The organism is Variovorax paradoxus NBRC 15149, assembly GCF_001591365.1.
Lineage (GTDB): Bacteria > Pseudomonadota > Gammaproteobacteria > Burkholderiales > Burkholderiaceae_C > Variovorax > Variovorax paradoxus.
In genome coordinates this window covers 613447-668312 of the sequence record NZ_BCUT01000005.1, presented here as the reverse complement: position 1 = coordinate 668312, position 54866 = coordinate 613447, and the positions used below count along the sequence as shown (strand labels likewise).

Annotated in this window: 56 protein-coding genes (2 of these 56 only partly in view); 31 read left to right on the top strand and 25 right to left on the bottom strand. The window is 67.5% G+C overall.

Translation table 11 applies throughout. The annotated features are described in order from the left end of the window. Positions 1-445 carry the 5' portion of a glycosyltransferase family 2 protein gene (locus tag VPA02S_RS23575; RefSeq protein ID WP_015866723.1) on the bottom strand. Its footprint begins 893 nt before the window's first position, so only the first 445 of its 1338 coding nucleotides appear in the window; its start codon is at positions 443-445; its stop codon lies off the left edge, out of view. A gap of 230 nt (positions 446-675) precedes the next feature. Between VPA02S_RS23575 and VPA02S_RS23570 the strand changes: the two genes are divergently transcribed. The 5 genes from VPA02S_RS23570 to VPA02S_RS23550 all read left to right on the top strand — a co-directional run bounded on the left by VPA02S_RS23570 (position 676) and on the right by VPA02S_RS23550 (position 6003). Then, a complete protein-coding gene (locus VPA02S_RS23570; protein WP_062366037.1) occupies positions 676-2010 on the top strand; it encodes a C4-dicarboxylate transporter DctA in 1335 nt (444 codons plus the stop codon). Between the two features lie 9 nt (positions 2011-2019). Then, positions 2020-2724: a GntR family transcriptional regulator gene (locus VPA02S_RS23565; RefSeq protein ID WP_018905322.1), complete on the top strand. Its 705-nt coding sequence runs from the start codon at positions 2020-2022 to the stop codon at positions 2722-2724. An 86-nt stretch (positions 2725-2810) separates the two neighbouring features. Then, complete coding sequence (locus VPA02S_RS23560) at positions 2811-3893, top strand: AI-2E family transporter (protein WP_062365849.1); 1083 nt, start codon at positions 2811-2813, stop codon at positions 3891-3893. A 165-nt stretch (positions 3894-4058) separates the two neighbouring features. Next, positions 4059-4490 (top strand): DUF2141 domain-containing protein, encoded by a 432-nt coding sequence (locus VPA02S_RS23555; protein WP_062365847.1) that lies wholly within the window; start codon positions 4059-4061, stop codon positions 4488-4490. A 13-nt stretch (positions 4491-4503) separates the two neighbouring features. Continuing rightward, positions 4504-6003 carry a carotenoid oxygenase family protein gene (locus tag VPA02S_RS23550; protein WP_062365845.1) on the top strand — a complete coding sequence of 500 codons (1500 nt, stop codon included), beginning with the start codon at positions 4504-4506 and terminating at the stop codon, positions 6001-6003. 13 nt (positions 6004-6016) lie between these two features. Here VPA02S_RS23550 and VPA02S_RS23545 read toward each other — a convergent pair whose 3' ends face one another. Beyond that, positions 6017-6919, bottom strand: a complete 903-nt coding sequence (locus tag VPA02S_RS23545; RefSeq protein ID WP_062365844.1) for a LysR family transcriptional regulator — start codon at positions 6917-6919, stop codon at positions 6017-6019. Between the two features lie 194 nt (positions 6920-7113). On the opposite strand from VPA02S_RS23545, the gene gcl reads away from it, so the two are divergent. The 3 genes from gcl to VPA02S_RS23530 are packed head-to-tail and all read left to right on the top strand — an operon-like array spanning position 7114 to position 10640. After that, entirely contained in the window at positions 7114-8907 is a 1794-nt protein-coding gene (gcl, locus tag VPA02S_RS23540) for a glyoxylate carboligase (protein WP_062365842.1), read from the top strand. 16 nt (positions 8908-8923) lie between these two features. Then, complete coding sequence (gene hyi / locus VPA02S_RS23535; RefSeq protein WP_062365841.1) at positions 8924-9703, top strand: hydroxypyruvate isomerase; 780 nt, start codon at positions 8924-8926, stop codon at positions 9701-9703. Positions 9704-9731: 28 nt separating this feature from the next. After that, positions 9732-10640 carry a 2-hydroxy-3-oxopropionate reductase gene (locus VPA02S_RS23530; RefSeq protein ID WP_062365839.1) on the top strand — a complete coding sequence of 303 codons (909 nt, stop codon included), beginning with the start codon at positions 9732-9734 and terminating at the stop codon, positions 10638-10640. 3 nt (positions 10641-10643) lie between these two features. On the opposite strand, the gene VPA02S_RS23525 is transcribed toward VPA02S_RS23530, so the two are convergent. Then, positions 10644-11978: an NAD(P)/FAD-dependent oxidoreductase gene (locus VPA02S_RS23525; protein WP_062365837.1), complete on the bottom strand. Its 1335-nt coding sequence runs from the start codon at positions 11976-11978 to the stop codon at positions 10644-10646. Positions 11979-12197: 219 nt separating this feature from the next. On the opposite strand from VPA02S_RS23525, the gene VPA02S_RS23520 reads away from it, so the two are divergent. The 8 genes from VPA02S_RS23520 (at position 12198) to VPA02S_RS23485 (ending at position 20953) form a co-directional block, all read left to right on the top strand. Continuing rightward, positions 12198-14501 (top strand): NADP-dependent malic enzyme, encoded by a 2304-nt coding sequence (locus VPA02S_RS23520; RefSeq protein ID WP_015866734.1) that lies wholly within the window; start codon positions 12198-12200, stop codon positions 14499-14501. A 256-nt stretch (positions 14502-14757) separates the two neighbouring features. Then, positions 14758-15357 carry a TRAP transporter small permease gene (locus VPA02S_RS23515; RefSeq protein ID WP_155736631.1) on the top strand — a complete coding sequence of 200 codons (600 nt, stop codon included), beginning with the start codon at positions 14758-14760 and terminating at the stop codon, positions 15355-15357. Between the two features lies 1 nt (position 15358). Further along, on the top strand, positions 15359-16624 hold the full coding sequence (locus VPA02S_RS23510; protein ID WP_062365834.1) for a TRAP transporter large permease: 1266 nt from the start codon (positions 15359-15361) through the stop codon (positions 16622-16624). Positions 16625-16666: 42 nt separating this feature from the next. Continuing rightward, positions 16667-17668: a TRAP transporter substrate-binding protein gene (locus VPA02S_RS23505; RefSeq protein ID WP_062365832.1), complete on the top strand. Its 1002-nt coding sequence runs from the start codon at positions 16667-16669 to the stop codon at positions 17666-17668. Between the two features lie 123 nt (positions 17669-17791). After that, entirely contained in the window at positions 17792-18826 is a 1035-nt protein-coding gene (locus VPA02S_RS23500) for an ABC transporter substrate-binding protein (protein WP_062365831.1), read from the top strand. Continuing rightward, positions 18826-19686 carry an ABC transporter ATP-binding protein gene (locus VPA02S_RS23495; protein WP_015866736.1) on the top strand — a complete coding sequence of 287 codons (861 nt, stop codon included), beginning with the start codon at positions 18826-18828 and terminating at the stop codon, positions 19684-19686. The genes VPA02S_RS23500 and VPA02S_RS23495 overlap by 1 nt, the downstream gene beginning before the upstream one ends. A 9-nt stretch (positions 19687-19695) precedes the next feature. Further along, complete coding sequence (locus tag VPA02S_RS23490; protein ID WP_015866737.1) at positions 19696-20466, top strand: ABC transporter permease; 771 nt, start codon at positions 19696-19698, stop codon at positions 20464-20466. 10 nt (positions 20467-20476) lie between these two features. Continuing rightward, positions 20477-20953 (top strand): nucleoside deaminase, encoded by a 477-nt coding sequence (locus VPA02S_RS23485; RefSeq protein ID WP_062365829.1) that lies wholly within the window; start codon positions 20477-20479, stop codon positions 20951-20953. A 7-nt stretch (positions 20954-20960) separates the two neighbouring features. Here the strand turns inward: VPA02S_RS23485 and VPA02S_RS23480 are convergent, their stop codons facing one another. The 4 genes from VPA02S_RS23480 to VPA02S_RS23465 form a co-directional block, all read right to left on the bottom strand. Then, complete coding sequence (locus VPA02S_RS23480) at positions 20961-21185, bottom strand: oxidoreductase-like domain-containing protein (protein WP_062366035.1); 225 nt, start codon at positions 21183-21185, stop codon at positions 20961-20963. A gap of 43 nt (positions 21186-21228) precedes the next feature. Next, positions 21229-22125 (bottom strand): lipid A hydroxylase LpxO, encoded by an 897-nt coding sequence (lpxO, locus tag VPA02S_RS23475; RefSeq protein WP_015866740.1) that lies wholly within the window; start codon positions 22123-22125, stop codon positions 21229-21231. A 142-nt stretch (positions 22126-22267) separates the two neighbouring features. After that, a complete protein-coding gene (locus VPA02S_RS23470) occupies positions 22268-22666 on the bottom strand; it encodes an OsmC family protein (protein WP_062365828.1) in 399 nt (132 codons plus the stop codon). 54 nt (positions 22667-22720) lie between these two features. Beyond that, the gene (locus tag VPA02S_RS23465; RefSeq protein WP_015866742.1) at positions 22721-23188 is read right to left on the bottom strand and encodes an Lrp/AsnC ligand binding domain-containing protein; all 468 of its coding nucleotides are present in this window, start codon (positions 23186-23188) and stop codon (positions 22721-22723) included. A gap of 129 nt (positions 23189-23317) precedes the next feature. Between VPA02S_RS23465 and VPA02S_RS23460 the strand changes: the two genes are divergently transcribed. Beyond that, entirely contained in the window at positions 23318-24619 is a 1302-nt protein-coding gene (locus VPA02S_RS23460) for a D-amino acid dehydrogenase (protein WP_062365827.1), read from the top strand. Between the two features lie 298 nt (positions 24620-24917). On the opposite strand, the gene VPA02S_RS23455 is transcribed toward VPA02S_RS23460, so the two are convergent. Beyond that, positions 24918-26000 carry an aromatic ring-hydroxylating dioxygenase subunit alpha gene (locus tag VPA02S_RS23455; RefSeq protein ID WP_062365826.1) on the bottom strand — a complete coding sequence of 361 codons (1083 nt, stop codon included), beginning with the start codon at positions 25998-26000 and terminating at the stop codon, positions 24918-24920. Between the two features lie 296 nt (positions 26001-26296). Here VPA02S_RS23455 and VPA02S_RS23450 point away from each other — a divergent pair, with 296 nt between their 5' ends. The 3 genes from VPA02S_RS23450 to VPA02S_RS23440 are packed head-to-tail and all read left to right on the top strand — an operon-like array spanning position 26297 to position 28734. Then, positions 26297-27337 (top strand): ABC transporter substrate-binding protein, encoded by a 1041-nt coding sequence (locus VPA02S_RS23450; RefSeq protein WP_062365825.1) that lies wholly within the window; start codon positions 26297-26299, stop codon positions 27335-27337. Further along, positions 27334-27864 (top strand): nucleoside deaminase, encoded by a 531-nt coding sequence (locus tag VPA02S_RS23445; protein ID WP_015866746.1) that lies wholly within the window; start codon positions 27334-27336, stop codon positions 27862-27864. The genes VPA02S_RS23450 and VPA02S_RS23445 overlap by 4 nt, the downstream gene beginning before the upstream one ends. 39 nt (positions 27865-27903) lie before the next feature. After that, positions 27904-28734, top strand: coding sequence for an urease accessory protein UreD (locus VPA02S_RS23440; RefSeq protein ID WP_062365824.1), 831 nt, complete (start codon positions 27904-27906; stop codon positions 28732-28734). Positions 28735-28744: 10 nt separating this feature from the next. On the opposite strand, the gene VPA02S_RS23435 is transcribed toward VPA02S_RS23440, so the two are convergent. Beyond that, positions 28745-29614, bottom strand: coding sequence for a LysR family transcriptional regulator (locus VPA02S_RS23435; protein ID WP_062365823.1), 870 nt, complete (start codon positions 29612-29614; stop codon positions 28745-28747). Between the two features lie 128 nt (positions 29615-29742). Here VPA02S_RS23435 and VPA02S_RS23430 point away from each other — a divergent pair, with 128 nt between their 5' ends. Beyond that, positions 29743-30615, top strand: coding sequence for an NAD(P)-dependent oxidoreductase (locus tag VPA02S_RS23430; protein ID WP_081247624.1), 873 nt, complete (start codon positions 29743-29745; stop codon positions 30613-30615). 2 nt (positions 30616-30617) lie between these two features. After that, positions 30618-31547, top strand: a complete 930-nt coding sequence (locus VPA02S_RS23425) for a DMT family transporter (protein ID WP_081247623.1) — start codon at positions 30618-30620, stop codon at positions 31545-31547. 28 nt (positions 31548-31575) lie between these two features. Here VPA02S_RS23425 and VPA02S_RS23420 read toward each other — a convergent pair whose 3' ends face one another. After that, positions 31576-32448 (bottom strand): LysR substrate-binding domain-containing protein, encoded by an 873-nt coding sequence (locus VPA02S_RS23420; RefSeq protein WP_015866748.1) that lies wholly within the window; start codon positions 32446-32448, stop codon positions 31576-31578. 108 nt (positions 32449-32556) lie between these two features. Here VPA02S_RS23420 and VPA02S_RS23415 point away from each other — a divergent pair, with 108 nt between their 5' ends. The 4 genes from VPA02S_RS23415 to metC all read left to right on the top strand — a co-directional run bounded on the left by VPA02S_RS23415 (position 32557) and on the right by metC (position 37131). After that, positions 32557-33147, top strand: a complete 591-nt coding sequence (locus tag VPA02S_RS23415; protein WP_062365821.1) for a mercaptosuccinate dioxygenase — start codon at positions 32557-32559, stop codon at positions 33145-33147. Between the two features lie 89 nt (positions 33148-33236). Further along, the gene (locus VPA02S_RS23410; protein WP_062365820.1) at positions 33237-34823 is read left to right on the top strand and encodes a rhodanese-like domain-containing protein; all 1587 of its coding nucleotides are present in this window, start codon (positions 33237-33239) and stop codon (positions 34821-34823) included. A 59-nt stretch (positions 34824-34882) separates the two neighbouring features. Further along, a complete protein-coding gene (locus VPA02S_RS23405; protein WP_027730745.1) occupies positions 34883-35893 on the top strand; it encodes a Bug family tripartite tricarboxylate transporter substrate binding protein in 1011 nt (336 codons plus the stop codon). A 35-nt stretch (positions 35894-35928) separates the two neighbouring features. Continuing rightward, a complete protein-coding gene (gene metC, locus VPA02S_RS23400; RefSeq protein ID WP_062365819.1) occupies positions 35929-37131 on the top strand; it encodes a cystathionine beta-lyase in 1203 nt (400 codons plus the stop codon). A gap of 17 nt (positions 37132-37148) precedes the next feature. On the opposite strand, the gene VPA02S_RS23395 is transcribed toward metC, so the two are convergent. The 9 genes from VPA02S_RS23395 to VPA02S_RS23355 all read right to left on the bottom strand — a co-directional run bounded on the left by VPA02S_RS23395 (position 37149) and on the right by VPA02S_RS23355 (position 45296). Continuing rightward, positions 37149-37985: an alpha/beta hydrolase gene (locus VPA02S_RS23395; protein WP_018905299.1), complete on the bottom strand. Its 837-nt coding sequence runs from the start codon at positions 37983-37985 to the stop codon at positions 37149-37151. Between the two features lie 14 nt (positions 37986-37999). Then, positions 38000-38332, bottom strand: coding sequence for a DUF1161 domain-containing protein (locus VPA02S_RS23390; RefSeq protein WP_062365818.1), 333 nt, complete (start codon positions 38330-38332; stop codon positions 38000-38002). A 124-nt stretch (positions 38333-38456) separates the two neighbouring features. Beyond that, positions 38457-38876, bottom strand: a complete 420-nt coding sequence (locus VPA02S_RS23385) for an SEL1-like repeat protein (protein ID WP_018905297.1) — start codon at positions 38874-38876, stop codon at positions 38457-38459. Positions 38877-38998: 122 nt separating this feature from the next. Beyond that, positions 38999-41158, bottom strand: a complete 2160-nt coding sequence (locus VPA02S_RS23380; RefSeq protein WP_062365817.1) for a TonB-dependent receptor — start codon at positions 41156-41158, stop codon at positions 38999-39001. A 233-nt stretch (positions 41159-41391) separates the two neighbouring features. Beyond that, positions 41392-41598 (bottom strand): YbdD/YjiX family protein, encoded by a 207-nt coding sequence (locus tag VPA02S_RS23375; RefSeq protein WP_015866757.1) that lies wholly within the window; start codon positions 41596-41598, stop codon positions 41392-41394. Between the two features lie 13 nt (positions 41599-41611). After that, positions 41612-43678 (bottom strand): carbon starvation CstA family protein, encoded by a 2067-nt coding sequence (locus tag VPA02S_RS23370; protein ID WP_062365816.1) that lies wholly within the window; start codon positions 43676-43678, stop codon positions 41612-41614. A gap of 126 nt (positions 43679-43804) precedes the next feature. Beyond that, positions 43805-44209, bottom strand: a complete 405-nt coding sequence (locus VPA02S_RS23365; RefSeq protein ID WP_015866759.1) for a hypothetical protein — start codon at positions 44207-44209, stop codon at positions 43805-43807. Positions 44210-44342: 133 nt separating this feature from the next. Then, a complete protein-coding gene (locus VPA02S_RS23360) occupies positions 44343-44864 on the bottom strand; it encodes a C40 family peptidase (RefSeq protein WP_081247622.1) in 522 nt (173 codons plus the stop codon). A gap of 9 nt (positions 44865-44873) precedes the next feature. Continuing rightward, positions 44874-45296: a DUF1801 domain-containing protein gene (locus tag VPA02S_RS23355; protein WP_062365814.1), complete on the bottom strand. Its 423-nt coding sequence runs from the start codon at positions 45294-45296 to the stop codon at positions 44874-44876. A gap of 116 nt (positions 45297-45412) precedes the next feature. Here VPA02S_RS23355 and VPA02S_RS23350 point away from each other — a divergent pair, with 116 nt between their 5' ends. Genes VPA02S_RS23350 through VPA02S_RS23340 form a run of 3 tightly spaced genes read left to right on the top strand, consistent with a single transcriptional unit; the run spans position 45413 to position 47988 of the window. After that, entirely contained in the window at positions 45413-45973 is a 561-nt protein-coding gene (locus VPA02S_RS23350) for a hypothetical protein (protein WP_015866762.1), read from the top strand. Further along, positions 45970-47163 carry a PrsW family intramembrane metalloprotease gene (locus VPA02S_RS23345; protein WP_062365813.1) on the top strand — a complete coding sequence of 398 codons (1194 nt, stop codon included), beginning with the start codon at positions 45970-45972 and terminating at the stop codon, positions 47161-47163. Before VPA02S_RS23350 ends, VPA02S_RS23345 begins: the two co-directional genes overlap by 4 nt. Positions 47164-47208: 45 nt before the next feature. After that, positions 47209-47988, top strand: a complete 780-nt coding sequence (locus tag VPA02S_RS23340; protein WP_062365812.1) for an extensin-like domain-containing protein — start codon at positions 47209-47211, stop codon at positions 47986-47988. 18 nt (positions 47989-48006) lie between these two features. Here the strand turns inward: VPA02S_RS23340 and VPA02S_RS23335 are convergent, their stop codons facing one another. Both VPA02S_RS23335 and VPA02S_RS31550 read right to left on the bottom strand, forming a co-directional pair. After that, positions 48007-48402 carry a hypothetical protein gene (locus VPA02S_RS23335; protein WP_062365811.1) on the bottom strand — a complete coding sequence of 132 codons (396 nt, stop codon included), beginning with the start codon at positions 48400-48402 and terminating at the stop codon, positions 48007-48009. Next, positions 48402-48953, bottom strand: coding sequence for a type VI secretion system amidase effector protein Tae4 (locus VPA02S_RS31550; RefSeq protein WP_162269828.1), 552 nt, complete (start codon positions 48951-48953; stop codon positions 48402-48404). Before VPA02S_RS31550 ends, VPA02S_RS23335 begins: the two co-directional genes overlap by 1 nt. 340 nt (positions 48954-49293) lie before the next feature. Here VPA02S_RS31550 and VPA02S_RS23330 point away from each other — a divergent pair, with 340 nt between their 5' ends. Then, positions 49294-50862 carry a serine hydrolase domain-containing protein gene (locus VPA02S_RS23330; RefSeq protein ID WP_062365810.1) on the top strand — a complete coding sequence of 523 codons (1569 nt, stop codon included), beginning with the start codon at positions 49294-49296 and terminating at the stop codon, positions 50860-50862. A gap of 2 nt (positions 50863-50864) precedes the next feature. On the opposite strand, the gene VPA02S_RS23325 is transcribed toward VPA02S_RS23330, so the two are convergent. Genes VPA02S_RS23325 through VPA02S_RS23315 form a run of 3 tightly spaced genes read right to left on the bottom strand, consistent with a single transcriptional unit; the run spans position 50865 to position 53546 of the window. After that, complete coding sequence (locus VPA02S_RS23325) at positions 50865-51485, bottom strand: DUF938 domain-containing protein (protein WP_062365809.1); 621 nt, start codon at positions 51483-51485, stop codon at positions 50865-50867. 49 nt (positions 51486-51534) lie between these two features. Further along, entirely contained in the window at positions 51535-52179 is a 645-nt protein-coding gene (locus VPA02S_RS23320) for a response regulator transcription factor (protein ID WP_027730758.1), read from the bottom strand. Further along, positions 52176-53546 (bottom strand): cache domain-containing protein, encoded by a 1371-nt coding sequence (locus tag VPA02S_RS23315; RefSeq protein WP_062365808.1) that lies wholly within the window; start codon positions 53544-53546, stop codon positions 52176-52178. The genes VPA02S_RS23320 and VPA02S_RS23315 overlap by 4 nt, the downstream gene beginning before the upstream one ends. An 84-nt stretch (positions 53547-53630) precedes the next feature. Between VPA02S_RS23315 and VPA02S_RS23310 the strand changes: the two genes are divergently transcribed. Beyond that, complete coding sequence (locus VPA02S_RS23310; protein WP_018905285.1) at positions 53631-54047, top strand: hypothetical protein; 417 nt, start codon at positions 53631-53633, stop codon at positions 54045-54047. A gap of 32 nt (positions 54048-54079) precedes the next feature. Here the strand turns inward: VPA02S_RS23310 and VPA02S_RS23305 are convergent, their stop codons facing one another. After that, a protein-coding gene (locus tag VPA02S_RS23305) for a VTT domain-containing protein (RefSeq protein ID WP_015866771.1) crosses the window boundary here: on the bottom strand, positions 54080-54866 show its 3' portion. The gene runs 152 nt beyond the window's last position; 787 of the gene's 939 nt are visible here — the last part of the coding sequence; its start codon lies off the right edge, out of view — the gene reads right to left on this strand; it ends in the stop codon at positions 54080-54082.

The window sequence follows — 54866 nt, the reverse complement described above, 5'->3', positions numbered from 1 at the left end:
ACGGATACCGTTCCCGGGCACGCTGCACGACAAGCGAGGTGCCGTCCGCGGACCCGTCGTTGATCACGATCACCTGCAGTTCGCCCGGGTAGTTCTGCCGATCGATGCTGACCAGCGTCTCGTCGATGGAGGCTTCCTCGTTGTAGGCGGCAATCAGGATGGAGATCGGGGGATAGACGGCCAACGCGGGATGCGCCGGCCTCCTGTCCAGCAGCAGGCTGATGGCCAGGAACGCATTCATGAAGCCCGGAACAACGGCAATGCCATACACCAGGAAAATGGCCAGGGCCATCCCCACCCGATCCGTCAGGTCGGCCAGCCAGGGGCCCGCGGCCCATATCGAGAACCACATCCAGGCGCTGGCGCCAATCAACGCAATGACAAACTTGCCCGACACGGGCAGGTAAATCATTGGCTGCAGCGCCTTCTGGCCTTCTTCGTTCATGTCGCTCTCGAGTGTTCCATCGAATGTAACTCTCGACAAACGACGCGAACAGTCTGGTTACATTCTTGGAGACTGTTAACAACACTGGGAGACGCTGCGCCCCGGCCCCTTCACCCCAGGAGCCCGGGAATACCCTCTGCCTCCCTCGAAGTCTTCTTGCCTACATTGCTTGTATGCAAGAAAAGCGATCCTTGCATGCAAACACCGCCAAGACATACAAGGAGACTTCCATGCCTCGCTTCGCCAAATCGCTCTTCGGCCAGGTCGTCATTGCCCTGGTGCTCGGCATGCTCGCCGGCCTCTTCTTGCCGGAGTTCGCCGTCAAGCTCAAGCCACTCGGCGACGGCTTCATCAAGCTGATCAAGATGATCATCCCGGTGCTGGTGTTCTGCGTGGTGGTGCACGGCATCGCGGGCGCGGGCGACCTCAAGCGCGTGGGGCGGGTCGGCGTGAAGGCGCTGATCTACTTCGAGGTGCTCACCACCGTTGCGCTGGCCCTGGGGCTGGTGCTGGCCTTCGTGTTCCAGCCCGGCGTGGGCATGAACGTGGACCCGGGCAAGCTCGACGCCACGGCCATGAGCGCCTATGCCTCGAACGCCGACAAGCTCACCAGCGGCGGCACGGTCGAGTTCCTGATGAAGCTGATCCCCACCACGGTCGTCGCCGCCTTTGCCACCGGCGACGTGCTGCAGGTGCTGCTGTTCGCGGTGCTGTTCGGCTGCGCGCTGTCGCTCTTGGGCGAGCGTGGCAAGCCGGTGGCCGCGGTGGTGGATGCGCTTTCGCTGGTGCTGTTCAAGATCATGGGCATCCTCATCAAGCTGGCGCCGCTCGGCGTGCTGGGCGCCATTGCGTTCACGGTGGGCAAGTACGGCATCGGTTCGCTCAAGCAGCTGGGCATGCTGGTGGCCCTCTTCTACGGCGCGGTGCTGGTCTTCGTGTTCGTGGTGCTCGGGCTGGTCATGCGCATGTCGGGCTTCAGCCTCTGGAAGCTGCTGCGCTACCTGCGCGAGGAGCTGGCCATCGTGTTTGCCACCACCTCGTCGGACAGCGTGCTGCCGCAGATCATGGCCAAGCTGCGCCGCATGGGCATCCGCGACTCGACGGTGGGCCTGGTGATTCCCACGGGCTATTCGTTCAACCTGGACGCCTTCTCGATCTACATCACGCTCGCGGCGGTGTTCATCGCGCAGGCCACCAACACGCCGATCTCGATGGCGGACCTGCTGACCATCCTGGCGATTGCGCTGGTCACCTCCAAGGGCGCGCACGGCGTGCCGGGCTCGGCCATCGTGGTGCTGGCCGCCACGCTGCACGCGATTCCCGCCATTCCGGCCATCGGGCTGGTGCTGGTGCTCTCGGTCGACTGGTTCATGGGCATCGCGCGCGCGCTGGGCAACCTGATCGGCAACTGCGTGGCCACGGTGGCCATCGCGGCCTGGGAAGGCGACATCGACCGCGAGCGCGCCCATGCGGTGCTCGACGGCTCCTATTCGCCGGACGACGAGCCGCTGGCCGAGCCCGAGGTGCCGGCCGTCCCCGTGGGCGCAGGCGCCGCCAGCCGCTGAAAACGCGCGATGGCCACTGACGTCAACCCCACCTCCATCGCCGAGCGCGTGGTCGAGGCCATCCTGGCGCAAAAGCTCGCGCCGGGCGAGCGGCTCGGCGAGCAGGCGCTGGCCGAGAACTTCGCGGTGAGCCGGACCATGGTGCGCGAGGCGCTCATGCAGCTGCAGGCGCGCGGCTTCGTCGAGGTGCAGTCGCGCCGCGGCTGGTACGTGGTGGAGCCCTCGGCCGAGGAAGCGCGCGACGCCTTCTCGGCGCGGCGCATCGTCGAGGCGGGCATCCTGGCCGAAAGCGAAGGCCGGCCGCTGCAGCAGGCCATCCGCAAGCTGCGCGACCACATTGCCGACGAGCAGCGCGCCATCGAGGGCGCCGACGCCGCCACGCGCGCCTTCCTGCTGGCCGACTTCCATGTCTGCCTGGCCGAGCAGATGGGCCACCAGTTGCTGGTCGACGTGCTGCGCGACCTCACGGCCCGCACCACGCTGGCCGCCACGCTCTACCAGTCCAGGCACGAGGCCGGGCAGTCCTGCGCGGAGCACGGTGCCATCGTGGCCGCGCTGGAGGCCGGCGACACGGCCCGGGCGCGCCAGCTGATGATCGAGCACATCGGCAACGTCGAGCGCTCGCTCGAGGTCGAAACCACGGCCGGGCCCGACGCGCCCGCCCGGCTGCGCGCCACGCTGGCGCCGGTGGCGCTGCCGCGCGCCAGGCGCTGACCTCCGGGCGCCCGGTGCGCCACCGCACAAGGGCGTGCCGACCGACACGGCGGTGCATTCAGGCTCGGCTACAGTCCGAATCACCTATGAATTCACCCCAACTCCAGCGCGGCGTGTTCCTCGCCCTGCTCGCCGCCGTCACGGTCGCCTTCCTCTGGGTGCTGATGCCGTTCTTCGGCGCGGTGCTGTGGGGCGTGGCCCTGGCCATCCTGTTCACGCCGCTCTACAAGCGGCTGCTCAAGGCCATGCCCGGCAAGCCCAATGCCGCGGCGCTGTCGACGCTGGCCATCTGCCTGTTCATCGTGATTCTCCCGCTGGCCATGGTGGGCGTGTCGCTGGTGCAGGAGATCGTGCAGGTCACGCAGAGCATCCGCTCGGGGCAGATCAATTTCGCGGCCTACTTCCAGCAGATCCTCAACGCCGTGCCGCAATGGCTGCTGAACCTGTTCGACCGCTTCAACCTCGGCGACATGGAAGCCTGGCAGGCCCGCATCTCCGCGGGCGCGGCGCAGGGCAGCCAGCTCATCGCGGGCCAGGCGCTGACCATCGGCCAGAACACCTTCGACTTCGTCATCAGCTTCTTCGTGATGCTGTACCTGCTGTATTTCCTGGTGCGCGACGGCTCGGCGCTTTCGAAGTCGATGCGCGAGGCCGTGCCGCTCGCCAGGCCGCACACGCATTACCTGCTCAACAAGTTCACCACCGTGATCCGCGCCACCGTCAAGGGCAACGTGGCGGTGGCCATTGCGCAGGGCGCGATCGGCGGGCTGGCCTTCTGGCTGCTGGGCGTGCAGGGCGCGCTGCTGTGGGCCGTGCTGATGGCCTTTCTCTCGCTGCTGCCCGCGGTGGGCGCGGCGCTCATCTGGGGGCCGGTGGCCATCTATTTCCTCGCCACCGGCCATTTCTGGCAGGGCGGCATCCTGATCTTCGTGGGCGTGTTCGTGATCGGCCTGGTCGACAACATCCTGCGCCCGGTGCTGGTGGGCAAGGACACGCAGATGCCCGACTACATCGTGCTGATGTCGACCATCGGCGGGATGGCGATCTTCGGCATCAACGGCTTCGTGATCGGTCCGGTGATCGCGGCGCTGTTCATGGCGGCGTGGAGCCTGTTCGTGGAATCGGGCCAGCTGGAGACCAGCCCCGGCGAGGACAAGAAGGGCAGCTGAAGCCCGGCTCGCGGCCAGCGGGCTGAGGCGGCCGAAGCGGGCGCGCCCTGCGCCGGCCGGGTGCATTTCGCGCGGGCGTTTCCGCATTTCGTCGCATCGCGCTGGGCGGCGCGCGGCGCTTGCGGGATCGTCGGGGCCTCCAACTTCCGACGAGGCCTCTGTCCCATGAACTTTCTACAGCCCCCAGCGAGCCTGCGCGCCCTTTGCGCCGCCGCGCTGCTCTCCCCGCTGGCCGCGCTCGCGGCCGACCTGAACGTGAACGTGGCCGACGGCCCGGCCGGCGAAGCCACGCTGTACCTGGCGCTGTACAACGACGCCGCGAGCTACGCCGACAGCAAGGCCGTGGCCTCGCAGACCGCGCCCATGCAGGGCGGCAAGGCCCGGCTCGTTTTCACAGGGCTGGCGCCGGGCCGGTACGCGCTGCGGGCGTTCGCCGACGAGAACGGCAACGGCAAGCTCGACACCAACCTCATGGGCATGCCGACCGAGCGCTACGGCTTCTCGAACGACGCGAAGGGCAACCGCGCCGCCCCCGCCTTCGAGGCCGCGGCGATCAGCATCGATGCCGACCAGCAGACCGTCATCCACCTGCGCTGAGGAGCAAACCGCCATGGAACGACGCGAGCTCCTGCGCCTGCTGGCCTCCGCCGGCGCCCTGCATCTCTTGCCACCGCTGGCCCGCGCGGCCGGCGCGGCCGACGACTGGCAGGCCCGGTTCGAAGCCGCCGGTGCGCCCTGGAAGACCGGCTTCGCCACGCCCCCGGACGACCTGCCCCTGACCCGCGCCACGGTGCGCGGGCGCTTCCCCGATGCCGTGGCCGGCACGCTTTTCCGCATCGGCCCGGCCGGCCACGACCTGGGCGGCGAGCGCTACCACCACTGGTTCGACGGCGACGGCATGGTGCACCGCTTCGTGATCGACGGGGCCGACGTGCGGCACCAGGGCCGCTATGTCGCCACGCCCAAGCGCGTGGCCGAGGTGCGGGCCGGCCGCCGCCTGTTCGAGGCCTTCGGCACCATGCCGCCGGGCGTCGAGCCGCCGACCTCGGCCGACAGCATCAACGTGGCCAACACCAGCGTGCTGCCGATGCAGGGCGAGGTGCTGGCGCTCTGGGAAGGCGGCTCGGCCACGCGCGTCGATGCGCGCACGCTGGACACGCTGGGCGTGAAGACCTGGCGGCCCGACCTCGCGGGCATGCCGTTCTCGGCCCATCCCAAGGTCGATCCGGACGGCACGGTGTGGAACTTTGGCGTGAGCTCCGGCCAGGGCCTGCTGGCGCTGTACGAGATTGCGCCCGAAGGCACGCTGCGGCGCGCAGCCGTGGTGCCGGTGGCCGACATGCCGATGGTCCATGACTTCGCCGTGACCGAACGGCACCTGGTGTTCCTGATGCCGCCGCTGGTCTACGACGGCAAGCGCAAGGAGGCAGGTGCGAGCTTTCTCGACGCCCACGTCTGGCGGCCGGAACTCGGCATGCGCGCCCTGGTGGTCGACAAGCAGAACTGGAAGCGGCGCCAGATGCTCGCGCTGCCGGCCGGCTTCCTGTTCCACGTCGGCAATGCCTGGGAAGAAGACACGCCGCGTGGCACCCTCGTCCACATCGACTACGTGCGTTCGGACAACGCCGACTCGGTGTTCACGACCAACCGCGAAGTGATGCGCGCGCGCCGCGTGAAGAGCACCCACCCGCGGCTGACCGTCGCCACGCTGAACCTCGGCACCGGCCGGGCCACGCAGCAGGCGCTGGCGCAAGAAGCCGAGTTTCCGCGCATCGACCCGCGGCGCGTCGGCCTGCGGCACCGCCAGGTGGTTCATGCCACCCAGACGCGCCTCGATGTGCCGGGCTTCGGCGCCATCGCGCGGACCGATGTCGAAAGTGGCCGCAGCCAGCGCTTCAGCTACGGCGCGCAGACCATGGTGGAAGAGCATGTCTTCGTGCCGGACGGCACCGGGCCGGGCTGGGTGCTGGGCACGGTGCTCGATTTCGGCCGGCAGAAGACCGTGCTCTCGTGCTTTGCGGCCGACCACCTGGCGGCGGGACCGGTGGCGCAAGCCACCCTGCCCTATGCGCTGCCGCTGGGCCTGCACGGCGCCTTCGTGCCAGCCTGAAGAAGAGGCGCGCTCAGCCGCCCCACCAGCCCTCGGCAAAGCGCCCCTGCAGGAAGGCCACGAAGCCCGACACCTTGCCCGGCACCAGCTTGGGCGAGGGAAAGACGGCGTGGATCTCCTGCTCGGGCAGCTTGTGGTCACCCAGCACTTCGAGCACCTTGCCCGAGGCCAGCGATTCGCTCGCCACGTAGCGCGGCATGAGCGCAATGCCCAGGCCGTCGCGCGCCGCCGCCAGCACCGCGGAAAGGTTGTTGGACCGGAAGCGGCCCGAGACCGGCACTGTCACCGGATCGCCCTTGGGCGTGTGCATGCGCCAGAACTCGTCGCCCACCACGCTGCTGTAGATGAGCGCCACGTGCGCGCTCAGGTCCTGCGCGCGTTTGGGCGTGCCGTGCTTCTTCAGGTAGCCCGGCGCCGCGACCATGGCCCAGGGATTGGTGCCCAGGTAGCGCGCGCCCAGCGACGAATCGGCCAGCTTGCCCATGCGGATGGCCACGTCGATGCCCTGCGCGATGAGGTCGACATAGCGGTCCTCGAAACTCAGGTCGAGCTGCACCTGCGGATGCCGGCGCATGTATTCGAGCGCCAGCGGCACCACCACGCGGCGGCCGAAGGCCACCGAGGTGCCGATGCGCAGCAGCCCCTGCGCCTGGTTCTGGCGCAACTGCACGATGCTCTCGGCCTCCTCGGCCTCGCGCACGATGTTCTTGCACTTCTCGTAGTAGAGCGCGCCCGGCTCCGTGAGGCTCACGCCGCGCGTGTTGCGGTTGAGCAGCCGCACCTTCAGCCGCGCCTCGGTGGCCGCGACCTGCTTGGTCACGGTGGGCTGGGTGGTGTGGAATTCGAGCGCCGCCTTCGAGAAGCTGCCGGTCTCGACCACGCGCACGAACATTTCCATTGCCAACAATCTGTCCATGTCACTCCTTGGGCCCCCACGCTCATCACTGCGTGTATCGCTGCCCCCCGAGGGGGCGCGGTCGCCTTGGGGCGGCCCGGCGGCGACCTATGTTAATCACTTATTCCGCGTTGGAATAGGTTTTATGGTCCGCAGCCGTCTTCTTCGAATGGCCCGCGCTTCCTACAGTGGACGCCACTCAAGGAGACAGTCCCATGGCAAAAATGAAAGCGGTCCAGGCCGCCGTGCTGGTGATGGAAAAGGAAGGCGTGACGCAGGCCTTCGGCGTGCCCGGCGCGGCCATCAATCCGATGTATTCCGCGCTGCGCCAGCGCGGCACCATCTCTCACATCCTCGCGCGCCACGTCGAGGGCGCCTCGCACATGGCCGAGGGCTACACGCGTGCCGTGGCCGGCAACATCGGCGTGTGCATCGGCACCTCGGGGCCTGCGGGCACCGACATGATCACGGGCCTTTATTCGGCCTGGGCCGATTCGATTCCCATTCTTTGCATCACCGGCCAGGCGCCGCGCGCGCGGCTCTACAAGGAAGACTTCCAGGCGGTGGACATCGAGTCGATCTCCAAGCCGGTCACCAAGTGGTCGGTCACGGTGCGCGAGCCCGGCCAGGTGCCGCAGGTGTTCCAGCAGGCCTTCCACCTGATGCGCTCAGGCCGCCCGGGCCCGGTGCTGGTCGACCTGCCCTTCGACGTGCAGATGGCCGAGATCGAGTTCGACATCGACGCCTACCAGCCGCTCACCCCCTACAAGCCCGCCGCCACGCGCGCCCAGATCGAAAAAGCCATCGGCATGCTCCAGGCCGCCGAGCGCCCGCTGATCGTGGCCGGCGGCGGCGTCATCAACGCCGATGCGGCCGACCTGCTGGTGCGCTTTGCCGAGACCACCGGCGTGCCGGTGATTCCCACGCTGATGGGCTGGGGCGCCATTCCCGACGACCATCCGCTGATGGCCGGCATGTGCGGCCTGCAGACCAGCCACCGCTACGGCAACGCGACGATGCTCGCGAGCGACTTCGTGCTGGGCATCGGTAACCGCTGGGCCAACCGGCACACGGGTTCGGTCGACGTCTACACCAAGGGCCGGACCTTCGTTCACGTGGACATCGAGCCCACGCAGATCGGCCGCGTGTTCACGCCCGACTTCGGCATCGTGTCCGACGCCAAGGCCGCGCTCGCGCTCTTCGTCGAAGTGGCCGAGGAGATGAAGGCCGCCGGCAAGCTGCGCGACCGCCGCGAGTGGGCCAGGTCGTGCATCGAGCGCAAGAAGACCATGCTGCGCAAGACCAACTTCGACGAAGTGCCGATGAAGCCGCAGCGCGTGTACCAGTGCATGAACAACAACTTCAGCAACGACACCTGCTACGTGAGCACCATCGGGCTCTCGCAGATCGCGGCCGCGCAGTTCCTGCACGTGTACAACCCGCGCCACTGGATCAACTGCGGCCAGGCCGGCCCGCTGGGCTGGACCATTCCGGCCGCCCTCGGCGTGCGCGCCGCGGACCCGACGCGCAAGATCGTCGCGCTCTCGGGCGACTACGACTTCCAGTTCATGATCGAGGAGCTCGCGGTGGGTGCGCAGTTCAAGCTGCCGTACATCCACATCGTGGTCAACAACTCCTACCTCGGCCTGATCCGCCAGGCGCAGCGCGGCTTCGAGATGGACTACTGCGTGCAGCTCGCATTCGACAACATCAACGCGGGGCCCGATGCGGGCATCGAAAGCAGCTACGGCGTGGACCACCTGAAAGTGGTCGAGGGCCTGGGCTGCAAGGCGATCCGCGTGAACCGGCAGGAAGAGATCGCGCCGGCCATCCAGCGCGCCGAAGCACTGATGGCCGAGTTCAGCGTGCCGGTCGTCATCGAGGTGATGCTGGAGCGCGTGACCAACATCGCGATGGGCACCGAGATCGACAACATCACCGAGTTCGAGCCGCTGGCCGAGCATCCGGCCGATGCGCCGACCGCCGTCGCGGCCGAGATGCTGGACTGAAGAGGAACAACACACCATGCCCAAGTTCGCAGCCAACCTCACGATGCTCTTCACCGAGCTGCCTTTCATGCAGCGCTTCGAGGCCGCCGCCAAGGCCGGCTTCGAGGCGGTGGAATACCTGTTCCCCTACCCCTTCGAAAAGAAGGAGCTCGCAGCCGCGCTGCGCGCCAACGGTTTGCAGCAGGTGCTGCACAACCTGCCGGCCGGCGACTGGGACAAGGGCGAGCGCGGCATCGCCTGCCATCCGGAGCGCACCAGCGAGTTCCGCGAAGGCATTGCCATGGCCATCGACTACGCCACCGCCCTGGGCTGCCCGCAGCTCAACTGCCTGGTCGGCAAGGTGCCCGAGGGCGCCGACATCAACGTAGTGAACCGCACGGTGATCGACAACCTGCGCCTGGCCGCGCGCGAACTCGAGGCCGCGGGCCTGCGCCTGCTGGTCGAGCCGATCAACACCTTCGACATCCCGGGCTTCTACCTGAACCGCACCGACAAGGCGCTCGCGCTCATCGAGGCGGTGGGCTCGCCGAACCTGAAGGTGCAGTACGACATCTACCACGCGCAGCGCATGGAAGGCGAGCTCGGCAACACGCTCTCGAAGCATCTTGCGCAGATCGGCCACATCCAGCTGGCCGACAACCCCGGGCGCGGCGAGCCGGGCACGGGCGAGATCAACTACCCCTGGCTCTTCCGGCACATCGATTCGATCGGCTACGAGGGCTGGATCGGCTGCGAATACAAGCCGCGCAGCGACACCGTGGACGGCCTCGGCTGGCGCGAAGCGCTCACGCAATAAAAGACAACTTCAGATCGGAAACAAAGACATGTCGCAATCGCAAAAGATCGGATTCATCGGCCTCGGCATCATGGGCGCACCCATGGCGGGCCACCTGCTCGACGGGGGGCACCAGCTCTTCGTGAACACCCAGGGCAACACGCCCGAGCCCTTCATCTCGAAGGCCACCATCTGCGCCTCGGCGGCCGAGGTGGCGCGCCAGGCCGACGTGATCTTCATCATGGTGCCCGACACGCCCGACGTGGAAAAAGTGCTGTTCGGCGAGCCCGGCACGCAGGGCGTGGCCGAGGGCCTGAAGGACTCGCGCGGCAAGATCGTGGTGGACTGCAGCTCCATCGATCCGATTGCCACCAAGGGCTTTGCCAAGCGGATCATTGCGCTGGGCTGCGGCTACATCGACGCGCCGGTCTCGGGCGGCGAAGTGGGCGCCAAGGCCGCGAGCCTCACCATCATGTGCGGCGGCGACGAAGGCACCTTCGGCCAGGTGCGGCCGCTGCTCGAGAAGATGGGCAAGAACGTCACGCTGGTCGGCAACGTGGGCGACGGCCAGGTCTGCAAGGTGGCCAACCAGATCATCGTGGCGCTCAACATCGCTGCCGTGGGCGAGGCGCTGCTGTTCGCCTCCAAGGCCGGCGCCGATCCGGCCAAGGTGCGCCAGGCGCTGATGGGCGGCTTCGCGAGCTCGCGCATCCTCGAGGTGCACGGCGAACGCATGATCAAGCGCACCTTCGCGCCGGGCTTCCGCATCTCGCTGCACCAGAAGGACCTGAACCTGGCGCTGCAGAGCGCACGGGCGCTGGGCGTGGCGCTGCCGCAGACGGCGGGCGCGGCGCAGCTCATGAATGCCTGCGCCGCACTGGGCCATGGCCAGCAGGACCATTCGGCGCTGGTGCGTGCGCTCGAGGCACTCGCGCAGCACACCGTTACGCCAGATTGAGGCTCAGGTCTTCGCTGCTTCCAGCGATTCCTTCAGGTTGCGCCGGCGCCATGCCCAGGTCTTGATGGCCTGCGGCAGGATGCCGATGCACGAGACGTAGTAGGTGATCTTGAAGCCCCAGAAGCGCGGGCCGATGGGCGTGTTGCGGAACAGGTCGCCCGCCAGGATGGACAGCAGCGCCTCCTGCATGCGCCAGATGTTGCGCGGGTTCATGAACAGCCGGCGGATGGCCGGCGAGGTGATGCGGTAGATGAACCACGAGAACATCTTCGGGCCATGCTTCATCACCTTGTCGAAGCGGCGGAAGGCCTTCTCGGCTTCCTTCATCTCGCCCCTGAGCCAGAGGTCGGCCGCGGCGGCGCTCTCGAAGGCGCTGTTCATTGCCAGGTACACGCCCGACGAGAACATCGGGTCGACGAAGGCATAGGCGTCGCCGACCATCATGAAACGGTCGCCGCGGCAGAACTTGGAGTCGTAGGCGTAGTTGCCGGTGGTGGTGGCGCCTTCCATCAGCGTGGCGTTCTTCAGGCGCGCGGCCAGCTTGGGCGCGAGCGCGATGGTCTCCATCAGGAACTCCTCGAGCGTGCCCTTGCGCCGCTTGAAGTACGCGGGCGACGCCACGGCGCCGACGCTCACGGTACCGTCCTTCAGCGGGATGTACCAGAACCAGCCGTGGTCGAACCAGAAGAGCGAGATGTTGCCTTCGTAGCGGCCGGGCCGGCGCTCCGCATTGGCAAAGTGGCCGAACAGGGCCGCGCTGGCGTGCTTGCGGTTGCGCTGCTTGGCGTCGAACTGGTTCGACAGCACCGTGTCGCGGCCGCTCGCATCGATCACGAAGCGCGGGCGCCAGCTGGTTTCGCTGCCGTCCTCGGCCTTGATCTTCACCAGCGCGCGCTTGTCCGCGCCCTTGCCGGCGTCCATGTCCACGCCCATGACGCGCTGGCCTTCGAAGGTGCGCGCGCCGCGCCGGGCGGCATGGCGGAACAGCAGCTCGTCGAACTCCGAGCGGCGCACGTGCACCGCATACGGAAAGCTCTTGTCCATGGCCTCGCCGAAGAAGAAGTGGCTGGTGTGGTCGTGCCAGGGCGAGACGAACTCGGCGCCGTGCTTGGCAATGCCGATGGCCTCGACCTCGGTGCGCACGCCCAGGCGGTCGAACAGGGGCATGTTCATCGGCAGCAGCGATTCGCCGATGTGGAAGCGCGGATGGTGCGCCTTCTCGAACAGCACCACGTCGTGGCCCTTGTCCGCCAGCAACGCGGCCACGGTGGAACCCGCCGGGCCCCCGCCGATGACCACGACGTCGGGCTCTGTACTCGTGAAAGGTCCGGGCGTCATGCGCTCCCCTCCTGGTCGTTCTTCGTTGTGGATGGTGACGGCCGCAAGGCCGATGCACGGGCTGTTGGCCAAGCGTTAAATCCTGGTAACAGCCGGGAGTTTAGCGAGTCGGCATGCAGGAAATTCACGCCTGGAGCACCAAAACCCGTGCCCACCCGGAGAAGAGGCGGCCGTTTTTTGGGGTAGCCTCATTGCCCGTCAGAAACAAGGAGACTTTTCATGGCTGCTAACCTGTCACCCGCCGAAGAAGCACTTCGCGAAGCAGCGCGCGAATACCACCGCTCGCCCGTCAAGGGCAAGATTTCCATCAGCCCGACCAAGCCGCTCCTGAACCAGCGCGACCTGTCGCTGGCCTATTCGCCCGGCGTGGCCTACCCGTGCCTGGACATCGCGGCCGATCCGTCGATGGCGGCCGAGTTCACCGCGCGCGGCAACCTGGTGGGCGTGGTCACCAACGGCACCGCGGTGCTGGGCCTGGGCAACATCGGCCCGCTGGCCGCCAAGCCCGTGATGGAGGGCAAGGGCTGCCTCTTCAAGAAATTCGCCGGCATCGACGTGTTCGACATCGAACTGGCCGAGAACGACCCCGACAAGCTGGTCGAGATCATCGCGGCGCTCGAGCCCACGCTGGGCGGCATCAACCTGGAAGACATCAAGGCGCCCGAGTGCTTCTACATCGAGAAGAAGCTGCGCGAGCGCATGAACATCCCGGTGTTCCATGACGACCAGCACGGCACGGCCATCATCTCGGCCGCGGCGCTCATCAACGGCCTCGAACTGGTCGGCAAGAAGATCGAGGAGGTCAAGATCGCCGTCTCCGGCGCCGGCGCGGCCGCCATTGCCTGCCTCGACGTGATGGTGGGCCTGGGCGCCAAGCCCGCCAACATCTACGCCTGCGACTCCAAGGGCCTGATCTACATGGGCCGCGCGGGCGGCTTCGACGACTCCAAGGCGCGCTACGCCCAGAAAGACACCGGCGCCCGCACCCTGGCCGACGTGGTGAAGGACGCCGATGTGTTCCTGGGCTGCTCCGCGCCCGGCGTGATGAGCGCCGACATGGTCAAGACCATGGCCGGCCAGCCGATCATCCTGGCGCTGGCCAACCCCGAGCCCGAGATCCGCCCCGAGCTCGCCAAGGCCGTGCGGCCCGACTGCATCATCGCCACCGGCCGCTCGGACTACCCGAACCAGGTCAACAACGTGCTGTGCTTCCCGTACATCTTCCGCGGCGCGCTCGACTGCGGCGCCAGCAAGATCACGGAAGAAATGAAGCTGGCCTGCGTGCGCGAGATCGCCGAGCTCACCAAGGCCGACATCAGCGAGGAAGTGGCCACCGCCTATGCCGGGCAGGAACTGTCCTTCGGGCCCGACTACATCATTCCCAAACCCTTCGATTCGCGGCTGATCCTGCGCATTGCGCCGGCCGTGGCCAAGGCGGCGGCCGCCTCCGGCGTGGCCGCGCGCCCGATCGAGGACCTGGAGGCCTACCGCCAGCACCTCACGCGCTTCGTGTTCCAGACCGGCATGTTCATGCGCCCGGTGTTCAGCGCCGCCAAGATCGCGGCCGCCAAGCGCGTGGCCTATGCCGAAGGCGAGGACGAGCGCGTGCTGCGCGCCGCGCAGTGGGCCATCGACGAAGGCCTGGCCCAGCCCATCCTGGTGGGGCGCCCGGCCGTGATCGAGGCGCGCATCCAGAAGGCCGGCCTGCACATCCGCGCGGGAACCGACTTCGAGATCGTCAACCCCGAGGACGATCCGCGCTTTCGCACCTACTGGGAGACCTTCCACAAGGTCATGGGCCGCCGCGGCGTCACGCCCGAGGCCGCCAAGACCATGGTGCGCCGCTCCAACACCACCATTGCGGCGCTGATGATGCACCTGGGCGATGCCGACGCCATGATCTGCGGCCTGGTCGGGCGCTTCGACGTGCACCTGGAGCACATCCGCAACCTGATCGGCCTGAAGCGCGGCGCGCCGGGCTTCGCCACGCTCAATGCGCTCACGCTCGAGAAGCGCACGGTGTTCATCACCGACACCAACGTGAACGAAGACCCGAGCGCCGAGCTGCTCGCGAGCATCGCCATGATGGCCGCCGAAGAGGTGCGCCGCTTCGGCCTGCCGCCGAAGGTGGCTTTTCTCTCGCACTCGAACTACGGCACCTCCAGCCGCGGCTCGGCGCGCAAGATGCGGCTCGCGCGCGACCTGTTCGCGCAGATGGCGCCCGACATCGAATGCGACGGCGAGATGCACGGCGACGCGGCGCTGTCCGAAGAGGTACGCCGCACCGCCCTGCCCGAGAGCACGCTCACCGGCGAAGCCAACCTGCTCGTGTGCCCCAACCTCGACTCGGCCCACATCCTCTACAACGTGCTGAAGATGACGGGCGCCAACGGCATCACCGTCGGCCCGATCCTGCTCGGCGCCGCAGGCTCGGCGCATGTGCTCACGCCCTCGTCGACGGTGCGGCGCGTGGTCAACATGACGGCGCTGGCGGTGGCCAACGCGACGACCGCGCTCAAGTAGCAGGCCGCTTGCGCTTCCCCTGAACCAACGCCCCGCTGCAGCACGCAGCGGGGCGTTTTTCATTGCGGGCCGGGCGGTGCACGCACCGTTTTCGCCCGCTCATCATTTTTTCGGCTGGCATGCAATCTGCTAATACCCTGATCGGATATTTCAAATATCTTATTAATATATTTACAGAATCGCAGCCTCCGGGCCCTTCGCCAATCCTCCCTTCCAACCCTCCTTTCTCTTCTCTTCTCACATGGAAGAACATGCCTTGGAACGCGGGAGCTTCTCCCGCCGGGTGCTCGATGCGTCCGACTTCGTGCTGCGCTGCGAGCGCCGGCTGCTCTCGGGCCTCATGGGGCTGCTCATCGCGCTGGTGCTGCTGAACGTGGTCACGCGCTACGCCGGCGTGCCGCTCTACTGGGTCGACGAAGCTTCCGTCTACTGCGTGGTGTGGCTCACCTTCATCGGCGCCTCCGCGATGACGCGGCTGCGGCTGGACTTTGCGGTGACGCTGCTCACCGACAAGCTCGGCGAGAAGGCCGCGCGCATCGCCAAGGCCAGCGCCTCCGGCGGCGTGCTGCTGCTGGGCCTTGCGCTGCTGGCAATGTGCTGGCTCTACATGGACCCGGTGGGCATCGTGCGCTATGGCTTCGATGCCAAGGAGTACGCGGCCGAATCCTTCAACTTTCTCTACACCGAGCGCACGCAGACGCTGAACTGGCCGACCTGGGCCGTCCAGCTGATCCTGCCGGTGTTCTCCCTCACACTCAGCCTGCACGCGCTGTCCAACCTCGTCGAGGACCTGGGCCTGCAGCCGCGGCGCACGCACGCCGAGTTCCACGTGACCAATGCAGACGCGGTGAACTGACATGCTGACTTCCGCATTCTTCCTGTTGATCATGCTGGTCGGCGTGCCGATCGGCGCCTGCCTGTGCCTGGCGGGCATCGTGTACATCCTCGACGCCGGCGACACGGTGCTGTTCCAGTCGTTCCCGGTGCAGATGTTCGGCGGCGTCGACAGCTACAGCCTCATCGCGATTCCGCTGTTCATCCTGATCGGCGAGATCATGAACGGCGGCGGCATCACCAAGCGGCTGGTCGACCTCGCGCTGGCCTTCATCGGCTCGGTGAAAGGCGGCCTCGCCTACGTGAACATCCTGGCCAACATGCTGGTGTCGTCGATCATCGGCTCGGCCACCGCGCAGGTGGCCATCATGAGCCAGATCATGGTGCCCGAGATGGAGAAGCAGGGCTACGACAAGACCTTTGCGGCCGGCATCACGGTGTACGGCGGCATGCTGGGGCCGATCATTCCGCCCTCGGTGATGTTCGTGGTGTACAGCGTGCTCGCACAGGTGGCGGTGGGCGACATGCTGATTGCCGGCATCATCCCGGGCGTGATCCTCACGGTGCTGTTCTTCATCGTGATCGCGTGCATGGGCTTCTTCTACAACTATCCGCGCACCGCAAAGCGCACCATCCGGCAGCGCCTGCACACGGTGCTCACGGCCTGCCCGACGCTGCTGATTCCCATCGTGATCGTCGGCTCGATCCTCGGCGGCTTCGCCAACCCCACCGAAGCGGCCGCCGTGGGCGCGGTGGCCGCGGTGCTGGTGGGCCGCTACGTCACCAAGGAATTCCGCTTCGCGACGATTCCGCAGATCCTGCTCAAGTCTGCGATCTACTCGGCCGTGGTGCTGTTCCTGGTGGCCGCGGCGGCCGTGTTCTCGTGGCTCCTGATCTACGGCAAGGTGCCGCAGGCCACGGCCGCATGGATCCAGACCGTGGCCAAGGATCCGATCGCGTTCTTGCTGCTCGTGAACCTGATCCTGCTGGTGATCGGCACCGTGATCGACGGGATTCCGGGGCTGATCATGACGGTGCCCATCCTGCTGCCAATTGCCACCGAGATCTACGGCATCGACCCGCGCCACTTCGGCGTGGTGGTGGTGATCAACCTCGTGCTCGGGCTGATGACGCCGCCCGTGGGACTGAGCTTCTTCGTGGCCTCCGCCGTGACCGGGGCCAAGCCCGGAAAGATGTTCATCGTCACGCTGCCGTTCTTCCTGATCTGCTGCGCCGCGCTGGTGCTGCTGTCGCTGTTCCCGAGCCTGTCGCTCGCGCTCATCAAGTAAGTCCCGCCGCCTTCCTTTCCCTTCACACAACCGGAGCCCCGCATGTCCCTTTCTCGCCGCAAATTCGTCGTCCAGGCTGCAGCCGGTACCGCTGCCGCGTCGTCCGCCCTCTTTTGCACCGTGTCGCGCGCGGCGGCCGCCAAGGAATTCCGCCTCGGCCTCATCACGCCGGCCGGCCACTCGTGGAACCGCGCCGCGCTCGCCTTCGGTGAAGCGCTCAAGAAGGCCACCGACGGCCGCCTGAGCGCGACGGTGTTCCATTCGGGCCAGCTGGGCAACGAGTCGGCCATGATGCAGCAGCTGCAGTCGGGCGCGCTGGACATGGGCTGGATCCAGGCGGCCGAACTCGGCTCGCGCGTGTCCAGCGTGGCGGCCATCAACGCACCCTACCTCGTGCGCTCGACCACCAACGTGGCCTCGCTGGTGCGCACGCCCGCCGCGCTGAAGCTGCTCGAGGTGCTGCCGCGCGAGACCGGCACCATCGGCCTGGGCTGGGGCATCACGGGCATGCGCGTGGTGTTTGCCACCAAGCCGATCTCCACGCCCACCGACCTCAAGGGCATGAAGCTGCGCATCAACCCGACGCCCGTGTACCGCGACTTCTACCAGCTGCTGGGCGCCGCGCCCACGCCGATTCCGACGCCGGCCGTTTTCGACGCCATGTCCAACGGCCAGGTCGACGGGCTCGAGGCGGACATCGAGTTCTCGTGGAACCAGCGCTTCGACCGCGTCGCAAAAACAATGCTGCCGATGAATGCGCTCTTCATGCCCTTTGCGCCGCTGGTGTCGGGCCGCATCTGGAAGACGCTCGACGGCAAGGACAAGGCGCTGATCACCGACCTGGTCAAGCAGTCGCTCGACGCGCAGATCAAGGACATCGTGACCACCGAGCTCGGCCTGATCGACAAGTTCAAGGCGAGCGGCATCACGATCAAGAGCGACGCCGGCTACAACCCCGCGCCGGTCATCGCGGAGTTCGACAAGATCTGGCTGCCCAAGGCGCCGCAGATCGCGGAGTTGCGCAAGATCGGCGCGGCGCTCTGAACCAGGCCGGTGCGCCGCCGACCCATTGCGCACCACAACAGTTCCGCGGAAGGGTTCGCACCAATCGCGTGCGGGCACCGTTTTTGCTTGAATGCAGAAGCATTCACCTCCAACGGATCCCGCATGAACAAGCGCCAATTGCTCCAGTCCTTCCTCGCCGCCTCGGCCCTCAGCTTCGGCCTTTCCCCGGCCCTGGCCCAGACCATGACGCCGATCAAGTTCCAGCTCGACTGGCGCTTCGAAGGACCGGCCGCGCTGTTCCTGCACCCCGCCGCCAAGGGCTATTTCAAGGCCGCGGGCCTGGACGTGACCATCGACGCGGGCAACGGCTCGGGCGGCACGGTCACGCGCGTGGCCTCGGGCGCCTACGACATGGGTTTTGCCGACCTCGCGGCGCTGATGGAATTCCACGCCAACAACCCTGACAGCCCCAACAAGCCAGTGGCGGTGATGATGGTCTACAACAACACGCCGGCCTCGGTCATGGCGCTCAAGAAGAGCGGCATCGCCAAGCCGGGCGACCTCGCGGGCAAGAAGCTCGGCGCGCCGGTGTTCGACGCGGGCCGCCGCGCGTTCCCGATCTTCGCCAAGGCCAACAGCATCGGCGCCGTGAACTGGACCGCCATGGACCCGACGCTGCGCGAGACCATGCTGATCCGCGGCGACATCGACGCGATCACCGGCTTCACCTTCACCTCGCTGCTGAACCTCGAGGCGCGCGGCGCCAAGGCCGCCGACATCGTCGTGCTGCCCTACCCCGACTACGGCGTGAAGCTCTACGGCAACGTGATCATCGCCTCGCCCAAGCTCATCAAGGAGAACCCGGAAGCGGTGAAGAGATTCCTCTCGGCCTTTGCCAAGGGGGCGAAGGAAGTGATCGCCAATCCGGCGGTGGCCATCGAGTCGGTGAAAGCGCGCGACGGCATCATCGACAGCAAGCTCGAAACCCGCCGCCTGCAGCTGGCCATCGACACCGTGATCAACAGCGCCGACGCGCGCAGCGAAGGCTTTGGCGTGGTCAACGCGGGCCGCATGTCGCTGATGGCCTCGCAGGTGTCGGACGCGTTCAACACCAAGACCCGCGTGAGCCCCGATGCCGTGTGGACCGCCGCGCTGCTGCCGCCCGCGGCCGAACTGAGCGGCGTGCTGCGCAAGTGATGGCGGACGCATCGAACGCGGCCGCTGCTCCCTTCGTCGACTTCCAGGACGTCTGGCTCGCCTACAACGAGGAGCTGCTGCGCGCCAACCACTTCGCGGTGGAGGCCATCGACCTGAAGGTCAAGCGCGGCGAATTCATTGCCATCGTCGGGCCCTCGGGCTGCGGCAAGTCGACCTTCATGAAGCTCACCACGGGCCTCAAGATGCCGTCGATGGGGAAGATCCGCATCGACGGCCAGCCCGTGACCGGGCCGCTCAAGATCTCGGGCATGGCGTTCCAGGCGCCGTCGTTGCTGCCGTGGCGCACCACGGTCGACAACGTGCTGCTGCCGCTCGAGATCGTCGAGCCCTACCGCTCGAGCTTCAAGGCCAAACGCAAGGAATACGTCGAGCGCGCGCGCAAGCTGCTGCAGAAGGTCGGCCTCGCGGGCTATGAAGACAAGTTTCCATGGCAGCTTTCGGGCGGCATGCAGCAGCGCGCCAGCATCTGCCGCGCGCTCATCCACGAGCCCAAGATGCTGCTGCTCGACGAGCCCTTCGGCGCGCTCGACGCCTTCACGCGCGAGGAGCTCTGGTGCATCCTGCGCGACCTCTGGACCGAGCAGCAGTTCAACGTCATCCTGGTGACGCACGATCTGCGCGAGTCGGTGTTCCTGGCCGACACGGTGTACGTGATGAGCAAGAGCCCGGGCCGCTTCGTGGTCAAGCGCGAGATCGAGCTGCCGCGTCCGCGCGAGCTGGAGCTCACCTACACCAAGGAATTCACCGACATCGTGCTCGAGCTGCGCGGCCACATCGGCGCCATCCGCAACACGGGCATCAGCGCGGCGCAAACGGCCGCTGCCGCGGTGTCCCACTGAAGGCGGGCCATGAAGAACACCAAGCAAATCGAACGCTGGTCGCCCTGGCTGCTGCTCGTGGCCGTGATCCTGCTGTGGCAGGTGATCTGCGCGGGCTTCGGCGTGTCGGACTTCATCTTTCCGAGCCCGCTGCGCATCTGGACCCAGTTCTGGGAGTTCAAGGAGATCATCGCGGGCCATGCGTGGCGCACCTTCTGGGTCACGATGGCGGGCTTCGGCCTGGCCATTGTGGTGGGCGTGCTGCTGGGCTTCGTGATCGGCAGCTCGCGCATCGCGTATGCGGCCATCTATCCGCTCATGACGGCCTTCAACGCGCTGCCCAAGGCGGCCTTCGTGCCGATCCTCGTGGTGTGGTTCGGCATCGGCGTCGGGCCGGCGATCCTCACGGCCTTCCTGATCAGCTTCTTCCCGATCATGGTCAACATCGCGACCGGCCTTGCCACGCTGGAGCCCGAGCTCGAGGACGTGCTGCGCGTGCTCGGCGCCAAGCGCTGGGACGTGCTCATGAAGATCGGCCTGCCGCGCTCCATGCCCTACTTCTTCGGCTCGCTCAAGGTGGCGATCACGCTGGCCTTCGTCGGCACCACGGTCAGCGAAATGACCGCGGCCAACGAAGGCATCGGCTACCTGCTCATTTCGGCCGGCTCGGCCATGCAGATGGGCCTGGCCTTCGCGGGCCTGATGGTGGTGGGCGCAATGGCCATGCTGATGTACGAACTCTTCAGCGTGATCGAAAAACACACGACCGGCTGGGCGCATCGCGGATCGCAAAACCAATAGGGCACCACGGATGACACGCGACCAGATCATCCGCGCGCTGCGCCGCGCCGACGAAGTGGCCCGCCGCGCCATGGCCATGGGCCGCCACCCCTTCGGCGCCGTGCTCGTCGCGCCCGACGGCGAAACCATCCTGGCCGAGCAAGGCAACATCGACACGGTCAACCACGCCGAAGCCACGCTGGCGCGCCATGCGGCGCAGAACTGGCCGGCCGATTACTTGTGGCAATGCACGCTGGTCACGACCTTCGAGCCCTGCGCGATGTGCGCGGGCACCAGCTACTGGGCCCACATCGGCCGCATCGTCTACGGCGCCGAAGAAAGCGCCCTGCTCGCGCTCACGGGCGACCACCCCGAGAACCCCACGCTGAACCTGCCCTGCCGCGAAGTGTTCGCGCGCGGGCAGAAGAAGATCGAGGTCATCGGGCCGGTGCCCGAAGTGGCGGAAGAAATGATCGCCACGCACCGCGGGTTCTGGGAAGCGCGTTAGGCAGCGACTAGGCCAGCAGCAGCGTGGCCTCGTCGCGCCAGTAGGCAACGGCCCCCAGCCAGCCCTCCCACACGCAGCCGTTGCAGCCGCGTCCGCAGCAGGTGGTGGGCTCCGGTGGCGGCATGCGCAAGGCAAGACCCCGGGCCTGAAGGAGCGACTGGACGCTCGCGATCAGCGCCTGGGCACTGGCAAGATCGACCGGAACGGGCAGGTCTTTGTCTGCGATGGACATGGGCTGGCGGCGGTGGCCGGGCACCGCGCGGCAGGCTTGCGCCTTACCAGAAGATCCAGAGCGCCAGCCCGCCGAAGATGGCCCACTTCACGAGGTAGTACACCCGTTTGTCCCAGGCCTTGAGCCGCTTGCCGATCACGCGGATCTGGTAGATGTACTTGAAAGCGCGGTTGATGCCGCCCGTCTTGTCGCCGGCATCATTGGGCGAGGCGGCCGCCGCCAGCAGGTTCTTGGCGAACCAGCGGTTCACGGCGCTGGCCCAGCGGTACTTGAGCGGACGCTCGATGTCGCAGAACAGGATCACGCGGTCGTGGTCGGTCGTGTTCTCGGCGTAGTGGATGTAGGTTTCGTCGAACACCACGGCCTCGCCGTCGCGCCAGTGGTAGCGCTGGCCGTCCACGTCGATGTAGCAGCCCTCCACGCCCGGCGTCCACAGGCCCAGGTGGTAGCGCAGCGAACCGGCGAAGGGGTCGCGGTGGCGCACCAGGCGGCTGCCCGGCGGCAGCTCGGCGAACATGGCCGCCTTGATGGTGCCGATGCCCTTGAGCAGCTCGGTGGTGCGGGGGCACAGCACGGCGGCCGAGGGATGCGCCTCGTCGTACCACTTGAGGTAGAAGCGCTTCCAGCCGCTCTTGAAGAAGGAGTTGAAGCCCACGTCGTTGAACTGGCTCGACGCCTTGATGCTGCCGCCGTTGCGCATGGCGAGCGCCTCTTCGCGGATGACCTGCCAGTTTTCCTCGAGCACGCGCATCTCGGGAAATTGCGCGGGCGACAGGTACGGCGTGCTCGGCACCTTCGAGAAGATGTACATGAAGGCGTTCAGCGGCGCGAGGAAGGTCGAGTGATCAGACAGCTGCCTGAAGAAACGATGCCGGACTTGGCCGCGGAAATGAACGTAGAGCGCGCTGAGCGCGAAGATGGCAAGAATGACCCACTTCATTGTTGAAAGTGTCCTGTAGACGGCGCGGGGGTAGCCGGGTAGTGTAATTCGTCGCCCCAAATTCGACCTGACCAAGCCCTTTTTGGCCCTGTCCAGCGATGTCCAGGACCCGCACGCCACGCCCTGCGCGAGTGGGCGCCACTCAGGCCCAGCCGGTCTCGATCTCGGTCTTCACCTCGGTCATGAGCCGGTGCACCGGGCACTTGCCGGACACGCGCAGCAGTTCGTCGCGCTGCGCCGCGGTCAGCTCGCCGGTCACGCGCAGGCTCGACTTGAGCCGGTAGACGCCCTTGCGTTCCTCGCTGTCGTCGCGGTCGATGATCACTTCGATGTCTTCCACCGGCATGCCCTTGCGGCGCGCGTAGATCAGCACGGTGAGCGCCTTGCAGGCGGCCAGCGATGCGTCGTACAGGTCATGCGGCTGCGGCCCCGCATCGCTGCCGCCGCCGGCCGGCGAGGCATCGATGGGAATCTCGTGGTTGCGGATCTTGAGGATGTGACGCGTGCCCGTGATGCCGTCGCGCCGGACCGTGATGCTCATGCCGATGTCCTTGTGGGGTGTGGATGCCGGCGCGATGGTAGCCCGCCACCCGCTTCAGCGGTCGACCGCGAGCATCAGCGTTTCCTTGATCTCCTCCATCACCACGTAGCTGTGCGATTCGGCCGCCACGGGCAGCTTCTTGAGGATGTCGCCCAGCAGGTGCCGGTATTCGCTCATGCCGCTCAGGCGCGCCTTCACCAGATAGTCGAAGCTGCCCGAGACCAGGTGGCACTCGAGCACCTCGGGCATGTGCAGCAGCTCCTTGCGCACCTTGTCGAACACCTCGCCCGACTTGGCCGAGAGCTTGATTTCCACGAACACCAGCAGCGTCTTGCCCAGCGCCTCGGGCGACACATGCGCGTGGTAGCCGCTGATGACGCCCTCGCGTTCCATGCGCTTCACGCGCTCGGCGCAGGGCGATGCCGACAGGCCGATGCGCTCGGCGAGTTCGGTCATGGAAATGCGGCCCTGGCGCTGCAGCAGGTCGAGGATCTTGCGGTCGATACGGTCGAGTTCGGGCATTTCACTCCGGGGCTGGCAATTGGCTTGCTATCTGCAGCGAATTCCACTGTGAATCTTAGAAAAACAATGGAATCCACTGGATTGTGCGCTTTAGATTCCATGCATTCACCTTCATTCGCGTAAATACCCATGAAAGTCATCGTTCTCGGCGGCGGCGTGATCGGCACCACCACGGCCTACTACCTGGCGCGCTCCGGCGCCGACGTGACGCTGCTCGACCGGCAGGCCGGCCCGGCCGAGGAAACCAGCTTCGGCAACGCCGGGCAGGTGTCGCCGGGCTACTCGACGCCATGGGCCGCGCCCGGCATTCCGCTGAAGGCGATCAAGTGGATGTTCCAGAAGCATGCGCCGCTGTCGATCCGCCCCGACGGCACGCTGTTCCAGCTGCGCTGGATGGCCGCGATGCTGCGCAACTGCTCGCCCGAACGCTATGCGGTCAACAAGGAACGCATGATGCGCGTGGCCGAATACAGCCGCGGCTGCCTGCAGCAACTGCGCGCGGAAACCGGCCTGCGCTACGAGCACCGCACCGGCGGCACGCTGCAGCTGTTCCGCACGCAGGCGCAGCTCGATGCGGTGCAGCGCGACATCGCGGTGCTCGAGGAATGCGGCGTGCCCTACGAACTGCTCGACCGCGATGCGCTCGCACGCGTGGAGCCCGCGCTGGCCGGTGCGCGCGACCGGCTCGCGGGCGGCCTGCGCCTGCCGAACGACGAAACCGGCGACTGCCACCTGTTCACGCGCGGCCTGGCCGACATCGCACGCAGCCTGGGCGTGGACTTTCGCTTCGGCCAGTCGGTCGAAGGCCTGGAGATGGCGGGCGACCGCATCACGGGCGTGCGCACCGGCGCCGGCAAGATCCTCACGGCCGACCGCTACGTGATGGCCTTCGGCAGCTATTCGCGCGCCGCCATCGCATCGCTGGGGCTGGACATTCCGGTGTACCCCGTCAAGGGCTACTCGCTCACGGTGCCGCTGGTCGACGAATCGCTGGCTCCGCAATCGACCGTGCTCGACGAGACCTACAAGGTGGCCGTGACGCGCTTCGACAACCGCATCCGCGTGGGCGGCATGGCCGAGCTCGGCGGCTTCGACCTGCGCCTGAACTCGCACCGCCGCGCCACGCTCGAAAAGGTGGTGAGCGACCTGTTCCCCGGCGGCGACCTGCCGCGCGCCACCTTCTGGACCGGCCTGCGCCCGATGACACCCGACAGCACGCCCATCGTCGGCGCCACGCGCTACGCGAACCTGTTCCTCAACACCGGCCACGGCACGCTCGGCTGGACCATGGCCTGCGGCTCGGGCAAGCTGATCTCCGACCTCGTGACGGGCCAGCGTCCGGAGATCCGCACCGATGGCCTGGCGATGGACCGCTATGCGCAAGGTGCGCCGCGCACTGCGCGTTCGAATCCCGCGACTGCGGCGGCCTGACGCCTGCGTTTTTTGGGGGGCTATTCGGGGCGGGTGCACAGGCCACCGGGTACTCCCCTCCGCGAATGTCCCCCGCCTTCGGCTCCTCCTTTATTTCGCTGCGGGGAGCACCCGATGCCCTGTGCACCTGGGCACGCTCGTTGTGCACCGCTGATCAACCACCGCTCCGCATAACGCTCCCGTCGATGGGGTGCCTTGCGCAGCGAAATAAAGGAGGAGGCCGAAGGCCGGGGGACATTCGCGGAGCAAGGTATCCCGTCGGCGGGAGCGCCGCCCTGAACGACAACAACAACCCCGCTCAGGCAGCCTTGGCAATCGGAATCGTCCCGCTGCTCATCCCGCGGTAGACCTCCGCCTCGCCATGCTTCGCAAGCAGCTGCATCAGGTGCTTGCGAATCAGCATCCCCGGCCGATCGGACTCCATCGAATATTCGACGCCGCGCCGCCGCGTGTCGACCAGCGCATCAGGGTCGGTCGATTCGAGGATGTCCTTGTCCTCGCGCGTGACCGCCTCGTCGAAGTCGATCAGCATCTGCGCCGTGCAGTCGGCCTCCGTGTCGTTGCGGAACAGCCATTGGCACAGCTGCATGCGGCCGTCGTCGATGGGCGTGAAGCAGTTGATGATGATGTGGCGCACGCCGCTCGGGTATTCGATGTCGAGCCGGCGCGAGAACGGCAGGAAGTAGGCGTTGCGCATGTGGCGCGTGGTGATCGCATCGGTCACGCCGCTGATCGCGTGGAACTTCACCGGGTTGGCCGCTTCGATGATGGTCTCCGCGTAGAAGCCGCCCTCGTTCTCCACCAGTTCGTACTTGCTCGGCTTCGGGCTCGCGGCCACGCCGAAGGTGGCGCGGTGCACGAAGCTGAAGTGCGAGTTGTCGAACGAGTTCTCGAGCGCGCGCATCGGGCTGGTCTGCCACTCTTCATAGAACTGGAAGATCGTGCGGTAGCCCGGATCGTCGAACTCCGGAATGGCCGGAATGTCGGCAATCGGTTCTTCCAGCGCCACCCAGGCATAGCCGTAGCGCGCGGTGCAGCGGTAGGCGGTGGTGCGGTACTCGGGCGAAATCTTGCGCTCGGCCTCGTACTGCGGAATGCGGATCACCTGCCCGCTGCGGTCGTAGGTCCAGCCGTGGTAGCCGCACTGGATGGCGCCCTGCCCGCAGGCCTGGCCTTCGGCATCGACGCACCAGCCTTTCGACAGCTTCGCGGTGCGATGGCAGCAGCGGTCGCGCAATGCGGCGGGCTGGCCGCCGGCATCAATGAAAAGAACGATGTCTTCGCCAAGAAGCCTGAAGGGCTTCGGGCCATTGGCCAGTTCGGTGAGCGGCATGACGGCATGCCAGAACTTGCGGAAGACGGGTTGTTGGGTGACGAGCATGCGTGGACTCCTTCTGTTGTTGCGCGTGGGTACGAACGAACCTGAAAGAGCAATTTCCTGCCGCAAGGGCTGAACGCTTCTACTCTGCGCCACCTGCCATGCAAATTGCGCGCCTGCATTGTGGCTTGGGTCCGCCACGCATTCAAGCCCTGGCATGGCTCGTGCATCGACTCCCGCAAGAGTAGAAGCGTTCAGCAGCGCACGCACCACCCTTGTGCGCCCGCCCGGAAATTGCTCTTGAAGTGCCTTCCGCCCTGCGCGGAGGGATTCAAGACCCGAGGATTCCGAGGCCCACCATGCAACGTCGTCGATTCTTTTTTCTTGCGGCCAGTGCCGCCGCCAGCACCCTTGCCGCTCCCGCCGTCTTCGCCCAGGGCGGCGGCAAGCCGACCCCGCTCAAGTTCACGCTCGACTTCCGCATCAACGGCCAGACCGCGCCCTTCTTCCTCGCACACAGCAAGGGCTACTACCGGGACGAAGGCCTGGACGTGGCCATCGACACCGGCGCCGGCTCGGTCGCGTCGATCACGCGCATCGCGAGCGGCGTCTACCAGATGGGGCTGGGCGACATCAGCTCGCTGGTCGAGTTCAATGCGCAGAACCCCGGCACCCCGATGGTGCAGGCGGTGTACCAGTACTACAACCGCGCACCCTTCGTGATCATCGGCCGCAAGGACCGCGGCGTCACGGCCGACTTCAAAAGCCTCGCGGGCAAGAAGGTGGCCGCGGCCGCCGTCGAATCGACCCGCCGCGCATGGCCGATGGTGGCGCGCAAGCAGGGCATGCGCAGCGACGCCTTCCAGTGGCAGACCACCGACTTCAGCGCGCGCGACAACGTGATGGTGCGCGGCGACGTCGATGCCGCGACCTACTTTCATGACTCTGCCATTTCGCTCTTCGCGCGCATGAAGGCGGAGGAACTGTCGGTGCTCAAATATGCGGACGCGGGCGTCAACCTGTACGGCAACGCCATCCTCGCGAGCAGCAACCTCATTGCGCAGAACCCCAGGGTGGTTGCGGCCTTCCTGCGCGCCACCAACCGCGCCATCGTCGAGACCTTTGCCAATCCGGCGCCCAGCATTGCGGCCATGCGCCAGCGCGAACCGATCCTCGATGAGAAAATGGAGCTTGAACGCTGGGGTGTCACGGCGCAATATGTAGGTGCCGCCGACACGCGCGGCCACGGCCTCGGCGACATCCGCAAGCTCACGCTCGAGCAGCAGGTCGACGAGGTCGCCGACGTATTCGGCCTCAAGGTCAAGCCCTCGTCCGACGCCATCTTCAACACGTCGATGCTGCCATCGCGCAACGAACGCATGATTCCCACCAAGGCATGAACTTCAGCAACAGCAACCTCCAATCCACCCTCCCCGAAGAAACCACGCTCGACGAACGCGACGGACGCTACCTGCGCAAGGCCATCGTCTGGTCGCATGCGGCGCGCCGCCGCGGCAACCGGCCCTTCGGATCGGTCATCGTCTCGGCCGCCGGCGAAGTGCTGGCCGAAGCGGCCAACAGCAACACCGAATCCGGCGACTGCACGGCGCACGCGGAGATGAACGCGCTGCGTGCGCTCGCGGGGCGCGGCCTCACGCGCGAAGAGCTTGCCGGCGCCACCATCTATGCATCGGGCGAGCCCTGCGTGATGTGCGCGGGCGCGATCTTCTGGTCGAACATCGGCCGCGTGGTGTTCGGCATCGACGCCGAGCGGCTGCGCGTGTTCCGCGGCGAGCGGCAGGACCAGCGCGATGCCGAGCTGTCGTGCCGCGACGTGTTCCGCGCCTCGCCGCATCCGATCGAATGCATCGGGCCCGCGCTGCTCGACGAGGCCAGCGCTGCGCACGACGGCGCCTGGGCCAGCTAGCCGCCGCGCGCGGCGGTGCCGGGCGAATAGACTCGTTGGATGTCCTGGCACGCCCATCTTCATCTCGACTACCGACAGGAAGCCGCCCGCAGCGTCGCGCGCTTTCGCCATGACGGGCCGCTGCGCATCCTGCAAAGCCTCTACCCCGAAGGCGATGCGATCTGCCACAACGTGCTGGTGCATCCGCCGGGCGGGCTGGTGGGCGGCGACACGCTGGACATCGACATCGAGGCGGCCGACGCAAGCCATGGCCTGATCACCACGCCGGGCGCGTCGCGCTTCTACCGCTCCGAAGGCGAGCTTGCGCTGCAGCGCACGCGCATCCGGCTTGCCAAGGGCGCGCGGCTCGAGTGGCTGCCGCTGGAGGCCATCTGCTACAGCGGCTGCCGCGCAGAGAACCGGCTCACCATCGAGGCCGAGCCCGGCGCCGAGATGATCGGCTGGGACGTGACGGCCCTCGGCCTGCCGAACGCCAACCAGCCGTTCGAGCGCGGCACCTACCTGCAGCACATCGAAGTGCCGGGCGTGTGGCTGGAGCGCGGGCGCATCGACGCGGCCGACCATCGGCTGCTGCAGAGCCCACTGGGCTTCGGCGGGCATCGCTGCATCGCGTCGCTGTTCTTCGTGTCGGGTTCGCCGGCCGCGCGGGCGCGGCGCGAGGCGCTGCTTGCGCTCGCGCGCACCGCCATCGATGCGCACGGCCTGCAGGAAAGCGCCGGCGCGACCAGCCCGCATGCGGAGATCGTCGTGCTGCGCGTGCTGGCGCCGGTGGTCGAGCCCGCGATGCAACTGCTCCGGCAGGTGTGGCAGGCCTGGCGCGCCGAGCTGTGGCAGTTGCCGGCGAGCTCGCCGCGGATCTGGGCGACCTAGCGCGGGGGGCCTATCGTGCGCCGTAGCTTTCCAGCAGGACGGCGGACAGCGCGAGTATCTTGGTCTGGGGGGCTTCCTTGAGCCACACCAACCTCGTCTTGGCGCGGCCGAATTTCGAATGCAGCCTGTGAACGCTCAGGCGATCGCGCTCCGCGTAGCTGTCGAGCACGCTGTGCGGCACCAGCGCAATGCCCATGCCGACAGCGACACAGCCAAGGATCAGGTGGTACGAGCCGGCCTCGACGATACGGCCGGGCGCGACGCGGCCGCGCAGGAACCAGTCCTCGAGCCTCTTGCGATGCGGGCAGCCTGGATGAAAGGCCAGGATCGTCTTCGATGGCAGATCCTTCGGCGACGAAATGCGCGCGTGCCTGGCTTCGGCGACGATCACGAGCTCTTCGTCATAGATCTCGATGGACTCGAGCCGAGGATCGGAGACGGGGTCTGCGATGAGCGCTGCATCCAGTTCCGAGCAAAGAATCTGCTTGACCAGGTCGAGAGGATCGCCCGAGAAGAGTTCCAACGCCACATCGGGGTAGCGATCGTGGAAGCGGCCGAGCGGCTCGGGCAGGCGGGCCGCAGCCGTGCTTTCCATCGCGCCGAGGCGCAGCACGCCGGTGGGCCGGTCCGACTTGATGGCGTTGGCCGCTTCCCTGGCCAGGTCGAGCATGCGATCGGCGTAGCCGACAAGTATCCTGCCGGAGGGCGTGAGCTGCATTCGGCGCCCCTCGCGCAGGAACAGCGGGACGCCCAGCTTTTCCTCCAGCACCTTGATGCGAGCCGTCACGCTCGACTGTGCGCGATGCAGCACCTCGGCCGCCCGCACCACGCCGCCGGCCTGGACCACGGTCCGAAAAATCTGCAGATCCGAGAACTCCATGCATCGCCTTCCCTGAACTGTTCGTTCTGTATTTGTCGTTTCTTTGCCAAGCGCATTCTCTTTAGAGTTCCCTGCAACTTCAACAAGGCAATGGTTTCCTGAGTCAGGAATACCCGCAGAACATCATCATGAAAATCGGGCTTATCGGTGTTGGCGTCATGGGAGAACCCATGGCGAAGAATCTCAAGAAGGCCGGGCACAGCGTCACGGTCTACAACCGGACGCCTGCTCGCTGCGATGTGCTGCGCCCCTTGGGCATCGAGGTCGCAGACACGCCGGGCCAGGTCTTCGAGGCCGCGGAGGCCGTCATCATCATGGTGCCGAGCCATCTGGAGGTGGACCAGGTCCTGGAGCGCTCCCCGGAGGGCGCGATCGCCGCGCCCGTGACGGGCCGGACCATCGTGCTGATGGCCACCGTGGCACCGGCGTACTCGACGGCGCTTGGCGCCAGCCTCGCGGCCGCGGGCGCCCGCTACGTCGAAGCACCGGTCTCGGGCTCCAGGCTGCCCGCCGAAACGGCGCAGCTCGTGATCCTGGCGTCGGCCGCCGAACAGGCGCACATCGACCACGTGCAGCCACTGTTCGATGCGATCGGAAAGAAGACGGTTCGCTGCGGCCCGGTTCCCATGGCCATGCGCATGAAGCTGGCCAATCAGCTCTTGCTGATCGCCTGCTTCGAGGCGATTTCGGAGGCGACGCACTTCGCTGCAGGCATCGGCCTGGACGTGCAGCAGTTTCTCGAGATGGCGCAGGCCGGCCCTTTGGCCAACGACGTGCTGCGCTCGAAAGTCGCCAAGCTCGTGTCGAACGACTTTGCCCAGCAGGCCCCGATCCGCCACGTGGCCAAGGACATCGGGCTGGTTTGCGACGAAGCGGAGCAACGCGGCGTGTGGCTTCCGATTGCCACGGCCAACCGTTCGCTGTTTGCGGAGGCCATGCAGGCCGGGCAATCGCAGGACGATGCCATCGGCATCATCAAGATCCTGCGCAGGGGCAGGTAGCCATGTCCGCAGCTTCTTCCACCGCACTCGCGGGATCCGCGGGGCGGCATTCGCTGGCCGCGGGCGTGCTGTGCGGCCTTGCGGTTGCGCTGATCTGGTCGAGCTGGTCGGTGGCCACGCGGTTTGCCGTGACCACCACCCTGGGGCCGCATGACGTGACGTTCCTTCGCTTCAGTGTTTCGGCCCTGCTCCTGTGGCCCATCCTGGCTCGAAAGGGCCTTGGCCTCGCACAGATCGGCGTCGCGCGGCTGCTGGTGATGGTGCTGGGCGCGGGAGTGCCTTTCATGATGCTCGGTTCTGTAGGCATGCGCTTCGCACTCGCCTCGCATGTCGCCACGCTCATGATCGGAACGATGCCGATCTGGGTGGCGGTGCTGTCCGGCGTTCTGTTCGGTGAAAAGTTCAGCCGCCAGCAACTCGGCGGCATGGCGGTCGTCCTCGCCGGCGTGCTCTGCATCGGCGGCTATGCGCTCCTTGCCAATCGTGCGGCAGGCGAGTGGCGAGGCGATCTGCTGTTCCTGCTGGCTGGCCTGTGCTTTGCAAGCTTCACCATTGCGCAGCGCCGCTCCGGCATCAGTCCCTGGCACGCCACCGCGCTGGTGAACGTGTGCTCCGCCGTGCTGTTCGCACCGATCTACTTCTTCTGGTTCACCCCGAACATCTTCACTGCGCCACCGGCGGCCGTCGGGTTCCAGGTTGTCGCGCAAGGCATTCTGGTCGCGATCCTCGGGATGTACTTCTATACCGAGGCCGTGCGCCGGCTCGGCGCTCCCAGGGCGGCCATCTTCGGTGCCCTCGCGCCGGCGCTCGCTGCATTGATCGGTGCGCTGTTTCTCAAGGAAATTCCGGCTGCGCTCACCCTGGCCGGAATTGCCTTGGTGATGGGCGGGGTCGCACTGGTGGTGACGGGGGCACGCGCCAAGCCAAGGTGATCAAGCGGCGCACAACGTGCGGAATGTTTCAAGCCGGCATGTCGGTCCGCGGCAGCCGCAGGTGCTTCTTCAATGTCTCGAACACCTGCCGCGTGACCGGATTCACCACGTGGCTGCGCACGTACAGGTAGTAGGCCAGGTCGGGCAGGCGCGGCATGCCGTCGCCGGCGCCCAGCACGCGCAGGCCGGCGTCGAGCTGCTCCACGCCGCGCGCCGTGACGCCCAGGCCCGCGCGCAAGGCGGCCTTGATGCCGATCAGGCTCGACGAGGTGTAGCGCGGCGTCCATGCCACGCCCGCGGCGTCGAGCGCCTCGTGGCCGATGCGGCGGAAGATGCTGGGGCCGTCGGCCATGATCAGCGGCACCGGCTTGGATGGGTCGTGCACGTAGCTGGCGGCGCAGAGCCACACGGTCGGCGAATTGCGCAGCACCACGCCGTCGAACTGCGGGTCGGCGCGGTTCGAGATGATCATGTCGACCTCGCCACTCTTGAGCGAGGTCATGAGATAGGGGCTGCGGCCGATGTGGATGTCCAGTTGCAGCAGCGGCGAGGTGCGCGCCACCTCGGTGAGCAGCAGCGGCAGCATGGTCTCGGCCACGTCGTGCGGCGCGCCGATGCGCAGGTTGCCTTCGAGCTCGCCCTGGCGCAGGCTGCGCAGCGCCTCGTCGTTGAGCGCGAGCAGGTGGTGCGCGTAGGTCAGGAGCCGCTCGCCATGTTCGGTGAGGCGCTTCTGCCGGCCCTGCTTGGCGAACAGCGCGTGGCCCACCTGCTCTTCGAGCCGCTGCATCTGCTGCGTGATGGCCGACTGCGTGCGACCCAGGTGCACGGCCGCCGCCGCAAAGCTGTGGTGGCTGACGACGGCCGCGAAGGAGCGCAGCAATTCAAGATCGAGCGTGGGCATACATTAATTTTATTGATGTATTTGTTGCGCCGGCTGGATTGTCGGGTCACGCTCTGGTCACTACAGTGAATGCACACCAAGACACGCATCCCCACTGGAGAACCCTGCATGAGCACCCTGTCCGACCCACGCCGCGAGGCGGTCGCCGCGTCCATCGACCGGATGAAGAAAGCCATTGGCGGCGCTGAACCAACCCGTGAAAAGCTCGATGCGGTGCTCGAAGCGCTGCAAGGGCTGGCCGCGCGCACCGACTACTGGGGGCCCGCCGACTTTCCGGCGCCCGAGGCCGGCGAGCACCAGGCCCGCTACCTGATTGCCGAGGACCCGGACCAGAGCTTTGCGCTTTATCTCAACGTGATGCGCCCGGGCAAGAAGATCGTGCCGCACAACCACACCACCTGGGCCTGCATTGCCGCGGTGGAAGGCACCGAGCACAACCGCGTGTACGAACGGCGCGACGACGGCTCGGTGCCGGGCGTCGGCAAGCTCGAGCAAACCGCGCTGGTCGTGGTTGCGCCCGGCAAGGGCATTGCGCTGATGCCCGAGGACATCCACTCGGTCGAGATCCAGGGCGAGCAGGTCATTCGGCACCTGCACATGTACGGCCGCGCGCTCGAGACGCTGAACCAGCGCACCGCGTACGACCTGGAAGCCGGCACCTGCCAGACGATGGGCATCGGCGTGCAGACGCGCCGCTAGGCCCCTCTTCTTCCAACCTCGTCTCTTTCATGCGGGCCGCGCCGGGCGCGGCCTCGCAGGACCGCGTTCGTTCCAACGGCTTGCTTTCCATGACCTCTTTCATCGATCCGAAGACCCTCAAATCCTGGCTGCACGACGGCGGCGAGATCGCGCTGCTCGACGTGCGCGAGCACGGCCAGTACGGCGAGGCGCACCTCTTCTACGGCATTCCGCTGCCCTTCAGCCGGCTCGAACTCGATGCGCCGCGCCTCATGCCGCGCCGCAGCGTGCGCGTGGTCGCGTATGACGGTGGCGATTCCGACGTGGCCGAGCGCGCCGCCCGCCGCCTCGCCGCGCTGGACTACACCGACGTGCACGTTCTGCAGGGCGGCACCCGCGCCTGGAAGGCCGCAGGCCATGCGCTCTTCGCGGGCGTCAACCTGCCGTCGAAGACCTTCGGCGAACTGGCCGAAGAGGCCTATCACACGCCGCGCGTGAGCGCCGACCAATTGGCCGAGATGCTGGCGCGCAAGGACAAGGTGGTGGTGCTCGACGGCCGGCCGGTGAGCGAGTTCCACAAGATGAACATCCCCACGGCCACCTGCTGCCCCAATGGCGAGCTCGCCTATCGCGTGCGCCGGCTGGTGCCCGACACCACCACGCCCATCGTCATCAATTGCGCGGGCCGCACGCGCAGCATCATCGGCGCGCAGACGCTCATCAACCTGGGCCTGCCCAACCCGGTCTATGCGCTGGAGAACGGCACGCAGGGCTGGTACCTGAACGACCACGCGCTGGAGCACGGCGGCACGCGGCGCTATGCGCCGGACAGCGGCAACACCGACCTGCGGCCGGCCGCCAAGGCACTGGCCGAGCGCTTCGGCGTGCCCACGGTCACGGCGCAAACGGTGCAGCAATGGGCCGGCGACGGCAGCCGCAGCCTGTTTCTCTGCGACGTGCGCACGCCCGAGGAATTCGCGGCCCGCACGCTGCCCGGCGCGCAGCACACGCCCGGCGGGCAATTGATGCAGGCCGGCGACCAGTACGTCGGCGTGCGCGGCGCGCGGCTCGTGCTGTTCGACGACGACGGCGTGCGCGCGCCCACCATTGCGCACTGGCTGCGGCAGATGGGCCACGAAGCGAGCGTGCTCGAAGGCGGACTCGCGAGCGGGCTGTCGCTCGCGCCCGCCGCCGCGCCCGCTGCACCCGCGCTGGCGACGATCGATGCAGAGGCGCTGTCCGCCCGCCTTGCGCAGGGCGAGGTGGCGCTGGTCGACCTGCGCCCGAGCATGCAGTTCCGCGCCGGCCACATCCCGCAGGCGCGCTGGTCGATACGCCCGCGCCTCGCCCAGGACGTGAAGAGCGAAACGCGCCAGCTCGTGCTGGTGGCCGACGACGCTGCGCTCGCGGCATGGGCCGCGGCGTCCGAGCTGGCCGGCCTCTCGCCCGCGCCGCTGCTGCTCGAAGGCGGCATGGCCGCATGGCGCAATGCCGGCCTGCCGGTGCAGGCCACGCCCGCCCTGCCCGCGGACGCGGACTGCATCGACTACCTGTTCTTCGTGCACGACCGCCACGACGGCAACAAGGAAGCGGCGCGCCGCTACCTCGCCTGGGAGACCGGCCTGGTCGCGCAGCTCGATGCGCAGGAGCGCTCGGCCTTCAGGCTGCCCACCGCTTCCGCCGCGCGGCACGCCTAGCTCCCCCGGTTTCGCTTTCTCCGTTCGCCGTTGTCAGTTCCTATTCCAGGAGTTTCGTCATGTCGTCTGCCTTTCGCATTCCGAGCCTTGCCCGTCTTTCAATCGCTGCCGCATGGCTCGCGGCCATGGCGCTGCAGCCGGCCTCGGCCCAGCCGCTGCCTGCGCGCAACGGCTTTCCGTCGCAGCCGGTGAAGTTCGTCTCGCCCTTTCCCCCGGGCGGCGGCAACGACGCCACGGCGCGGCTGGTGACCACGCGGCTGCCGGAAATCATGGGACAGGCCGCGGTGGTGGACAACCGCGGCGGCGCGGGCGGCAACATCGGCGCCAAGTCGGTGGCCGAGGCCAAGCCCGACGGCTACACGGTGCTGACCTCGCAGGTGTCGATCATGGCGGTGAACCCCTCGCTCTACTCGGCGCCCGGCTTCGACCCGATCAAGAACTTCGTGCCGATCACGCAGATCAACGCGGCGCCGCTCGCGCTGGTGGTGGAAGCCAATTCGCCCTACAAGACTTTCGCCGACCTGGCCACGCGCGCCAAGGCCAGCCCCGGCAAGCTCACCTATGCCACGCCGGGCAACGGCACGCTCTCGCACCTGGTCGGCGTGGTGCTGCAAAAGGACAGCGGCGTGGACATGACGCATGTGCCCTACAAGGGCGCCGGCCCCGCGCTCACCGACCTGCTCGGCGGACAGGTCGACGTGCTCGTGACCTCGACCTCCTCGGTCGCGGGCATGGTGCAGAACGGCAAGCTGCGCGTGCTGGCCGTCACCAGCCCGCGCCGCATCGGCGTGTTCGCCAAGGCACCCACGCTCGAGGAGCTGGGCTATGCCAATGCCCGCTTCGAGGACTGGTACGGCTTCTTTGCGCCGGCCGGCACGCCGCCCGAGCGCGTGGCCTACCTGAACGAAGCCATCGTGCGCACGCTGCGCCTGCCCGAGGTGACCAAGCTCGTGAACGACGGCGGCAGCGAGGTGGTGGCCAACACGCCCGAAGCCTTTGCCGCGCAGCTGCGCCAGGACATCGACCGCTGGTCGCGCATCGTCAAGCTTTCGGGCGCCAAGGCCGATTGACGCACCATAGAGGCCCGCGCTCGCTGGAACACACCATGTCCGATTCGTCCAAAGACACCGCAGGCCACTCCCTCGACACCCGGCTCGCCCACGCCGGCAAGGCCCCGGCCTACTTCGGCGGCTCGCCGGTCAACACGCCGCTGGTGCGCGCGAGCACCGTGCTGTTCGACAGCGTGGCAGCCATGCGCGAGACGCGCGCGCGGCGCGGCGAAGAGCGCGCCTTCAGCTACGGCGCACGCGGCACGCCCACCACCTTCGCGCTCGAGGACGCGGTGAGCGAACTCGAAGGCGCCCACCGCACGCGCCTCTTTCCCACCGGCCTGGCCGCCATCGGCATGGTGCTGCTGTCGTACCTGAAGCCCGGCGACCATGTGCTGATGTCGGACAGCGTGTACGAGCCGGCGCGCAAGCTCGTGCATTCCTTCCTCGATCCCTATGGCATCCGCTGCAGCTTCTTTGCCGCGGACGGCAGCGGTGTGGAGGAACTGTTCGAGCCCAACACGAAGCTCGTGTATGCCGAATGCCCCGGTTCGCTGGTCTACGAGATGTGCGACCTGCCGAAGCTGGCCGAGCTGGCCCATGCGCGCGGCGCGCTCGTTGCCGCGGACAACACCTGGGGCTCGGGCGTTCAATACCGGCCGCTTGCACTGGGCGCCGACATCTCGCTGATGGCCGCCACCAAGTACCTCTCGGGCCACTCCGACGTGATGATGGGCACCGTGGCCACCACGCGCGAAGCCTGGCAGCCGCTCAACGAGCGCTGCGACGCCTTCGGCATGACCGTGAGCCCGGACGATGCCTGGCTGGTGCTGCGCGGCATGCGCACGCTGTCCGCGCGGCTGCAGATGCACGAGCGGCATGCGATGGAGGTGGCGCACTGGCTGCAGGCGCGGCCCGAAGTGGCGGCGGTGTTCTGCCCCGCGCTGCCACAGCACGCGGGCCACGCGCTCTGGAAGCGCGACTGCCGCGGCACCAACGGGCTGGTCTCGTTCGAGCTGCAGCCGGGCACCGAGAACGCCGCGGTCGAGCGCTTCGTTGATGCACTGTCGCTGTTCGGCCGGGGCTCGTCCTGGGGCGGCTACGAAAGCCTGGTGGCCTGGGCCGACATGCGCGCGGCGCGCAGCGTGACCGACTGGAGCGCACGCGGCGCGGTCATCCGGCTGCACGTGGGGCTCGAGTCGCCTTCGGACCTGCTGCGCGATCTTGAATGCGGCTTTGCGGCGCTGGGTGCCGGCTGAGGCACCTGTGCAGCAGCTCAGGCCGCGATCGGCTCGGGAAGAATGGCCGTCAGCGCAAAGTCGACCAGATGGAGCCAGGTCGCCTCGAGCCCCATGATGCTGTGGTGGTCCGAGGCAGGCACGGTCTGCACGCTGATGGGCGTGGGCCAGGCCGCGATCAGCTTCTGCGAGCGCTCGGGCAGCACCACGTCGTCGCGCTCGGCCAGCAGCACCTGGGTCTTGGCGGCCACTTCCTTGCAGTGCGTGAGCGAGTCGAAGCGGTGCCGCAGCAAGAGCGCGAGCGGAACCAGCGGAAAGCGCTTCTTCGCCACTTCGAGCATCGAGTCGTAGGGCGTGACCAGTTGCAGGCTCGAGAAGTCCTGCTGCGCCACCAGCTGGATGGCCACGCCCGTGCCCAGGCTGCGGCCGACCACGTGCAGGCGCGCCTGCGGAAAGGCCTTGCGCAGGTGGTTGGCAAACTGGATCGCGTCCGCCACCGAGGCGATCTCGGAGGGATGCCCTTCGGAGTCGGCCACGCCGCGGTAGTTGACCGCCGCAAACCCGAAGCCCTCCGGCAGCCAGTGCAGCGCCTGCGCGGTGGCGCGGACGTCCTCGCCCCGGCCGGCAAAATAGATGAACAGGTCCTGCAGCGCGTCTTCGCCCTGCGGGTGGTAGACGTAGCCGCGCACCATGCCGCCCGGCACGGTGTGGGAGTAGGTGGAAAAGTCGTCGGACAGATGGACGACCGGAAGCTTCCTGGCGTTGAAGAGGATGTGCCCCTGCCGCGTGGCAAGAAGGGTCCAGTACGCCGCCATGCCGCCAATGGCGGCGGCCGAGGCCGAGAGTGCAATGCGAAAGGCTTTGGAAGATGACAAGGCTTGGCTCCTGCTTACTTCTTGCAGTCGCCGCCGACGGACACCGTGCCGTCCTTGCACTCCGTCAATATCTCTTCGCCGGCCGGGCCTGCGCTCGGATGCGCCGGGCCCGCGCCTGCTGCGGGAGCGTCTTCGCGCTGGTAGACGATCTTCTTGCTGCCGAGATCGCAGCTGCCCACCACCTGCCCGGGCGCCTCTGCGTTGGCATCGACGGTGATGACGGCGAAGCGCGTCACGCCGGCCGCAGCAATCTTCGCTTCGATCTGGGTGCGCAGGGCTTCGCAGTTTTCGGCGCCGTGGGCGGTGCCCGCCAGGGCAAGCGCCATGGGAATCAACCAGGGTTTCATGATGAGTCGGCCTCGCAGCGGAGGGTTTGGCAAACAAAGAGTCTAGCCCTTCATTTTCCGGCGACGCATCCTCGCGCACGATGCGGTAACCAGGCGTCACTGCCCGCACCGCGCACTCGCAGGCTCAGCCGCAGGCGTTCCTTCCGGCCGGGGACTGGCGCAGCCTGTTGAGGAAGGCAAGCTGCACCCTGGCCGTCTCGCTGCCCTGCGAGGCGGCGCGCAGCATCCACTGGCGGGCCTCGCAGCGGTCGGCCCTGATGGCGGCGCCGTACAGCGTCGGCCCCGCCAGCAGCACCATGCCCAGCATCTCCTGCGCCTCGGCGTGGTCCTCGGCCGCCGCTTGCCGAAGCTGTTCGAGCATCGCGCGGTAGTCGCGGGCGGCCTGCGCTTCCAGTGCCAGCTGGAAGCGCTGCTCGGCGTGCAGCACGACGCCCGCATCCGGCGGCTGCGCCGCAGAGAGCGCCGCCGCAAGGCACAGGGCGCCCGAAAGGCCGATGCGCCAGCGCAGCGACCAGCTTGCGATTTGATTCAATTCGGAAGCCATCGATGTTCTCCACCACTCGTTTGCGTGGAGGCCATCGTGGCAGCAGGCGGCGGCCGCGAGAAACTGGATTTCGCGCAGCCAGGCTCAGCCGGCGCCTGAGCCCTTGCGCGTCGTCACGCGCTTCAGAACTTTGCGGTCAGCGCCACCTGCAGCTCGCGCCCCGGTCCCGGCATGATCAGGTTGTCGACGCTGCCGTGCGCGGACACGTAGTACTTCCTGCCCGTGATGTTCTTCAGGTTGACCGAGAGCTCGTAGCGCTCGGTCCTGTAGCTTGCGGCCAGGTCGGCCGTGACATACGAAGGCAGCGTCACCAGGTTGCTGAGCGAGGCATAGCGCGCGGCCACGTAGTTCACGCCGCCGCCCGCGCTCAGGCCATGGCCCAGGTCCTTCATGAGCCACACGAAGGCCGAGTGCCGCGGCGTGAGCGGCGCCACCTTGCCCTGCACCGGCATCGCGGCGCCGATGGGCAGCTGCAGCGAACTCACGGTGGCCAGCGACTTGACCATGCGGCCGTCCAGGTAGGCGTAGCCCGCGCTGACGTCCCAGCGCCCCGGCAGCTTGCCGGCCAACGCCAGTTCCATGCCGTTGGTGCGCTGCGTGCCCACGTTGATCTGCCGCGCCGGGTTGGACGGATCGGTGTTCTTGATGCCCGAGCGCTCCAGGTTGAAGAGCGCGGCCGTGAGGTTGAGCGCGCCGTCCAGGAAGTCGAGCTTGGCGCCGATCTCCTTGTTGACGGTGATCTCGGGATCGTTGGCGGCGTTGTTGGCCGACAGCGCGAAGGTCTCGGCTGAAGGCTGGAACGAGCGGCTGTACGACACGTAGTAGGACTGCGAGTCGCTCGGCTGCCAGACCAGGCCCGCGCGCGGGCTGAACTTGCGGTCGGTGCGCGAGAAGGGAGCCAGCGTGCGCTCGAAGGAAGTCTCCTGGCGGAAGTCGTCGTAGCGTCCGCCGACGAGCGCCTTCCACTGCGGCGCCAGCGTGATCTGGTCCTGCGCATAGAGCGCGGCCGTCTTGAAGGTGGAGTTGCTCGGAATCGCGCTGTTGGCCAGGTAGCTGGCGAGCGGGATGGGCGGCGGCGCGGAGACCGGGTTCAGGATGCTCACGCGCTCGAAGCCGGTGGCCGAGGACACCGTGTACGCACGCTTGTCCTGCTTGCCGAGTTCGGCGCCGATCAGCCACTCCTGCTTGAAGCCGCCGAGCTCGTTGCGCCATGTCAGGTCGGTCTGGTTGAACCAGCCGCTCTCGTCGCGGTCGACGAAGCCGCGGGTGCGGCCGACGGTCATGCGCACCGGGTCGGTGGTGCCGCTGGGCAGCGTGTTGAAGCGGTCGAGTTTGTAGCTGTAGTAGCGCGTGGTGTTGCGCAGGCTCAGCGTGTCGCTGAAGCGGTGGTTGAGCGTGGCGGTGAAGGACTGCACGCGGGTGGTGGTGGTGTCGTCGCGCTTCGCGAAGGCCGAGCCGTAGTAGGTGCCGATCGGCACGTTCACGGGGCGGCCGTTGAGCGCCGGAATGCCGAAGTCGGTCAGCCGCTGGTCGTAGGCGTTGGTGTACTGCAGCAGCAGGTCGGTCTGCGGGCTGAACTTCATGGCCAGCGAGGGCGCGATGCTGTAGCGGTCGATGAACTGCTGGTCGCGATAGCTGCCCGACTTTTCGCGCGCCACGTTCAGGCGGAAGGCCATGTTCTCGCCGATGGGGCGATTGAGGTCGGCCGTGAGCCGCTTGAAGTCGTGGGTGCCCAGGCCGAGCGACACTTCGCCGAAGGGGCGCTCGAAGATCGGCTTCTTCGTCACGCGGTTGATCAGCCCGCCCGACGAGCCGCGGCCGTACAGCACCGCGGCCGGGCCCTTGAGCACCTCGATGCGCTCGGTGTCCGACAGGTCGCGGAAGTACAGCGCGTCGTCGCGCACGCCGTCCACGAACCAGTCGGCAATGGCCGTGAAGCCGCGGATCACCACCTGGTCGCGCTGGCCGTCGCCCGCATTGAAGGAAACGCCGGGCGCATTGCGCAGCGCGTCCTGCATGGAGGTGGCGCCCTGGTCCCGCAGCAGCTGCGCGGGCAGCACGTTGACCGCCTGGGGAATGTCGCGCAGCGGCGCACTGCCTTTCGTGGCCGTGCTGCCGACCGACGGGGCATAGCCGGGCTCCTGCTCGGAGGTGACGGTGATCTCCTGCAGCGTGCTGGCCGAGGTCTGGGCCTCGGCCGCGCAATGCAGTGCGGCAAGGATGGCAAGGAAGAGCGGCGTGCGGCGAAGGCGGCGACGCACGGCAGGCGGGCGAGCGGACATGGAGAATTTCCCTCAGGGCGATTTTTTGGGATCGCGAAGCGCCATGCCGCTTCTTCCATCGACCGATGGAGAAACCGCATGCGCCCTGCCTGGAGAAAAATCTGGGTTGGGTCCTTTGCCCGGTTCGCCCTGGCGCGTGGCCGGGGCTTCCTGCAACAAAAGTTCGCTTCGCGCGAACGGCGGGATTGTAAACACAGCCGCGCTGCTTGCGCGCGGCGCCGCCGCCGCCCTCTTCAGCAGCAGCGCCCCTTGCCCCCGCCGTAGCGCGCCTCGAGCCGCTCGCGGAAGAAGGCCTCGTAGCTCATCGGCGGCTGCTCGGGGTGCGTGGCCGCCATGTGGGTCAGGTAGGCGTCGTAGTCGGGCAGCCCGACCATGAGCCGCAGCGACTGCTTGAGCGAGCGCGCGAAGTAGCGCCCGGCTTCCGGCAATGCGAGAGCCATGGGACCCCCGCGCTCAGCGCGCCGCCGAGGCGGCGAGCGGTTCGAACGGCGTCTCCTGCGCGGTCGGCCGGTGGGCCGCGCGTGCCGCGAGGCAGGCCTTGATGCTGTAGACCAGCACGCTCAGCACCACGAACATGAAGAGCGCGCACAGCGCCGCGTCGAGCCGGTCGTTGAAGACGATGCGCGACATGGCCTCGGGCGTCTTGGCCGGCGCCACCAGCACCCCGTTGGCCAGGCCCTCGGTGTAGCGGGCTGCATGCGAGAGGAAGCCGATCTTCGGATCGGGCGAGAAGATCTTCTGCCAGCCGGCCGTGAGCGTGCATGCCAGGAGCCATGCGGCCGGCGCAATCGCCACCCAGGCATAGCGCTCGCGCTTCATGCGGAACAGCACCACCACGCCCAGCAGCAGCGCCACCGCGGCCAGCATCTGGTTGGAGATGCCGAACAGCGGCCACAGCGTGTTGATGCCGCCCAGCGGATCGACCACGCCCTGGTACAGGAAGTAGCCCCAGGCCGCCACGCACAGCGCCGTGGCAAACAGGTTGGCCGCCAGCGAATCGGTGCGCTTGAGCGCGGGCACGAAGCTGCCCAGCAGGTCCTGCAGCATGAAGCGGCCGGCGCGGGTGCCGGCGTCCACGGCCGTGAGGATGAAGAGCGCCTCGAACAGGATCGCGAAGTGGTACCAGAAGGCCATCATGGCCTGCCCGCCGATCACCTGGTGGAGGATGTGGGCCATGCCCACCGCCAGCGTGGGCGCACCGCCCGCGCGGCCGAGGATGGTGCTTTCGCCCACGTCCTTGGCGGTCTGCATCAGCATCTCGGGCGTGACCACGAAGCCCCAGCTCGAGATGGTCTGCGCCGCCTGCTGCGCGGTGCTGCCCACCAGCGCGGCCGGGCTGTTCATTGCAAAGTAGATGCCGGGCTCGATGCACGAGGCCGCCACCAGCGCCATCACCGCCACGAAGGATTCGGCCAGCATGCCGCCGTAGCCGATGAAGCGCGCATGGCGCTCGTTGTCGAGCATCTTGGGCGTGGTGCCCGAGGAGATCAGCGCATGGAAGCCCGACACCGCGCCGCAGGCGATGGTGATGAACAGGAACGGGAACATGCTGCCCGACCACACCGGCCCGCCGCCATTCGCAAACTGCGTGAGCGCCGGCATCTGCAGCGTGGGCATGACGAACACGATGCCCAGCGCCAGCGCGATGATGGTGCCGATCTTCAGGAAGGTCGACAGGTAGTCGCGCGGCGCCAGCAGCAGCCACACCGGCAGGCTCGCGGCCACGAAGCCGTAGCCCACGAGCATCCAGGTAAGCGCCTTGCCGTCGAAGGTGAAGAGCGGCGCCCATGCGGGGTCCTGGCTCACGGCCTGGCCGCCGAAGATGGCGAGCATCAGCAGCACGAAGCCGATCAGCGACACCTCGCCGATGCGCCCCGGCCGGATGTAGCGCAGGTACACGCCCATGAAGAGCGCCACCGGAATGGTGGCCGCCACGGTGAAGGTGCCCCACGGCGATTCGGCCAGCGCCTTCACCACGATCAGCGCCAGCACCGCAAGGATGATGATCATGATCATGAAGGTGCCGAACAGCGCGATCATGCCGGGCACCGTGCCCATCTCCTGCTTGACGAGGTCGCCGAGCGAGCGGCCGTCGCGCCGCGTGGAGATGAACAGGATGATGAAGTCCTGCACCGCGCCCGCGAACACCACGCCCGCCAGCACCCACAAGAGCCCGGGCAGGTAGCCCATCTGCGCTGCGAGCACCGGGCCCACCAGCGGACCGGCGCCCGCAATGGCCGCGAAGTGGTGGCCGAACAGCACGTTCTTGTCGGTCGGCACGTAGTCCAGGCCGTCGTTGTGGCGGTGCGCCGGCGTCTTGCGGTTGCCGTCCAGTCCCAGCACCTTCTCGGCGATGAACAGGCTGTAGTAGCGGTAGGCGATCAGGTAGGTGCAGACCGCGGCGGTCACCACCCACAGGGCGTTGACGCTTTCACCGCGCGTGAGGGCCACGGTGCCGAGCGCGAATGCGCCGGCCACGGCCACGACGAGCCACACCAGGTGGCGGCGGATGCTGTGCATGGGAATGTCTCCTGGGAATGAACCCGGGAGTTTTGCCGCATGGGCGCGCGGGCGCATCCGTCGGACCGCGCGGCCCGCGTGCGTGGCTTTGCGTAATGGAAAACCCTGAAGGGCCTGTGAACAGCCCTAGCGGACGGTCGACATCACCGTCGCGCGGCAGCGGGGCTGGTCGCGCGGCGCCAGCAGGTTGCAGTTGTCCAGCGCTCGCTGCTGCATGTCGCTGAGCCGGGGCTGCTCGCCGGGCGGCGGGCCGTCCCACTGGCGGTAGGCCGGCGGCGGAGGCGGCTGTTCGGCCCAGCGCTCGCGGCGTTCGTATTCGCGCCGCTGCTCGCGTTCGTAGGCGCGCTGCTCGCGGCGGTCATAGCGCTCTTCGCGGTCGCGCTGGATGCGCCACATGCAGGTGTTGAAGTCGACACCGGAACGGCCGCTGGCGCAGTAGCGGCGGTCGTTCTCGTAGAAGTCGCCGCGCTGCGCGAACGCCGGGAGGATGGTGGCAATGCCCAGGACGGCCAGGGCTAGGATTTTTTTCATGGGGGACCTCTCCGAGCTTCGGTGATACCGGCACAGCATGCCACACCGGCCAGGCCGTCCCAACGCAGGCATCCCCGTAGAACCAACGGCAACACCCGCGCGTTGAGTGGGATTCGGGCCGCTTTTTTCCGGGCTAGAGCCGGCGCGCCTGCATCGGCTGGCGCGACCAGTAGATGCCGTCCAGCCGGTCGAGCCGCACCTCGCCGCCCGTCGAGGGCGCATGCACGAACTGCCCGGCCCCCACGTAGATGCCCGCGTGCGACGGCGTGGAGGAACCGAAGAGCACCAGGTCGCCCGAGCGCAGTTCCGATGCGGGCACGGGACGGCCGAAGCCGGCCATGCGCGCCACGGTGCGCGGCGTGGCCTGGCCTGTGCTGCTTCTGTACACGTAGCCGATGAGCCCGCTGCAATCGAAGCCGCCCTCCGGCGTGTTGCCGCCGTAGCGGTACGGCGTGCCGACCAGGCCCAGCGCATGGATCGCGACGCTGCTCGACTGCTCGGCCGTCAGCACGGGAGGCGGCCCGTAGGCGGCCCCGGGCTGCGGCGCCCGCGGCCCTGCACAGCCCAGCACCAGCAGGCAGGCGCCGATCGGGAGCAGCCGAAGCAGCGCCAGCGGCATGCGGGGACGTGGCGTGGGTGCGGAGGCGTCGTGCATGTGGTTCCCTCAGGACTTGGCGGTCTTCTTCGCGGGCTTGGACTTGCCGGCGCTGTTGAGCGCCACCGCCTCGCGCACGAGCGCCTTGAAGGCGGCCGCGTCAATCTCTTCGCCTTCGAAGATGTCGATCGCGCGGCGCATGTTGCCGTCCAGGCTCGCGTTGAAGAGGCCGGCCGGGTCCGGCAGCGAGGCGCCCTTGGCGAAGGTGAGCTTCACCTTGTCCTTGTAGGACTCGCCCGTGCAGATGATGCCGCCGTGCGACCAGACCGGCGTGCCCATCCACTTCCATTCCTCGACGACGTCCGGGTCCGCCTGCTGGATGAGCTTGCGCATGCGGCCCAGCGTTTCGCCGCGCCAGCCGCCGAGCTCGGCGATGCGTTGCGAGATGAGTTCCGATGCCGGCTGGCCGGTGCTCGCGTCCGACTTTTTCATGTTCTGTCCTGGAGGTTCCGAAGCAGCTTCATTGCAATGACCGTGGAGGATAGCCATGCATCGAAGCAATGCAAGCATGGCCCGTGTCCCGCCCGTTCATATGGCACGATCGCCGCATGCCAGAGCCCTCCCGCCGCATACCGTACCGCACCTGGCCAGGCGCGCTCGCGGTGCTGCTCGCCATTGCCGCCTACGTGGGCGGCCTGAGCTTCTGGGACAGCCGCACGCCCGGCAGCCGGCCGCTGGCTGCGGGGGAAACAGTGTCCGTCGGCCACGCGAGGTTCGTTCCCGCCAGCGGATGGGAGATGGACGTGTCGCGCTCCAGGGCCGGCCAGTCGCTGATGCTGTTCAAGGGCGGCCACAAGTTCCTGGTGACCACGCGCGCCTGGGCCGGCGGACCCGACGGCCCGCTGGTGCGCCAGCAAAGGCTCATGGAGCGCGGCCAGCGCCTGAACATCGATGGCGACGTGTCCGACTTCGTCACCTCGTGGGGCCTGCAGGGCAAGACCTTTGCGTACTATGGATCGAAGCTGGCCGGCCGCTTCTGGCAGGTGGTCGACCTGCAGCGCCGCTCGCTCGTGCAGATCGATTGCTACGGCGCCAGCGAAGGCCTGAACGAGGCAATGGCCGATGCGCGCAGCATGCTCGAATCGATGGACCTGGAGGCACCGCAGTGAGCCCGCCCGCCTTCGAAGGCCAGCAGGACCGCGGCGACTGGCCGATCGGCACCGATTCGTTCTTCCAGCCGCAGCGCGCGGCCTTCTGGCTGCTGGCGGCGCTGATCGTCAACGGGCTGTTCTACACGGTCAACATGGTCTCGATGGGGTTCCGCGTCGTGCCCGTCACGGCCCTGCTGGGCATCCTGGTGTGGGGCATCTACACGCTGCTTTTCCTCCTGGTCTTCCGCACGCTGGACCTGCTCGAGCAGCACCCGCCGGAAGCCTTCGTGCTGGCCTTTGCCTGGGGCGGGCTCGGCGCCGTCTACTTTGCCGCGCCGGCGAACATCGCCATCCAGAGCCTGTGCGCCAAGCTGGTGTCGCCGGATTTCGCGGCGCTCTGGGGGGCCGCCGTCGCAGGGCCGGTCACCGAGGAGTTCCTGAAGATCGCGGGCGTCATCCTGCTGGTGCTGGTGGCGCGCAACCAGTTCCAGACCTACCTGTCGGTGCTGATCGTGGGTGCCATGGCGGGGCTGGGTTTCCAGGTGGTCGAGAACCTCACGTACACCGTCAACGCCTCGATGCACTTTCCGCTCGAGAACCAGGTGTCCCCGGTGCTCGTCAACCTGCTGACGCGCGGGCTGCTGAGCGGGCTGTGGAGCCATGCGGCCTACACGACGATCGCGTCCTTCGGCGTCGCATGGTTCCTGCTGCATCCGGAGCGTTCGCTGGCGGCGAGGATCGCCTGCGCCCTGCTGTGCTTCGCGCTTGCGTGGGCGATGCATTTCATCTGGAACTCGCCGTGGCTCGAAGACCTCTTCGACGGCGGCTACGGCGACATGGCCGTGATGCTCGCCGTCAAGGGCATTCCCGCGATGGTGGCGGCCGGGCTCTTCTGGCGTGTTGCCGCGCGCGAGAACGGCGCCTACCTGCATGCGCTGGCCGCCTACTTCGTGCCCGAGCGCGAGCTGATCCGCGACGACGAATGGATCCGCCTGGGCGCGCCCCTGCAGCGCTACAAGGTTCGCCGCGAAATGGGCTGGACCTTCGGGCTGAGGGCCAGGCGCCTGAAGACGCAGCTGCAGCGCGAGCAATTGCGGCTGATCCGCAAGGCCATGACCTACGGGCGCGGGGCGCAGACGCTGCGGCATGAAGTGGCGATCAGGCGCGTACGGGCCGAACTCGATCCGCTCATTGCCGCACAGCCCTGAGGAAGGATTTCAGGCACGGTTCCCTGCCTGGCATTCATCGAGACCATGGCCCTGGATCCTTCCGAACGCCCGCTAAAGCCCGCGCCTTCGCGCCGCAAGCGCTGGCTCGGCATGGCCGCGGTATGCGCCGCGCTTGCCCTGGGTGCATGGGCCGTCGCCACCGGCACCATCGAGATTCCCGAGCGCTTCAATCCGTGGGCGCCGCTCGACGTGGCGGCGCCGCCCGATTGGCTGACCGGCTTCAAGCTCGAGCGGGCCCGCCGCGAACCCGCGCGCTGCCTTGCGGCGCTGGCGCAAACCGGCATGCAGTACGACCTGCTGCCCGACCGCGTCACCGGCCCCGGCTGCGGCTTCGAGAACGCCCTGCGGCTGCGCTCCGCCGGCGTGCGCCTGGGCACTTCGCCTTCGCTGAGCTGCCCGATGGCACTGTCCTTCTTCATGTGGGAGCGGCACGCGCTGCAGCCAGCCGCCAGGCAGCGCTTCGGCCAGCCGGTGGCGGCCATCGAGCATCTCGGCAGCTACGCCTGCCGCAACGTGAACCGCGGCGAAGGCGCCGTGCCGGGCGCTTCGCGCAGCCGGCATGCCACGGCCGATGCGCTGGACGTCGCCGGCCTCACGCTGGCCGACGGCCGCCGCATCACGGTGCTGCATGACTGGCCCCGCGACGGCAGTGCCGCAAGCACGGACGATCCGGCGCCGCTGCTTCTGCGCGATGCGCACCGCGGCGCCTGCCGTTTCTTCAATGGCGTGCTGGGCCCCGACTACAACGCCGCGCACAAGGACCACTTCCACCTGGAGACCGGCGGGTACGACATGTGCCGCTAGCATCCCGAAGCGCTGGCATTACGCAGAGGTTTCGCTCTTCTTGCGTGCCGCCAACGCGGCGAGACCTGCGCTGACGATGGCCCAGGCTCCAATGCCAACAGCCATCGCGTTCTCGGGCTTCATCGGCAATTGGATCGGAACGATGCCGAAGGCGATGCTGGCGGCCGCAATGGCAGCAAGCATTCCAAGCGCCCGCCGCGGACTTGTCGCGGCGACGCCGCCGACCCAGGCACCCAACGCCGCAGAGGCCGCGCCACCCATCAGGACATACACGCGCAGCATCCGAGCGGCTTCATCTTCGCCGTGATGCCCGATCCCCGTACCTGGAAACGCGAGCGAAAAGAGGATGGGCAAGCCCAGGAACAGAGCGACGCCGAGCAAAGCCCCGCACAGGGTGAAGATCGGGCGCTTCATCAGCTTATCGGCCAGAAGACAACTCGACGCGACGCGTGCAGATCGGAGTAGAGGTATCCGTTGCCGCTCCACGGTGATCGCAAGGTATCAATGCCGAGCGAGAAGCGAAGGAACGTCGTCCATGACGGCGTCAATCGATTTCGATCCCACAGGTCGATGTGATCTCCAGTGGGAAACTTCGCCTCAGCGGTACGCAACCAGTAGTCCTCGAAATAGATGATGCCCGTGCGACCGGAGAGACTCTTGTCGAAGCTTTTTCCCTGGTGTGTTTCCGCATCTGGACAGCCAGCGAACGGACGACGCATCAGCCAGTTGGCCAATTCGGTCGCGCGCAGCACCATTCCGTTTCCGGAAGGGCCAAATTCGCAGCGTGGGCCGGGAAATGACTTGAAACTGACACCCGACTTTTCCAACGCAATGCCGACCCGTATTGCGCATTGGTCGTCATACGCCTTCTTGCCCGTGCGAGGGTTCACGCAAGGGTCATCACTGGGGTAGTTCTTCCATATCGCTTCGAACGATATCGGCTTTGCCATTTCGGGAAGTGGCATCTGTTTTTCCTTCCTGTGCTTATCTAGCTTGGCCCAGCGAACTGACCATGGACCACTGTGAGTCCGCCGCATCTTATCGACTCAAGTTCGTGCTGCCAGCCACCCGAAAGGCTACGTTCACACGGGCCGTCTCCTGCGATCATGGAATATTGCCGCGTCCTGCAGGCAAGCACGATGCGGGGACTCCGCAATCATCGAATCCAGTGGTGAGAACCTTGGCGCTACATCGCACGCACTGCACTCGAAAGCGCTGGCCGCCCTTCCGGGATTCACCCACAATCCCGCCGGTGTCGAAAGTTGCACACCGCCATCGACCCTCGCGAAAACCCAAGGACCGCCAATGAAGTGCTCGATCCGCCGCTCCCTCGCCACCACCGCCGCGGCACTGGGCCTGGCAGTTGCATTGGCCTCCTGCGGTGGGGGCGGCGGCGGCGGGGGTGGAGGTGGCGGGGGGATCGGCATCGGCGCACCCTTGCCGCCGACCACGGCACAACTGCCGGAGCGCGAGGCGCTCATTGCCCGCGCACGGGCCCTCGAAATCAACACGCCCTACGTGCCGCCGCCCGGCAACGTGCTGGAGCACCACACCTCCGGCTATGCCAAGACGATGTGTTCTGCCGTGTTCATCACCGGCATCGACCCCGACGTCGCCGCCGAAAGCCTGGGCTATTTCGTGGGCCCTTATGACCAGCGCAAGAACGTCGGCAAGCCCGTGGTCGACCGCGTGAAAAAGGAGGTTCGCATCTCGATTCCCAATGGCCCGACGCTGGTGGCGCGCCACTTCGGTTCGCAGGGCTGCGTCACGCTGCCGGCCGGCCGGGACGACGTGTTCTTCACGCCGGTCGAAGTCAGGAGCACGCTGCCCGACCCCGCGACGCAGCCATGGCCGATGGGCGACGTGCTGCCGGGCGATGCGCCGCCCGCCGAGGTCGACATGGCCAAGGTGACCCGGGCCGTCGATGCCGCGTTCGCCGTGCCCGAGGCCTACACATCGGCCTTCGTGGTCACGCACAAGGGCCGCATCGTCGCCGAGCGCTACATGAGCGGCATCGGCCCGGCGACGCCGCTCGAATCGTGGTCGATGGGCAAGAGCGTCGTGGCCACGATGATGGGGGTGCTCATCAAGCAGGGCGTGTACAAGCTCGACCAGCCGGCGCCGATTCCCGAATGGCAAGGCGCCGGCGATGCGCGGCAGCAGATCAAGATCTCCGACATCCTGCAGATGTCGAGCGGCCTGCGCATCAAGGCGCCGGACGATCCGGACTTCGACCCCAACGGCACCTACCCCGATCACATCTACTACTACACGGGCCGCATCAACGCCTTCAGCTATGCCGCCACCCGGCCGCAGCAATGGCCGCCCGGTGCCGTGGGCCGCTACCGCAACACCGATCCGGTGCTGGCCAACTACCTGGTCCGCCTCGCGGTGGAAAAGCGCGGCGAGGACTACCTGTCGTTTCCGCAGCGCGCGCTCTTCGACAAGATCGGCATCCGCTCGATGGTGATCGAGACCGACCCCTACGGCAACTTTCTCACGCAGGGCTACGACTTCATGTCGGCGCGCGACTGGGCGCGCCTTGGCAATCTCTACCTGCAGGACGGCATGTGGAATGGCGAGCGCATTCTTCCCGAGGGCTTCGTCAACTTCGTGAGCAGCGTGGCGCCGGCCTGGGCCGCGGACAAGCGTCCGATCTACGGCGGCTTCTTCTGGATCAACGGGATGGGCTCGCTCGCGGTGCCGGCCTCGGCCTACTACATGCTCGGCGCAGGAGGCCAGTTCGTGCTGGTGGTTCCGTCGCACGACCTGGTCGTGGTGCGGATCGGGCATTCGAAGGGAGAGCGCTTCGCGGGTTCGACGCTGAACCAGGCGCTGGCGCTGCTGACCGCTGCGGTGCCCCGCGTGCGCTGAGCCTAGAAGCCGAAGACCAGCAGCAGGTTGTTCGCGGGCATCGCATGCCGCTCGCGTAGCGCAAGCCCTGCGCGGCGCACCTCGGCCGCCACGTCCTCCAGGCGCCGTATGCCCCATTCGGAATTGCGGGCGCGCAGGTCTTGGTCGAATGCCAGGTTGCTCGGCGCCGCTGGGGCTTCTTCTTCGAAGTAGGGGCCGTAGGTGACCAGCAATCCATCGGCAAGCAGATGCCGCGCGGCGCCTTGCATCAACGCGGCGCATGCGGCCCAGGGCGCGATGTGCAGCATGTTGGCGCAGTAGATCGCGTCGAACTTTTCTTCTCCCCGAACGAAGGCGCCTTGCGACGGCCATCGAGGCGCCGTCACGTCGAGCAGCAGCGGCGCACGGAGATTGGGCAGTGCGGCCTGCGCGACGCGGCTTGCAAGCGCGGGGAGCATGCGCGCGTCTGCGTCGGTGGGCTGCCAGGTCCACCCGGGCATGGCCGCGGCGAACCATGCGGCATGCTGGCCTGTGCCGGATGCGATCTCGAGCGCGCTGCCGCGCTCGCCGAGGATGCGGGCCAGCGCCTCGAGGATGGGCTGCTTGTTGCGGTCGGCGGCGGGGCTGTGGGGAAGGTCGGACATGCGAAATCGGCTTGGATAGGTGTGGTTTGATTGGGAAAGACAGTGCGGTTCAGCCTTGCCCGAACTCCCGCGCATGCTCCACCGCATACTTGATGAGTTCCGCCTGCCCCTCGATGCCGAGCCGCCGCTTGATGCTCTGCCGGTGTGCCTCCACGGTACGCACGCTCAGGCCCAGGTCGCGCGCGATCTGCTTGCTCGATTCGCCGCGGCCCAGCGCGCTGAGGATCTCGCTCTCGCGCGGCGTGAGCAGCGGCCTGGGCGCCTGGTTGCGGAACAGCTTCTTCGACACGGCCGGGCTCAGGAAGGTGCCGCCGGCCGACACCGCCTCGATGGCCGCGACGATCTCGGCCGCGGGCGCGTCCTTCAGCACATAGCCGCGCGCGCCCACCTGCAGGGCCTTCTGCACGTATTCGGGGTTGTCGTACATGCTGAGCATCACCACGTGCGGCGCGGGCTGATGGCGCTGCAGCACCAGTGCGGCCAGGTCGATGCCGTTCATGTCCTTCATGCCGACATCCATCAGCAGCAGGTCGGGCTGTAGCGTTTCAATGAGCGCCAGCGCCTCGGCGGCGCTACCGGCCTCGCCGACGATCTCCAGCCCCGGCATGGCGCCGAGCCGCGCGCGCAGGCCGTCGCGTACCAGCGGATGGTCGTCGACCAGGAAGAGGCGGACGGGGGCGGCGTCGTTCTTCATGCCGGCTCGGGCCTCGCGCTGCGGGCCGGCACTTCGGCCACGATGGTGGTTCCGCCTTCGCCCGATTGCACGTCCAGGCGCCCGCCGATCGACTCCATGCGCTCGCGCATGTTGCGCAGGCCGATGCCGCGCCGCGCATCGAGCTGCATCGCCTCCACGTCGAAGCCGATGCCGTCGTCGCCGATCGAAAGGCGCACGCCGTCCTCGTCGGAAAAGCCCAGCGCAATGTGCACGCGGTGCGCCTGCGCGTGCTTGCGCACATTGGTGAGCGCCTCCTGCGTGACGCGAAAGAGCGCGGTCTTGGCCTCCTGCGAGAGTTCGAAGGCCTCGCCCTCGATCATGATGGAGGCGTCGATGGCGCCCTCTTCGGCGAATTCGTCGCCCAGGCGCTCGAGCGCGGCGGGCAGGCCGAGCGTGTCGAGCAGGGCCGGCCGCAGGCGGTGCGAGATGCGGCGTACCTCGATCAGCGAATCGTTGAGCCGTTGCAGCGCCTTGCTCAGCGCGGGCGGCGCGGGCTGGCGCTCGCGGTCGAGCGCATCCACGGCCGATTCGATCAGCAGCTTGGCCGACACCAGCGTCTGGCTGGTGCCGTCGTGCAGCTCGCGCGCGAGGTGGCCGCGCTCTTCTTCCTGCGACTGCACCACGCGCCGCGCCAGCAACCTCAGCTTGGCCTCGGCCGTGCGGTGCTCGCTGAGGTTGAGCAGCAGCCCGGTGGCGCTCACCACGCCCAGGCACAGCGCCGCGATGCCGGCGATCCACAGCAGCGTGGTGGTGACGTTGGCGCTCATCTGGCGGTCGAGCGCCTGCATGGTGGTCTCTATGTCGTCCAGGTACAGGCCGGTGCCGACCATCCAGTTCCAGCGCGGCAGCGCAGTGACGTAGCCGAGCTTGGGCGCCATCTGCTCGCTGGAGGGCTTGCGCCATTCGTACTCCACATAGCCGCCGCCCGCGCGCGCGCCCGCGATCAGGTCCTGGATGGTGAAGCGGCCGCGCGAGTCGCGCATGTCCCAGAGGTTCTGCCCCACCAGATCGGGCTGGCGCGAATGCATGAGCGAGCGGCCCTGCATGTCGTAGACGAAGAAGTAGCCGTCGTCGCCGTAGTCGAGCGCGGCCAGGCGGCGCAGGGCCTCGCTGCGGGCTTGCTCGTCGTCCTGGCCGGCGTCGTACAGCGGCCGCACGGTGCTCACGGCAAGGTCGACGTAGCTGCGCAGTTCGCTGCGCCGCTGGGCCATGTAGCTTTTCTCGATCAGCGCGCGCTCGCGCTGCGCCAGGTCATGCTCCTGGTGGCGCACCGCCAGCGCCACCAGCACCAGTGCAACCAGCAGCGGTGCAACGGCCAGCGCGACGATCTTGGTGCGGAGGTTCATCGGGAGGCAAGACTACCACCGGGCGGCGCCGCGAACCTTAAGATCGCAAGGGCACGGGGGATGCAACACACGGGAGCAGATCGCATGCAGAACCGCTGGATGGCCGCACTGGCCCTTCATGCCCTGGCTGGCACGGCCATTGCCGCGGCGCCTTTCACGGCCGTGTTCAGCGGCACCGGGCGCGCATGTTCGGGCGGGCTGTACGTGCGGACGCAAACCATCGAATGGAATTCGAGCTTCAGCATCTGCAAGCCCGGCCGCTACAGCGTGCTGGAGAAAGACCTTGCCGCGGAGCATGGCCGCATCGTCTTTCGCCTCATGGCGCGCAGCCGGCAGTGCCGCTACGAGGTGGTCGAGGCCGAACAGATCAGCACCTACGGCTGGAGCGTGCAGGGCTACCCATCGCTCGAGGCGTACCAGAAGCGCGCCCTGCCCGGCTGGCACCATTCGCCCCGCGATGAGCGAATGGTCCTGTCCTGCCCGATGGTCCGGCTGGACTGAGCGCGACATTTCCTCGTCGTCGACGAACGGCCTCAGTGCAGGCTCGTCGGCCGGCCCGAGGCCACCCAGGCATCGAGCCCGCCCGTCAGCGGCAGTGCGCGCCGCGCACCGCGCGCCAGCAGCACGCGCGCAGCCAGCGCGGCCGACACCTCGTTGGGGCAGTTGCAGTAAAGCACCACGTCGCGCCCGCCGACCAGCGGCAGTTCCGGATGCCGCTGCTGCAGTGCCTTGAGCGTGTACGGCAGCGCCCCGGGAATGCGGCGCGGATCGACCTGCACGCCGGCCTCCCCGCGCACGTCGATCACCAGCGGCGGCGCCTCGCTCGCGAGCAGCTCGTGCAGCTCGTCCACGCTGATGCGCGGCATGCCCGTGAGCCGCATGAAGGCGCGCCGGCGCCAGTAGCGCACCGCCAGCATCACGGCCAGCACCACCACCAGGGCCGCGGTCGCGATGCCGCCGGCCTGGGCCAGCATGGCCAGCACCTCCTGGATCTGGTCGCGAAAGGCCCAGCCCAGCCCGAGGAAGACGACGGTCCAGACCAGCGCGGCGCCGATGTCGAAGCCGATGAAGCGCCACACCGACATGCCCAGCGCGCCGGCCATCGGCGGCGCGACCACCGAGACGCCCGGCACGAACTTGGCGGCCACCAGCGAGAGGCCGCCCCACCGGCCGATCAGCGATTCGCCGCGCCGCACGCATGAATCGGGCGACAGCGAGATGCGGCACAGAAGCCGCATGAAACGGTAGCCGAAGCGGCGCCCGGCATAGAACCACGCGCCATCGCCCAGCACGTTGGCCAGCACCGCAGCCAGCACCACG

Bases quoted from the DNA above. Each gene is read 5' to 3' on its own strand.
- VPA02S_RS23570 (WP_062366037.1), top strand. From the start codon at position 676: ATGCCTCGCTTCGCCAAATCGCTCTTCGGCCAGGTCGTCATTGCCCTG.
- VPA02S_RS23565 (WP_018905322.1), top strand. From the start codon at position 2,020: ATGGCCACTGACGTCAACCCCACCTCCATCGCCGAGCGCGTGGTCGAG.
- VPA02S_RS23560 (WP_062365849.1), top strand. From the start codon at position 2,811: ATGAATTCACCCCAACTCCAGCGCGGCGTGTTCCTCGCCCTGCTCGCC.
- VPA02S_RS23555 (WP_062365847.1), top strand. From the start codon at position 4,059: ATGAACTTTCTACAGCCCCCAGCGAGCCTGCGCGCCCTTTGCGCCGCC.
- VPA02S_RS23550 (WP_062365845.1), top strand. From the start codon at position 4,504: ATGGAACGACGCGAGCTCCTGCGCCTGCTGGCCTCCGCCGGCGCCCTG.
- VPA02S_RS23545 (WP_062365844.1), bottom strand. From the start codon at position 6,919: ATGGACAGATTGTTGGCAATGGAAATGTTCGTGCGCGTGGTCGAGACC.
- gcl (WP_062365842.1), top strand. From the start codon at position 7,114: ATGGCAAAAATGAAAGCGGTCCAGGCCGCCGTGCTGGTGATGGAAAAG.
- hyi (WP_062365841.1), top strand. From the start codon at position 8,924: ATGCCCAAGTTCGCAGCCAACCTCACGATGCTCTTCACCGAGCTGCCT.
- VPA02S_RS23530 (WP_062365839.1), top strand. From the start codon at position 9,732: ATGTCGCAATCGCAAAAGATCGGATTCATCGGCCTCGGCATCATGGGC.
- VPA02S_RS23525 (WP_062365837.1), bottom strand. From the start codon at position 11,978: ATGACGCCCGGACCTTTCACGAGTACAGAGCCCGACGTCGTGGTCATC.
- VPA02S_RS23520 (WP_015866734.1), top strand. From the start codon at position 12,198: ATGGCTGCTAACCTGTCACCCGCCGAAGAAGCACTTCGCGAAGCAGCG.
- VPA02S_RS23510 (WP_062365834.1), top strand. From the start codon at position 15,359: ATGCTGACTTCCGCATTCTTCCTGTTGATCATGCTGGTCGGCGTGCCG.
- VPA02S_RS23505 (WP_062365832.1), top strand. From the start codon at position 16,667: ATGTCCCTTTCTCGCCGCAAATTCGTCGTCCAGGCTGCAGCCGGTACC.
- VPA02S_RS23500 (WP_062365831.1), top strand. From the start codon at position 17,792: ATGAACAAGCGCCAATTGCTCCAGTCCTTCCTCGCCGCCTCGGCCCTC.
- VPA02S_RS23495 (WP_015866736.1), top strand. From the start codon at position 18,826: ATGGCGGACGCATCGAACGCGGCCGCTGCTCCCTTCGTCGACTTCCAG.
- VPA02S_RS23490 (WP_015866737.1), top strand. From the start codon at position 19,696: ATGAAGAACACCAAGCAAATCGAACGCTGGTCGCCCTGGCTGCTGCTC.
- VPA02S_RS23485 (WP_062365829.1), top strand. From the start codon at position 20,477: ATGACACGCGACCAGATCATCCGCGCGCTGCGCCGCGCCGACGAAGTG.
- VPA02S_RS23480 (WP_062366035.1), bottom strand. From the start codon at position 21,185: ATGTCCATCGCAGACAAAGACCTGCCCGTTCCGGTCGATCTTGCCAGT.
- lpxO (WP_015866740.1), bottom strand. From the start codon at position 22,125: ATGAAGTGGGTCATTCTTGCCATCTTCGCGCTCAGCGCGCTCTACGTT.
- VPA02S_RS23470 (WP_062365828.1), bottom strand. From the start codon at position 22,666: ATGAGCATCACGGTCCGGCGCGACGGCATCACGGGCACGCGTCACATC.
- VPA02S_RS23465 (WP_015866742.1), bottom strand. From the start codon at position 23,188: ATGCCCGAACTCGACCGTATCGACCGCAAGATCCTCGACCTGCTGCAG.
- VPA02S_RS23460 (WP_062365827.1), top strand. From the start codon at position 23,318: ATGAAAGTCATCGTTCTCGGCGGCGGCGTGATCGGCACCACCACGGCC.
- VPA02S_RS23455 (WP_062365826.1), bottom strand. From the start codon at position 26,000: ATGCTCGTCACCCAACAACCCGTCTTCCGCAAGTTCTGGCATGCCGTC.
- VPA02S_RS23450 (WP_062365825.1), top strand. From the start codon at position 26,297: ATGCAACGTCGTCGATTCTTTTTTCTTGCGGCCAGTGCCGCCGCCAGC.
- VPA02S_RS23445 (WP_015866746.1), top strand. From the start codon at position 27,334: ATGAACTTCAGCAACAGCAACCTCCAATCCACCCTCCCCGAAGAAACC.
- VPA02S_RS23440 (WP_062365824.1), top strand. From the start codon at position 27,904: ATGTCCTGGCACGCCCATCTTCATCTCGACTACCGACAGGAAGCCGCC.
- VPA02S_RS23435 (WP_062365823.1), bottom strand. From the start codon at position 29,614: ATGGAGTTCTCGGATCTGCAGATTTTTCGGACCGTGGTCCAGGCCGGC.
- VPA02S_RS23430 (WP_081247624.1), top strand. From the start codon at position 29,743: ATGAAAATCGGGCTTATCGGTGTTGGCGTCATGGGAGAACCCATGGCG.
- VPA02S_RS23425 (WP_081247623.1), top strand. From the start codon at position 30,618: ATGTCCGCAGCTTCTTCCACCGCACTCGCGGGATCCGCGGGGCGGCAT.
- VPA02S_RS23420 (WP_015866748.1), bottom strand. From the start codon at position 32,448: ATGCCCACGCTCGATCTTGAATTGCTGCGCTCCTTCGCGGCCGTCGTC.
- VPA02S_RS23415 (WP_062365821.1), top strand. From the start codon at position 32,557: ATGAGCACCCTGTCCGACCCACGCCGCGAGGCGGTCGCCGCGTCCATC.
- VPA02S_RS23410 (WP_062365820.1), top strand. From the start codon at position 33,237: ATGACCTCTTTCATCGATCCGAAGACCCTCAAATCCTGGCTGCACGAC.
- VPA02S_RS23405 (WP_027730745.1), top strand. From the start codon at position 34,883: ATGTCGTCTGCCTTTCGCATTCCGAGCCTTGCCCGTCTTTCAATCGCT.
- metC (WP_062365819.1), top strand. From the start codon at position 35,929: ATGTCCGATTCGTCCAAAGACACCGCAGGCCACTCCCTCGACACCCGG.
- VPA02S_RS23390 (WP_062365818.1), bottom strand. From the start codon at position 38,332: ATGAAACCCTGGTTGATTCCCATGGCGCTTGCCCTGGCGGGCACCGCC.
- VPA02S_RS23385 (WP_018905297.1), bottom strand. From the start codon at position 38,876: ATGGCTTCCGAATTGAATCAAATCGCAAGCTGGTCGCTGCGCTGGCGC.
- VPA02S_RS23380 (WP_062365817.1), bottom strand. From the start codon at position 41,158: ATGTCCGCTCGCCCGCCTGCCGTGCGTCGCCGCCTTCGCCGCACGCCG.
- VPA02S_RS23375 (WP_015866757.1), bottom strand. From the start codon at position 41,598: ATGGCTCTCGCATTGCCGGAAGCCGGGCGCTACTTCGCGCGCTCGCTC.
- VPA02S_RS23370 (WP_062365816.1), bottom strand. From the start codon at position 43,678: ATGCACAGCATCCGCCGCCACCTGGTGTGGCTCGTCGTGGCCGTGGCC.
- VPA02S_RS23365 (WP_015866759.1), bottom strand. From the start codon at position 44,209: ATGAAAAAAATCCTAGCCCTGGCCGTCCTGGGCATTGCCACCATCCTC.
- VPA02S_RS23360 (WP_081247622.1), bottom strand. From the start codon at position 44,864: ATGCACGACGCCTCCGCACCCACGCCACGTCCCCGCATGCCGCTGGCG.
- VPA02S_RS23355 (WP_062365814.1), bottom strand. From the start codon at position 45,296: ATGAAAAAGTCGGACGCGAGCACCGGCCAGCCGGCATCGGAACTCATC.
- VPA02S_RS23350 (WP_015866762.1), top strand. From the start codon at position 45,413: ATGCCAGAGCCCTCCCGCCGCATACCGTACCGCACCTGGCCAGGCGCG.
- VPA02S_RS23340 (WP_062365812.1), top strand. From the start codon at position 47,209: ATGGCCCTGGATCCTTCCGAACGCCCGCTAAAGCCCGCGCCTTCGCGC.
- VPA02S_RS23335 (WP_062365811.1), bottom strand. From the start codon at position 48,402: ATGAAGCGCCCGATCTTCACCCTGTGCGGGGCTTTGCTCGGCGTCGCT.
- VPA02S_RS31550 (WP_162269828.1), bottom strand. From the start codon at position 48,953: ATGCCACTTCCCGAAATGGCAAAGCCGATATCGTTCGAAGCGATATGG.
- VPA02S_RS23330 (WP_062365810.1), top strand. From the start codon at position 49,294: ATGAAGTGCTCGATCCGCCGCTCCCTCGCCACCACCGCCGCGGCACTG.
- VPA02S_RS23325 (WP_062365809.1), bottom strand. From the start codon at position 51,485: ATGTCCGACCTTCCCCACAGCCCCGCCGCCGACCGCAACAAGCAGCCC.
- VPA02S_RS23320 (WP_027730758.1), bottom strand. From the start codon at position 52,179: ATGAAGAACGACGCCGCCCCCGTCCGCCTCTTCCTGGTCGACGACCAT.
- VPA02S_RS23315 (WP_062365808.1), bottom strand. From the start codon at position 53,546: ATGAACCTCCGCACCAAGATCGTCGCGCTGGCCGTTGCACCGCTGCTG.
- VPA02S_RS23310 (WP_018905285.1), top strand. From the start codon at position 53,631: ATGCAGAACCGCTGGATGGCCGCACTGGCCCTTCATGCCCTGGCTGGC.